At 63.7% G+C, this 57,417-nt stretch carries 51 protein-coding genes; 41 read left to right on the plus strand and 10 right to left on the minus strand.

Translation table 11 applies throughout. The features are described 5' to 3' along the window. The first annotated feature begins 247 nt into the window (after positions 1-247). From KBI52_RS22255 to lpxB, 38 genes are all read left to right on the plus strand, one after another. Positions 248-676: a low affinity iron permease family protein gene (locus tag KBI52_RS22255; protein WP_173950479.1), complete on the plus strand. Its 429-nt coding sequence runs from the start codon at positions 248-250 to the stop codon at positions 674-676. A 173-nt stretch (positions 677-849) separates the two neighbouring features. Continuing rightward, on the plus strand, positions 850-1,215 hold the full coding sequence (locus KBI52_RS22260) for an NADH-quinone oxidoreductase subunit A (protein ID WP_036351452.1): 366 nt from the start codon (positions 850-852) through the stop codon (positions 1,213-1,215). Next, the gene (locus KBI52_RS22265; RefSeq protein WP_173950480.1) at positions 1,206-1,790 is read left to right on the plus strand and encodes an NADH-quinone oxidoreductase subunit B family protein; all 585 of its coding nucleotides are present in this window, start codon (positions 1,206-1,208) and stop codon (positions 1,788-1,790) included. The genes KBI52_RS22260 and KBI52_RS22265 overlap by 10 nt, the downstream gene beginning before the upstream one ends. A 15-nt stretch (positions 1,791-1,805) precedes the next feature. After that, positions 1,806-2,408: an NADH-quinone oxidoreductase subunit C gene (locus KBI52_RS22270; RefSeq protein WP_173950481.1), complete on the plus strand. Its 603-nt coding sequence runs from the start codon at positions 1,806-1,808 to the stop codon at positions 2,406-2,408. An 18-nt stretch (positions 2,409-2,426) separates the two neighbouring features. Then, positions 2,427-3,617: an NADH-quinone oxidoreductase subunit D gene (locus KBI52_RS22275; protein WP_173950482.1), complete on the plus strand. Its 1,191-nt coding sequence runs from the start codon at positions 2,427-2,429 to the stop codon at positions 3,615-3,617. A 116-nt stretch (positions 3,618-3,733) separates the two neighbouring features. Then, entirely contained in the window at positions 3,734-4,792 is a 1,059-nt protein-coding gene (gene nuoE / locus KBI52_RS22280) for an NADH-quinone oxidoreductase subunit NuoE (protein WP_210811800.1), read from the plus strand. 14 nt (positions 4,793-4,806) lie between these two features. Next, positions 4,807-6,108, plus strand: coding sequence for an NADH-quinone oxidoreductase subunit NuoF (gene nuoF / locus KBI52_RS22285; protein WP_173950484.1), 1,302 nt, complete (start codon positions 4,807-4,809; stop codon positions 6,106-6,108). 8 nt (positions 6,109-6,116) lie between these two features. Beyond that, positions 6,117-8,195, plus strand: coding sequence for an NADH-quinone oxidoreductase subunit NuoG (gene nuoG, locus KBI52_RS22290; protein ID WP_210811802.1), 2,079 nt, complete (start codon positions 6,117-6,119; stop codon positions 8,193-8,195). An 11-nt stretch (positions 8,196-8,206) separates the two neighbouring features. Further along, positions 8,207-9,232 carry an NADH-quinone oxidoreductase subunit NuoH gene (nuoH, locus tag KBI52_RS22295; RefSeq protein WP_173950486.1) on the plus strand — a complete coding sequence of 342 codons (1,026 nt, stop codon included), beginning with the start codon at positions 8,207-8,209 and terminating at the stop codon, positions 9,230-9,232. 11 nt (positions 9,233-9,243) lie between these two features. Continuing rightward, complete coding sequence (nuoI, locus tag KBI52_RS22300) at positions 9,244-9,732, plus strand: NADH-quinone oxidoreductase subunit NuoI (RefSeq protein ID WP_210811803.1); 489 nt, start codon at positions 9,244-9,246, stop codon at positions 9,730-9,732. Positions 9,733-9,868: 136 nt separating this feature from the next. Beyond that, the gene (locus KBI52_RS22305) at positions 9,869-10,483 is read left to right on the plus strand and encodes an NADH-quinone oxidoreductase subunit J (protein WP_173950488.1); all 615 of its coding nucleotides are present in this window, start codon (positions 9,869-9,871) and stop codon (positions 10,481-10,483) included. A gap of 11 nt (positions 10,484-10,494) precedes the next feature. Then, entirely contained in the window at positions 10,495-10,803 is a 309-nt protein-coding gene (gene nuoK / locus KBI52_RS22310; RefSeq protein ID WP_173950489.1) for an NADH-quinone oxidoreductase subunit NuoK, read from the plus strand. 24 nt (positions 10,804-10,827) lie between these two features. Next, positions 10,828-12,876 carry an NADH-quinone oxidoreductase subunit L gene (gene nuoL / locus KBI52_RS22315; RefSeq protein ID WP_210811806.1) on the plus strand — a complete coding sequence of 683 codons (2,049 nt, stop codon included), beginning with the start codon at positions 10,828-10,830 and terminating at the stop codon, positions 12,874-12,876. Continuing rightward, the gene (locus KBI52_RS22320) at positions 12,876-14,387 is read left to right on the plus strand and encodes an NADH-quinone oxidoreductase subunit M (protein ID WP_173950491.1); all 1,512 of its coding nucleotides are present in this window, start codon (positions 12,876-12,878) and stop codon (positions 14,385-14,387) included. The genes nuoL and KBI52_RS22320 overlap by 1 nt, the downstream gene beginning before the upstream one ends. A 7-nt stretch (positions 14,388-14,394) precedes the next feature. Beyond that, positions 14,395-15,834: an NADH-quinone oxidoreductase subunit NuoN gene (nuoN, locus tag KBI52_RS22325; RefSeq protein WP_173950492.1), complete on the plus strand. Its 1,440-nt coding sequence runs from the start codon at positions 14,395-14,397 to the stop codon at positions 15,832-15,834. A 2-nt stretch (positions 15,835-15,836) separates the two neighbouring features. Beyond that, entirely contained in the window at positions 15,837-16,667 is an 831-nt protein-coding gene (locus tag KBI52_RS22330) for a biotin--[acetyl-CoA-carboxylase] ligase (protein WP_210811808.1), read from the plus strand. Beyond that, a complete protein-coding gene (locus tag KBI52_RS22335) occupies positions 16,667-18,340 on the plus strand; it encodes a ribonuclease J (RefSeq protein ID WP_210811810.1) in 1,674 nt (557 codons plus the stop codon). The genes KBI52_RS22330 and KBI52_RS22335 overlap by 1 nt, the downstream gene beginning before the upstream one ends. A gap of 20 nt (positions 18,341-18,360) precedes the next feature. Beyond that, on the plus strand, positions 18,361-18,765 hold the full coding sequence (gene mce / locus KBI52_RS22340; protein ID WP_210811813.1) for a methylmalonyl-CoA epimerase: 405 nt from the start codon (positions 18,361-18,363) through the stop codon (positions 18,763-18,765). Positions 18,766-18,772: 7 nt separating this feature from the next. Then, entirely contained in the window at positions 18,773-19,111 is a 339-nt protein-coding gene (locus tag KBI52_RS22345; RefSeq protein ID WP_173950496.1) for a DUF1467 family protein, read from the plus strand. Positions 19,112-19,503: 392 nt separating this feature from the next. Continuing rightward, positions 19,504-20,832, plus strand: coding sequence for a proline--tRNA ligase (gene proS, locus KBI52_RS22350; RefSeq protein WP_173950497.1), 1,329 nt, complete (start codon positions 19,504-19,506; stop codon positions 20,830-20,832). A 6-nt stretch (positions 20,833-20,838) separates the two neighbouring features. Beyond that, positions 20,839-22,128: a lipoprotein-releasing ABC transporter permease subunit gene (locus KBI52_RS22355; RefSeq protein WP_173950498.1), complete on the plus strand. Its 1,290-nt coding sequence runs from the start codon at positions 20,839-20,841 to the stop codon at positions 22,126-22,128. Positions 22,129-22,130: 2 nt separating this feature from the next. Further along, entirely contained in the window at positions 22,131-22,826 is a 696-nt protein-coding gene (locus KBI52_RS22360) for an ABC transporter ATP-binding protein (RefSeq protein WP_210811815.1), read from the plus strand. 391 nt (positions 22,827-23,217) lie between these two features. Next, on the plus strand, positions 23,218-26,691 hold the full coding sequence (gene dnaE, locus KBI52_RS22365) for a DNA polymerase III subunit alpha (RefSeq protein WP_210811816.1): 3,474 nt from the start codon (positions 23,218-23,220) through the stop codon (positions 26,689-26,691). 29 nt (positions 26,692-26,720) lie between these two features. Next, entirely contained in the window at positions 26,721-27,206 is a 486-nt protein-coding gene (locus KBI52_RS22370) for an N-acetyltransferase (protein ID WP_210811819.1), read from the plus strand. 169 nt (positions 27,207-27,375) lie between these two features. Next, positions 27,376-28,398: a 30S ribosomal protein S2 gene (locus tag KBI52_RS22375; RefSeq protein WP_173950502.1), complete on the plus strand. Its 1,023-nt coding sequence runs from the start codon at positions 27,376-27,378 to the stop codon at positions 28,396-28,398. 105 nt (positions 28,399-28,503) lie between these two features. Further along, a complete protein-coding gene (gene tsf, locus KBI52_RS22380) occupies positions 28,504-29,433 on the plus strand; it encodes a translation elongation factor Ts (protein ID WP_210811821.1) in 930 nt (309 codons plus the stop codon). A gap of 71 nt (positions 29,434-29,504) precedes the next feature. Next, a complete protein-coding gene (gene pyrH / locus KBI52_RS22385; protein WP_371823202.1) occupies positions 29,505-30,218 on the plus strand; it encodes a UMP kinase in 714 nt (237 codons plus the stop codon). A 71-nt stretch (positions 30,219-30,289) separates the two neighbouring features. Then, complete coding sequence (frr, locus tag KBI52_RS22390) at positions 30,290-30,850, plus strand: ribosome recycling factor (protein ID WP_173950504.1); 561 nt, start codon at positions 30,290-30,292, stop codon at positions 30,848-30,850. A 27-nt stretch (positions 30,851-30,877) separates the two neighbouring features. Further along, entirely contained in the window at positions 30,878-31,645 is a 768-nt protein-coding gene (locus KBI52_RS22395) for an isoprenyl transferase (protein ID WP_173950505.1), read from the plus strand. 2 nt (positions 31,646-31,647) lie between these two features. Further along, complete coding sequence (locus tag KBI52_RS22400; RefSeq protein ID WP_173950506.1) at positions 31,648-32,505, plus strand: phosphatidate cytidylyltransferase; 858 nt, start codon at positions 31,648-31,650, stop codon at positions 32,503-32,505. A 6-nt stretch (positions 32,506-32,511) separates the two neighbouring features. Then, on the plus strand, positions 32,512-33,693 hold the full coding sequence (gene dxr / locus KBI52_RS22405; RefSeq protein ID WP_173950507.1) for a 1-deoxy-D-xylulose-5-phosphate reductoisomerase: 1,182 nt from the start codon (positions 32,512-32,514) through the stop codon (positions 33,691-33,693). A 20-nt stretch (positions 33,694-33,713) separates the two neighbouring features. Continuing rightward, entirely contained in the window at positions 33,714-34,877 is a 1,164-nt protein-coding gene (rseP, locus tag KBI52_RS22410; RefSeq protein WP_210811822.1) for an RIP metalloprotease RseP, read from the plus strand. Between the two features lie 166 nt (positions 34,878-35,043). Further along, a complete protein-coding gene (gene bamA / locus KBI52_RS22415) occupies positions 35,044-37,437 on the plus strand; it encodes an outer membrane protein assembly factor BamA (RefSeq protein WP_210811823.1) in 2,394 nt (797 codons plus the stop codon). A 38-nt stretch (positions 37,438-37,475) separates the two neighbouring features. Continuing rightward, positions 37,476-38,540 (plus strand): UDP-3-O-(3-hydroxymyristoyl)glucosamine N-acyltransferase, encoded by a 1,065-nt coding sequence (gene lpxD / locus KBI52_RS22420; RefSeq protein ID WP_173950510.1) that lies wholly within the window; start codon positions 37,476-37,478, stop codon positions 38,538-38,540. A 40-nt stretch (positions 38,541-38,580) separates the two neighbouring features. Beyond that, positions 38,581-39,045 (plus strand): 3-hydroxyacyl-ACP dehydratase FabZ, encoded by a 465-nt coding sequence (gene fabZ / locus KBI52_RS22425; RefSeq protein WP_173950511.1) that lies wholly within the window; start codon positions 38,581-38,583, stop codon positions 39,043-39,045. After that, positions 39,045-39,854, plus strand: a complete 810-nt coding sequence (gene lpxA, locus KBI52_RS22430) for an acyl-ACP--UDP-N-acetylglucosamine O-acyltransferase (protein ID WP_173950512.1) — start codon at positions 39,045-39,047, stop codon at positions 39,852-39,854. Before fabZ ends, lpxA begins: the two co-directional genes overlap by 1 nt. A 135-nt stretch (positions 39,855-39,989) precedes the next feature. Beyond that, a complete protein-coding gene (locus KBI52_RS22435) occupies positions 39,990-40,832 on the plus strand; it encodes an LpxI family protein (RefSeq protein WP_262265571.1) in 843 nt (280 codons plus the stop codon). After that, the gene (gene lpxB, locus KBI52_RS22440; RefSeq protein WP_210811825.1) at positions 40,825-42,003 is read left to right on the plus strand and encodes a lipid-A-disaccharide synthase; all 1,179 of its coding nucleotides are present in this window, start codon (positions 40,825-40,827) and stop codon (positions 42,001-42,003) included. Before KBI52_RS22435 ends, lpxB begins: the two co-directional genes overlap by 8 nt. A gap of 187 nt (positions 42,004-42,190) precedes the next feature. Here the strand turns inward: lpxB and gltA are convergent, their stop codons facing one another. Beyond that, entirely contained in the window at positions 42,191-43,483 is a 1,293-nt protein-coding gene (gene gltA / locus KBI52_RS22445) for a citrate synthase (RefSeq protein ID WP_173950515.1), read from the minus strand. A 174-nt stretch (positions 43,484-43,657) separates the two neighbouring features. Continuing rightward, positions 43,658-45,088, minus strand: coding sequence for a glutamate--tRNA ligase (gltX, locus tag KBI52_RS22450; protein WP_210811826.1), 1,431 nt, complete (start codon positions 45,086-45,088; stop codon positions 43,658-43,660). A 145-nt stretch (positions 45,089-45,233) separates the two neighbouring features. Between gltX and KBI52_RS22455 the strand changes: the two genes are divergently transcribed. Continuing rightward, positions 45,234-47,507 carry a ComEC/Rec2 family competence protein gene (locus tag KBI52_RS22455; RefSeq protein WP_247654576.1) on the plus strand — a complete coding sequence of 758 codons (2,274 nt, stop codon included), beginning with the start codon at positions 45,234-45,236 and terminating at the stop codon, positions 47,505-47,507. On the opposite strand, the gene lexA is transcribed toward KBI52_RS22455, so the two are convergent. The 8 genes from lexA to KBI52_RS22495 all read right to left on the minus strand — a co-directional run bounded on the left by lexA (position 47,485) and on the right by KBI52_RS22495 (position 55,951). After that, entirely contained in the window at positions 47,485-48,189 is a 705-nt protein-coding gene (lexA, locus tag KBI52_RS22460) for a transcriptional repressor LexA (RefSeq protein ID WP_210811827.1), read from the minus strand. The genes KBI52_RS22455 and lexA overlap by 23 nt on opposite strands. A 108-nt stretch (positions 48,190-48,297) precedes the next feature. After that, entirely contained in the window at positions 48,298-49,554 is a 1,257-nt protein-coding gene (glp, locus tag KBI52_RS22465) for a gephyrin-like molybdotransferase Glp (protein WP_173950518.1), read from the minus strand. Further along, positions 49,551-50,027: a cyclic pyranopterin monophosphate synthase MoaC gene (gene moaC / locus KBI52_RS22470; RefSeq protein WP_173950519.1), complete on the minus strand. Its 477-nt coding sequence runs from the start codon at positions 50,025-50,027 to the stop codon at positions 49,551-49,553. The genes glp and moaC overlap by 4 nt, the downstream gene beginning before the upstream one ends. Beyond that, positions 50,024-50,824, minus strand: a complete 801-nt coding sequence (trpC, locus tag KBI52_RS22475) for an indole-3-glycerol phosphate synthase TrpC (RefSeq protein WP_173950520.1) — start codon at positions 50,822-50,824, stop codon at positions 50,024-50,026. The genes moaC and trpC overlap by 4 nt, the downstream gene beginning before the upstream one ends. 11 nt (positions 50,825-50,835) lie before the next feature. Then, positions 50,836-51,849 carry an anthranilate phosphoribosyltransferase gene (gene trpD, locus KBI52_RS22480; protein ID WP_210811828.1) on the minus strand — a complete coding sequence of 338 codons (1,014 nt, stop codon included), beginning with the start codon at positions 51,847-51,849 and terminating at the stop codon, positions 50,836-50,838. Between the two features lie 5 nt (positions 51,850-51,854). Beyond that, the gene (locus KBI52_RS22485; RefSeq protein WP_173950522.1) at positions 51,855-52,484 is read right to left on the minus strand and encodes an aminodeoxychorismate/anthranilate synthase component II; all 630 of its coding nucleotides are present in this window, start codon (positions 52,482-52,484) and stop codon (positions 51,855-51,857) included. Positions 52,485-52,542: 58 nt separating this feature from the next. After that, entirely contained in the window at positions 52,543-54,063 is a 1,521-nt protein-coding gene (gene trpE, locus KBI52_RS22490; protein ID WP_210811829.1) for an anthranilate synthase component I, read from the minus strand. 4 nt (positions 54,064-54,067) lie between these two features. After that, complete coding sequence (locus tag KBI52_RS22495; RefSeq protein ID WP_247654577.1) at positions 54,068-55,951, minus strand: SurA N-terminal domain-containing protein; 1,884 nt, start codon at positions 55,949-55,951, stop codon at positions 54,068-54,070. A 148-nt stretch (positions 55,952-56,099) separates the two neighbouring features. On the opposite strand from KBI52_RS22495, the gene tpiA reads away from it, so the two are divergent. After that, complete coding sequence (gene tpiA, locus KBI52_RS22500) at positions 56,100-56,867, plus strand: triose-phosphate isomerase (RefSeq protein WP_173950525.1); 768 nt, start codon at positions 56,100-56,102, stop codon at positions 56,865-56,867. A gap of 120 nt (positions 56,868-56,987) precedes the next feature. Further along, on the plus strand, positions 56,988-57,392 hold the full coding sequence (gene secG, locus KBI52_RS22505) for a preprotein translocase subunit SecG (RefSeq protein ID WP_173950526.1): 405 nt from the start codon (positions 56,988-56,990) through the stop codon (positions 57,390-57,392). Positions 57,393-57,417: the final 25 nt, after the last annotated feature.

The following is a 57,417-nucleotide window of genomic DNA, read 5'->3' on the forward strand; positions in this document are numbered from 1 at the left end:
GTCGGTTAGAGTGCCGGCCTGTCACGCCGGAGGTCGCGGGTTCGAGCCCCGTCGCCCGCGCCACTTTCCTCATTAAATCGCCAGTGTCTCAGGGGCCGCGATCAGCGGATCCTCGATCTGCTCCGTCCGGGCAATGGCGTTCAAGCTCCGAGGAAGCGGCACTTTTCCCCTCCGGGCGCATTCTCCACACGGTATTGAGACGTTTGGCGAAGCTGGGCGTTATCGAAAGGCAGGTGAGAGGTCGCGTATGGTGACGTCCAGATGGTTCACAAGCTTCTCCAACTGGGTGGCCCAGGTGGCGGGGCGACCCATGACCTTTGGCCTATGCCTCGTCGTAATCCTGTTATGGGGCGTCAGCGGACCCCTGTTCGGGTTCTCCGACACTTGGCAACTGATCGTGAACACCGGGACCACCATCGTGACCTTCCTGATGGTGTTCCTGATCCAGAATACCCAGAATCGCGATGGCGCGGCCATTCAGGCCAAGCTTGACGAATTGATCCGGGCCAGCGCGGCCCAGAACGTGTTCATCGGTATCGAACACCTGACCCAGGAAGAGCTCGACAAGATTCGAGCCAAGTGCGAGGCCAAGGCCAGAGCGGAGGCCGCTGCCGGCCAGGCAGAGGCCGCAGCCAACCGAAAGGCTGCAAGCGCAGCGGAAAGGGCCACGTCGTAGTTTGGAATGGTTCTTTTTGCGGCAGTGCAAACACTTGTCAGCGAAAGGGAACTCAGCTAAGCCAACCGCGCAATCAGCGTGTTGTCGCAGGGGCTTTTGTCGGGCCTTTCTGAGGCCTAAATGCGTTTCAGATTGCCGGCCGTGGGCCGAGCTCAGTTCGTTCTAGGTGTCGTATGACGAATCTCCTCGCCGACTACCTGCCTCTCGTAATCTTCATTGGCGTGTCGCTCCTGATCGGGGTCGCGCTGCTCGTGGCGCCCTTCATCGTCGCCTACAGTCGTCCGGATACCGAGAAGCTGTCCGCCTACGAATGCGGGTTCAACGCCTTCGACGATGCCCGCATGAAGTTCGACGTGCGGTTCTATCTCGTCGCCATCCTATTCATCATTTTCGACCTCGAAGTTGCATTCCTGTTCCCGTGGGCCATTACCTTCGGGAACCTGGGCTGGTTCGGATTCATCTCCATGATGATCTTCCTCGGCGTGCTGACGGTCGGATTCATTTACGAGTGGAAGAAGGGGGCCCTGGAATGGGACTGATCTCCGAGACCCAGTCGACCCTGGTCGCTCCCGCGCCGCGTGGCATCATTGACCCGAATACGGGCAAGCCGGCCGGTTCGACGGATCCTTATTTCGTTTCGATCAACGAGGAGTTGTCCGACAAGGGGTTCCTCGTCACCTCGACCGAGGACCTCATCACCTGGGCGCGCACGGGCTCGCTCATGTGGATGACCTTCGGCTTGGCCTGTTGCGCCGTCGAGATGATGCAGATGTCCATGCCGCGATATGACGCCGAGCGGTTCGGCTTCGCTCCGCGCGCGTCACCGCGTCAGTCCGACGTGATGATCGTGGCCGGCACCCTCACGAACAAGATGGCCCCCGCCCTCCGCAAGGTCTACGACCAGATGCCGGAGCCGCGTTACGTCATCTCCATGGGCTCCTGCGCCAACGGCGGCGGCTACTACCATTATTCCTATTCCGTGGTTCGTGGCTGCGACCGGATCGTTCCGGTCGACATCTACGTGCCGGGCTGTCCGCCGACCGCCGAGGCACTCCTGTACGGGGTTCTGCTTCTGCAGAAGAAGATACGCCGCACCGGCACCATCGAGCGCTGAGCATAAGGTCATTGCATGAGTGCTGATCTCCAAGCCCTGAGCGATTACATCGCCTCGTCCCTCGGCGAGGCGGTGGAGAGCCGGGCCATTGCCTTCGACGAGCTGACGATCGTGGTCCGCCGCGAGGATATCATTCGCGTGGCGACCTTCCTGCGGGACGACCCGCAATGCCGCTTCGTCTGCTTCATCGATATCTGCGGTGCCGATTATCCGGCCCGCGAGATGCGGTTCGACGTGGTCTATCATTTCCTTGCGCCGCACCATAACCGCCGTATCCGCGTGAAGGTGGAAGCGGACGAAGTGACGCCTGTGCCATCGCTCGTCAGCCTCTGGCCGGCGGCGAACTGGTTCGAGCGCGAGGCTTACGATCTCTACGGGATCCTGTTCTCTGGTCATCCAGACCTCCGCCGGATCCTCACGGACTACGGGTTTGAGGGCCATCCCCTGCGCAAGGACTTCCCGATGACCGGCTACGTCGAGGTTCGCTATGACGACGGGCAGGGACGCGTGGTCTATGAGCCGGTGAAGCTCAATCAGGAATTCCGTAACTTCGACTTCCTGTCGCCGTGGGAAGGCACTGATTACGTGCTGCCCGGCGACGAGAAGGCCAAGGCATAAGGAGCGGAGAGGCGACCCATGGGCGAGCATAACATCCGCAACTTCACCATCAATTTCGGTCCGCAGCACCCGGCGGCCCACGGCGTCCTGCGCCTCGTGCTGGAGCTCGACGGCGAGGTCGTCGAGCGCGTTGACCCGCATATCGGCCTGCTGCATCGCGGCACCGAGAAGCTGATCGAGTACAAGACCTACGTTCAGGCGAATCCCTATTTCGATCGCCTTGACTATGTCGCGCCTTTGAACCAGGAGCACGCCTATTGCATGGCGGTCGAGAAGCTCCTTGGCATCGAGATCCCCCGCCGCGCCGAGTTGATCCGCGTCCTCTACTCAGAAATTGGGCGCCTTCTCTCTCACCTCCTCAACGTGACCACGCAGGCGATGGACGTCGGCGCGCTCACGCCGCCCCTCTGGGGCTTCGAGGAGCGCGAGAAGCTCATGATCTTCTATGAGCGGATTTCCGGCTCGCGCATGCATGCCAACTACTTCCGTCCCGGCGGCGTGAACATGGATATCCAGCCGGAGCTGATCGACGATATCGAGGCCTTTTGCGACCCATTTCTGCAGGTTCTCGACGATCTTGACACCCTCGTCATCGGCAACCGCATCTTCAAGCAGCGTAACGTCGACATCGGCGTGCTCACGCTGGACGATTGTTGGAAGTGGGGCTTCTCGGGGGCTATAGTTCGCAGTTGCGGCGTCGCCTGGGATTTGCGCAAGTCACAGCCATACTCGCTCTACGAGGAGATGGAATTCGACATCCCCGTGGGCAAGAACGGCGACAACTACGACCGCCAGGTCATCCGCATGGAGGAGATGCGCCAGTCCGTGCGGATCATGCGTCAGTGCCTGAACAAGCTGCGGGCTCCGGACGGGCAGGGTCCGGTCTCGACCCTCGACGGCAAGGTTGCACCACCTTCGCGTAAGGACATGAAGCGCTCGATGGAAGCGCTGATCCATCACTTCAAGCTCTACACGGAAGGCTTCCACGTACCCGCAGGCGAGGTCTATGTGGCCGTGGAGGCTCCGAAGGGCGAGTTCGGCGTCTACCTCGTTTCGGACGGCACCAACAAGCCGTATCGTTGCAAGGTGCGCGCTCCGGGTTTTGCCCATCTTCAGGGCATGGACTTCATGTGCCGTGGCCACATGCTGGCCGACGTGGCGGGCGTTCTGGGTTCCATCGACATCGTGTTCGGCGAGGTCGATCGTTAAAGCATAAGCCGCCCCGGTCGCGGGGCGGATATCCACGCTCTTAAGGCGTGCTGGAGAAGTTCAAGTCGCGAATGGCCGGGCCTTATGCCCGTCCATGGCGATGAGGAGAAGAGTGTATGGCCGTTCGCAAGCTCGCGCCTGAAGACATGCAGCCCGAGAGCTTCGTCCTCTCCACAGAGACCGAAGCTTTCGCGGAGAAGGAAATCGCCAAGTATCCGCCCGGCCGGCAGGCCTCTGCCGTCATTGCTCTCCTGGGCAAGGCTCAGGAGCAGGCGGGCGGCTGGCTGCCCCGTAAGGCCATCGAAGCCGTCGCAGCCAAGCTCGACATGCCGGTGATCCGTGTCATGGAGGTGGCAACGTTCTACACGATGTTCAACCTCGAGCCGGTTGGAAAGTACTTCATCCAGTTCTGTGGGACGACGCCATGCGTCCTGCGTGGTGCCGGCGAGATTAAAAAGGTGCTGGAGCGCCGCATCGGCGATCAGAACCATGTGACTGCCGACGGCAACTTCTCCTGGCTCGAGGTCGAATGCTTGGGCGCCTGCTCGAACGCCCCGATGGTGCAGATCAACGACGACTATTACGAGGACCTGACCACCGAGAACTTCGAGAAGCTCCTCGATGATCTCGCAGCAGGCCATCCGGTGAAGGTCGGTTCCCAGATCGGCCGCAACCGGTCCGAGCCGTTCGAGGCCGTGAACACACTTCAAGATCCGGCTCTCTACGACGGTTCCGTGGTCGGCGCCTGGCGCAAGCGTTTCGAGGAGCAGGCCAAGGCTGCCGAGACGGCCGAGCCCGCCGCCGCCATGGCCTCCATTCCGCAGGACGTGAAGGCCGCCAAGCCGACCGCCGGACGCCCGATCGAGAGCGATGCGGCCGACACCCCGGCCAAGCGCGCGAAGGAAGGCGAGACGCCGATCAACCCGACCGACCAAAAAGAAGCCGCCGATCCCTCGACGGCCACGAAGGGCCGGTCGCACACCGAGGCCGAGCCGAGGCCGGCCCCGCAGAGCGGAAAGTCCTATGTGGCGTCGCCCAAGAAAGAAGGCGAAGCCGTGCCGAGCAGCCCGACGACGCCAGTCGCCGGGACGCCGCCCGCGCAAGCCGAGAGCCGCCGCGACGGAAGCGAGAGCAAGCCGGACGTGATCGTCGACAAAGACAACAAGTCGTCCTGATGGAGTGATCGGGAATGCTTCAGGACAAAGATCGTATCTTCACCAACCTCTATGGGTTCCACTCGCCGGACCTTCAGGCCGCGAAGATGCGCGGCGCCTGGGACGGAACGAAGTTCCTCCTCGAGCAGGGCCGCGACTGGATCATCAACGAGATGAAGGCGTCGGGGCTGCGCGGTCGCGGGGGCGCCGGCTTCCCCACCGGCCTGAAATGGTCGTTCATGCCCAAGCAGTCGGACGGCCGTCCGCACTACCTGGTCGTGAACGCCGACGAGTCCGAGCCGGGAACCTGTAAGGACCGGGAGATCATGCGGAACGATCCGCATCTCCTCGTCGAGGGCTGTCTCATTGCGTCCTTCGCCATGGGAGCCCACGCGGCCTACATCTATATCCGCGGAGAATACGTGGCCGAGCGCCACGCCCTGCAGCGGGCGGTGGACGAGGCCTATGAGGCCAGGCTCATCGGCAAGGACAATATCCACGGCTATCCCTTCGACCTCTACGTCCACCACGGCGCAGGCGCTTATATCTGCGGCGAGGAGACGGCGCTCATCGAGAGCATGGAAGGCAAGAAGGGCATGCCGCGCCTGAAGCCGCCGTTCCCGGCCAATATGGGCCTCTACGGCTGCCCGACGACGGTCAACAATGTCGAGTCGATCGCTGTGGCGGGCACGATCCTGCGCCGCGGCGCCTCGTGGTTCTCCAGTATCGGCCGCCCAAACAATGTCGGAACCAAGTTGTTCTGCGTGTCTGGTCACGTGAACAAGCCCTGCAACGTGGAAGAGGCCATGGGCCTGACCTTCCGCGAACTGATCGACCGCCATTGCGGCGGCATCCGCGGCGGCTGGGACAACCTGCTCGGCGTCATTCCCGGCGGTTCGTCCGTCCCGATCGTCCCGGCCGAGCAGATTGCCGATGCCTACATGGATTTCGACACGCTTCGGAACCTGAAGTCAGGTCTCGGCACTGCGGCCGTGATCGTGATGGACAAGTCCACCGACATCGTCCGAGCGATTGCCCGTATCTCGTACTTCTACAAGCACGAGAGCTGCGGCCAGTGCACGCCCTGCCGCGAGGGCACGGGCTGGATGTGGCGCGTGCTCACCCGCATGGCCGAGGGCCGCGCCCAGAAGCGCGAGATCGACATGCTGCTCGAAGTCTCGACCCAGATCGAAGGCCACACCATCTGCGCGCTTGGCGACGCCGCGGCTTGGCCGGTTCAGGGTCTGATCCGCCACTTCCGTCACGAGATCGAGAAGCGGATCGACGATTACGCGGCAAACCCGCATTCCGAATCCGTCCTGATCGCGGCGGAGTGAGATTGAAGATGGCGAAAATCATCGTTGATGGCGTCGAGGTCGACGTTCCCGCGGAATACACGCTGCTCCAGGCCGCCGAAGCGGCCGGAGCGGAGATTCCGCGCTTCTGCTACCACGAACGGCTTTCTATTGCCGGCAATTGCCGCATGTGCCTCGTCGAAGTGAAGGGGGCTCCGAAGCCGGTCGCGTCCTGCGCCTGGGGCGTGCGCGACTGCCGTCCCGGCCCGAACGGGGAGCCGCCGGAAATCTCCACCAAGTCTCCGACGGTGAAGAAGGCCCGGGAAGGGGTGATGGAGTTCCTCCTCATCAACCACCCGCTCGATTGCCCGATCTGCGACCAGGGCGGCCAGTGCGACCTGCAGGACCAGGCTATGGCCTACGGCGTCGACACCAGCCGGTACCACGAGAACAAGCGTGCGGTGACGGACAAGTATCTCGGTCCGTTGGTGCGCACCTCCATGAACCGCTGCATCCACTGCACCCGTTGCGTGCGCTTCTCCGCCGAGGTGGCGGGAGTGCCAGACCTGGGCGCCCTCTGGCGCGGCGAGGACATGGAAATCACGAGCTATCTCGAGCGTGCCTTGGGCTCTGAACTCCAGGCCAACGTCGCGGACCTCTGCCCGGTCGGTGCGCTCACCCATAAGCCGGAAGCCTTCCACTATCGGCCGTGGGAGCTCACCAAGACGGATTCCGTCGACGTGATGGACGCAGTCGGCTCGTCGATCCGTGTCGATTCCCGTGGTCGTGAGGTCATGCGCATCCTGCCGCGCGTGAACGAAGCAGTGAACGAGGAGTGGATCACGGACAAGACCCGACAGATCGTCGATGGCCTGCGCCTGCAGCGCCTGGATCGTCCCTTCGTGCGTGAGAACGGTCGCCTGCGTCCCGCGTCCTGGCAAGAAGCCTTCGCGACCATCGCCAGTCGGGTGAAGGGTACGGATCCGAAGCGCATCGGCGCCATCGTAGGTGATCTTGCCGCCGTGGAAGAGATGTATGCGCTGAAGCTCCTCATGCAGAGCCTCGGCGTCACCAATATCGACGCCCGTCAGGACGGATCGGTCCTGACACCGGCTTATGGGCGCGGCTCCTATCTCTTCAACAGCACCATCACGGGCATCGAGGATGCGGACGCGATCCTGATCGTGGGATCCAACCCCCGGATCGAAGCATCGCTCGTCAACGTGCGGATCCGCAAGCGCTGGCGCATGGCCCCGCCGCCGATCGCCATGATCGGCGAGCACGCCGACCTGACCTATCCCTACGAGTATCTCGGCGCGGGGCCCGAGACGCTGGCCGATTTGGCCGGCGGCCGTCACAGCTTCATCGAGAAGCTTCGTGTGGCGGAGCGTCCGCTGATCATCGTGGGGCAGGGCGCTCTGTCCCGTCCCGACGGGCTGGCCGTTCTCTCGGCAGCCGCGCAGCTCGCCCGCGACGTCGGCGCCGTCAAGGATGGCTGGAGCGGTTTCTCGGTCCTGCACACAGCCGCCTCCCGCGTCGGTGCACTCGACCTCGGAATGGTCCCCGGAGAGTGGGGTCTGAACGCTCAGACCATGGTGCAGGGCGAAGTGGACGTGCTGTTCAATCTCGGCGCAGACGAGATTGACATCGCCCCCGGAGCCTTCGTGATCTACCAGGGCACCCATGGTGACCGCGGCGCCCATCGCGCAGACGTGATCCTGCCGGGAGCCACATACACGGAAAAGTCTGGGACCTACGTGAACACGGAGGGGCGGGTGCAGCTCGCCAATCGGGCCGCTTTCGCGCCCGGCGAGGCTCGTGAGGACTGGGCCATTCTGCGTGCGCTCTCCGACGTGCTGGGCCATCGCCTGCCGTTCGACTCGCTCAATGCTCTGCGGGCGAAACTCTATGCCCATTACCCGCACCTTGCGGCCGTCGACACGGTCCAGGCGGCCGACGGGTTTGCCGCCGTTCAAGCCCTTGCCGGTCTTGGCGGAACCCTCGGACGCGAGCCGTTCGCGAGTCCGGTGAAGGACTTCTATCTGACGAACCCGATTGCCCGCGCCTCCGGCGTCATGGCCGAGTGCTCGGCGCTCGCCCGTGAGCTGAAGCTCGAGGCGGCTGAGTAAGAGGAACGATCATGGAATTTGGTGACATCCTCGTCGCAGTCGCGATCATGCTGGGCAAGAGCCTGCTCATGCTCGTGGCTCTGCTCATCTTCATCGCCTATGCGCTCTATGCGGACCGCAAGGTCTGGGCGGCCGTCCAGCTTCGTCGCGGCCCCAACGTGGTCGGTCCCTGGGGGCTGCTCCAGTCCTTCGCGGACCTGCTCAAGTTCGTCCTGAAGGAGCCGGTGATCCCGGCGCCGGCCAACAAGGGCATGTTCCTGCTGGCCCCTCTGGTGATGTGTACGCTCTCGCTGGCCGCCTGGGCGGTCATTCCGCTGAATGCGGGCTGGGCGATCGCCGACATCAATGTGGGCATTCTCTACATCTTCGCGATCTCGTCCCTCGGCGTGTACGGCGTCATCATGGGCGGCTGGGCCTCGAACTCGAAGTACCCGTTCCTCGGTGCGCTTCGCTCCGCAGCCCAGATGGTGTCCTACGAGGTGTCGATCGGGTTCGTGATCGTCACGGTGCTCATGTGCGCCGGAACGCTCAACCTCTCGGCCATCGTCGAATCGCAGAACACACGCCTGGGCCTCTTCGGCTGGTACTGGCTGCCGCTGTTCCCGATGTTCGTGGTCTTCTTCATCTCGGCCATGGCCGAGACGAACCGTCCACCCTTCGACCTGCCGGAAGCTGAGTCCGAGCTCGTGGCCGGCTACATGGTGGAGTATTCCTCCACCCCGTACCTGCTCTTCATGCTCGGCGAGTACGTGGCCATCATGACCATGTGTGCGCTGGGCACGATCCTGTTCCTGGGAGGCTGGCTGTCGCCGATCCCGTTCGCCCCCTTCACCTGGGTGCCGGGCGTGATCTGGTTCGTGCTCAAGGCGAGCTTCCTCTTCATTCTCATCGCCATGGTGAAAGCCCTGGTTCCGCGCTACCGCTACGACCAGCTCATGCGCCTCGGCTGGAAGGTCTTCCTTCCTCTGTCGCTGGCCATGGTCGTCATCGTGGCGGCTGTCCTGATGGCGACCGGCAATGCGCCGGGCGTCCGCTAAAGGAGATCGGCATGCACCTCGACCGCATCGCCCAATCCCTCCTGCTGAAGGAGTTCATCTCAGGCTTCATCTTGACGGTGAAGTACTTCTTCAAGCCGAAGGCCACCCTCAACTACCCGTTCGAAATGGGCCACCGCGGACCCCGCTTCCGCGGTGAGCACGCTCTGCGCCGCTACCCCAATGGAGAAGAGCGCTGCATCGCGTGCAAGCTCTGCGAGGCTATCTGCCCGGCTCAGGCCATCACCATCGAAGCCGGCCCGCGCCGTAATGACGGCACCCGCCGGACAACCCGGTACGACATCGACATGGTGAAATGCATCTATTGCGGCATGTGCCAGGAGGCCTGCCCGGTGGATGCGATCGTCGAAGGGCCGAATTTCGAGTTCTCCGTGGAGACCCGCGAGGAGCTCTACTACGACAAGGCCAAGCTTCTCGAAAACGGGGAGCGCTGGGAGCGTGAGATCGCGCGCAACATCGCGAAGACCGCGCCCTACCGGTAAGAACGCTTTCTGCCCGCAGGGCAGGGAGCAAGCAGGTCCGGCGGGTTGTGCCCGTCGGATTCGGATTTTATAGACAGGCCGCCGGATTCTCCGGCGCCACGTCGGAAGGGGCCGCCTCGGGCGGCTTAAGCTGAACATGACGGTTACCGCCGCCTTCTTCTATCTGTTCGCGACGATCACGATCGCCTCCGGCTTCATGGTGATTGCCTCCCGCAATCCCGTGCAGTCGGTGCTCTTCCTCATCCTGGCCTTCGTCAACGCGGCGGGTCTGTTCCTGATGATGGGAGCCGAGTTCCTGGCGATGATCCTGGTCATCGTCTATGTGGGCGCGGTCGCGGTGCTCTTCCTCTTCGTCGTCATGATGCTCGACGTGGACTTCGCCGCGCTTCGCCAGGGCTTCCTGCAGTATCTGCCGATCGGCGGCGTGATCGGTGTGATCTTCCTCCTTGAGCTGATCCTCGTCGTAGGAGCCTATACGGTCGATCCAGGCCTCGTTCGCTCGCCAGCCGTGCCAATTCCGGCGCCCGATGTCATGACCAACACCGAGGCGCTCGGCCAGGTGCTCTACACCCGCTACTTCTACTTTTTCCAGGCAGCCGGCCTGATCCTGCTGGTCGCCATGATCGGCGCCATCGTGCTGACCCTGCGTGAGCGGGTCGGCGTCCGGCGCCAGGACATTTCCAAGCAGAACGCCAGGACGCAGGAGACTGCCGTCGAGGTTCGGAAGGTTCCCTTCCGGCAGGGCATCTAAGGAGGCACGCAATGGTTATCGGACTAGGCCATTACCTTACCGTCGCCGCCGTGCTCTTCACGCTCGGGGTGTTCGGTATCTTCATCAACCGGAAGAACGTGATCGTCATCCTGATGTCGGTCGAGCTGATCCTGCTCGCCGTGAACATCAACATGGTCGCCTTCTCGACCCACCTGAACGACATCGTCGGCCAGATCTTCGCCATGCTGATCCTCACGGTCGCGGCGGCGGAGGCGGCGATCGGCCTTGCCATTCTGGTGGTCTTCTTCCGCAATCGCGGCTCGATCGCAGTCGAAGACGTCAACAGGTTGAGGGGCTGAGCCCGAACGGCGAAGTAAACGACAATGTATCACGCAATCGTCTTCCTGCCGCTCGTCGGCTTCCTCATCGCAGGCATCTTCGGGCGTGTGCTCGGAGCCCGTCCCAGCGAACTCATCACCACGGCACTGCTCTTCATCGCGGCGGTGCTGTCGTGGGTTTCCTTCATCCATGTCGGCTTCGGCGAGGGCGCCACCCGCGTCCAGGTCGCCCAGTGGATGTCAGTCGGCGATCTCCAGGTTGACTGGGCGTTCCGGATCGACACGCTGACGGCCATGATGCTAGTCGTCGTCAACACCGTGTCGGCGCTGGTGCACCTCTATTCCATCGGCTACATGCACGAGGATCCGCACCGTCCGCGGTTCTTCGCCTATCTCTCGCTCTTCACCTTCGCCATGCTCATGCTGGTGACGGCGGACAATCTCATCCAGATGTTCTTCGGCTGGGAGGGCGTCGGCCTCGCGAGCTACCTCCTCATTGGCTTCTGGTACCAGAAGGACTCGGCCAACGCGGCGGCCATGAAGGCCTTCATCGTCAACCGCGTCGGTGATTTCGGCTTCCTGCTCGGCATCTTCACGATCTTTGTGCTGTTCAACGGCGTGACCTTCGACGGGATCTTCCCGCGCGTTGCCGAGTTCGCGAATGCGCGCTTCACCTTCCTTGGGATCGAATGGCACGCGCTGACGATCGCCTGCCTGCTGCTGTTCATGGGCGCCATGGGCAAGTCTGCCCAGTTCCTGCTGCACACCTGGCTCCCGGACGCAATGGAAGGCCCGACCCCGGTCTCGGCCCTCATCCATGCCGCAACCATGGTGACCGCCGGCGTGTTCATGGTCGCCCGCCTGTCACCGGTCTTCGAATATGCGCCGGCCGCTCTGACGGTCGTGACGGTGATCGGCGGCATCACGGCGTTCTTTGCCGCGACTATCGGTCTGGTTCAGAACGATATCAAGCGGGTCATCGCCTATTCGACCTGCTCGCAGCTCGGCTACATGTTCGTGGGCCTCGGGGTCGGCGCCTACGGGGCCGGCGTGTTCCACCTCTTCACGCACGCTTTCTTCAAGGCCCTGCTGTTCTTGGGCGCCGGCTCGGTCATTCATGCCATGCACCATGAGCAGGATATCCGCCATATGGGCGCCCTGCGCCGCTACATACCGTTCACCACGGCCATGATGGCGGTCGGCACGCTGGCGCTTACGGGTTTCCCGTTCACGGCAGGCTACTATTCGAAAGACGCGATCATCGAGGCGGCCTATGCGGCCCATTCGTCGGCAGGCTCCTTCGCCTTTCTGGCCACGGTCGTTGCCGCATTCATGACATCATTCTACTCCTGGCGCCTGTTCTTCCTCACCTTCGAGGGAACCGCCCGTTGGGGCCATGGGCACCATGCTCCGAGCGCCCACGAAGGCGTGGAGCACGATGAGTCGGGCCACGACGTCGAGCCGGGCTCTCAGGCCCAGCACGAGCACGGCCATAACGATCATGCGCACGGGCACCATGGCTCGCACCTTCCGCACGAGAGCCCGCTCGTGATGCTCGTGCCGCTGCTCGTGCTCGCCATCGGGGCTGTTCTCGCCGGCGTCATCTTCCACAGCGCGTTCATCGGGGAAGGCTACGAGGAGTTCTGGAAGGGCGCGATCTTCACGGGGCCGAACAACCACATCCTGGAAACGATGCACCATCTTCCGGGCTGGGTGCCGCTTCTTCCCACGATCATGATGATCCTCGGCTTCCTGGTTGCAGTCTACATGTACATCATTGACGCCAAGCAGCCGGCGAAGCTGGCGGCCGACCACCCGATCCTGTACCGGTTCCTGCTCAACAAGTGGTACTTCGACGAGCTGTACGACGCGATCTTCGTTCGTCCGGCCATGGCGATCGGACGCTTCTTCTGGCGCACCGGTGACCAGCGGATCATCGATGGACTCGGGCCGGACGGCATCTCGGCCCGCGTTCTCGATGTGACGCGCGGCGTGGTGCGGGTGCAGACGGGCTACGTCTACCACTATGCCTTCGCGATGCTGATCGGCGTTGCGGCTCTCGTGACCTTCTATCTCTTCAGGGGAGCCCACTAATGCTCGGCTTCGGCATCCTCTCCGGCCTGCTCATCCTGCCCCTCGTCGGAGCGGCTTTCATCCTGACCCTGCGGGGCGACAGCGAGGCTGCTCGCTCGAACGCACGCTGGGCAGCCCTTGCCACGACGGTCGCGACCTTCCTGCTGTCGCTCGTGGCATGGGCGCGGTTCGACGTGGCATCCGCGTCGTTCCAGCTCGTGGAGAGCCATTCCTGGCTGACCGAGACGATCCGGTTCAAGCTGGGCGTCGATGGCTTCTCCATGCCGCTCGTGCTGCTCACCACGTTCCTGATGCCGTTCTGCATCCTGGCCTCCTGGGATTCGATCGAGAGCCGGGTCAAGGAGTACTTCGTCGCCTTCCTAGTGCTCGAGACCACGATGATTGGTGTGTTCTGCGCTCTCGACCTGGTGCTCTTCTACCTGTTCTTCGAGGCGGGTCTCATTCCGATGTTCCTCATCATCGGAATCTGGGGCGGCAAGCGCCGCATCTATGCGAGCTTCAAGTTCTTCCTCTACACGCTCCTCGGGTCCGTCCTGATGCTCCTGGCCATCATGGCCATGTACTGGGCCGCCGGAACCACCGATATCCCGACGCTGCTTGCCTTCAAATTCGCTCCGAATCTGCAGATCTGGCTCTGGCTGGCCTTCTTCGCATCCTTCGCGGTGAAGATGCCCATGTGGCCGGTTCACACCTGGCTGCCGGACGCTCACGTGGAAGCGCCGACGGCCGGCTCGGTCATCCTGGCAGGCGTCCTGCTTAAGATGGGCGGCTACGGCTTCGTCCGAGTCTCCCTGCCTATGTTCCCGGATGCGTCGCTTTATTTCGCTCCCTTGGTCTATGCGCTGTCCGTCATCGCGATTATCTACACCTCGCTGGTCGCCCTGATGCAGGAGGACATCAAGAAGCTGATCGCCTACTCGTCGGTGGCGCATATGGGCTTCGTGACCATGGGCCTGTTCAGCATGAACGAGCAGGGCATCCAAGGCGCCATGTTCACCATGATCTCACATGGTCTGATCTCCGGGGCGCTGTTCCTGAGCGTCGGCGTGATCTATGACCGGATGCATACCCGCGAGATCAAGGCCTATGGCGGGCTCGTCAACCGCATGCCTCTTTATGCGGTGGTGTTTCTCATTCTGACCATGGCGAACGTGGCCCTGCCGGGGACCTCGGGCTTCATCGGCGAGTTCCTGACCCTGATGGGAGCCTTCCGGTCGAACACCTGGGTGGCGTTCTTCGCGGCGACCGGCGTGATCCTCTCGGCAGCCTATGCGCTGTGGCTCTACCGTCGTGTGGTCTACGGACCGCTCGAGAAGCCGGCCCTGCAGGGAATCACGGACCTGAACCGTCGCGAGATCATTACGTTTGCTCCGCTCATCCTGCTCATCATCTATTACGGCGTACAGCCGGGCCCGATCCTTGATGCCTTCGCGGCACCGACGGACGCGCTCATGAACAGCGTTCAGGCTGCGCTCGCCACCGTGAAAACGGCCGCTGTCGCGGCACACTGAGGTCACGATGAATCCCGCCCTCACCATTCCCGCTTTCGGTCCGATGCTGCCAGAGATCCTGATGGCGGTCGGAGTTCTCGTCCTGGTTCTGTTCGGCGCATTCCGCGGCGAACGCCCTGGCTTCGGCATGAGCATCATCGCGCTCGCGCTGCTCGCCGTGACCTTCGTGGCGGTCCTGATGCTCCCGTCGGAGCGGGTCGAGACCATGGCCGGGTCCTTCGTGATCGACGGATTCGCTAAGTTCATGAAGGCGCTGACGCTCCTTGCATCGGCCGGCGGCATCATCCTCTCCCTGGACTACATGCGTCGCGAGGGGATTTACCGCTTCGAGTACCCGATCCTGATCGTGCTATCGACGATCGGGATGATGATGGTCATCTCGGCGAATGATCTGATCGCGCTTTATCTTGGGCTCGAACTGCTCAGCCTGTCCTCCTACGTCATCGCAGCCTTCGACCGCGATAACGAACGTTCGACGGAAGCCGGGCTGAAGTACTTCGTGCTCGGAGCACTTTCGTCGGGCATGCTGCTCTACGGCGCTTCGCTGGTCTACGGCTTTAGCGGGAGCGTGTCGTTCCCGGTCATCGCCTCCGTCCTGCAGGGGAACGTCGGCATCGGCGCCGTCGTGGGCCTCGTCTTCGTAGCAGCCGGCATCGCCTTCAAGATCTCGGCCGTGCCGTTCCACATGTGGACGCCGGACGTGTACGAAGGGTCGCCGACCCCCGTGACCGCCTTCTTCGCGGCCGCTCCGAAGATGGCCGGCATGGCGATGGCGACCCGTGTGTTCATCGATGCCTTCCCGGGCATCCTGGTCCAGTGGCAGCAGATCATCGTCTTCATCTCGATCGCTTCCATGGCTCTCGGTTCTTTCGCGGCCATCGGTCAGCGCAATCTGAAGCGCCTGATGGCCTATTCGTCCATCGGCAACGTGGGCTATGCGTTGATCGGCCTGGCTGCCGGTACGCCTGAGGGCGTCCAGGGCGTGGTGGTCTATATGGCCATCTACCTTGCCATGACGCTCGGCACCTTCGCGGTGATCCTCGGCCTGCGCCGCGGGAACGTGATGTTCGAGTCAATCGACGATCTTTCAGGTCTAGCGCGAACTCATCCGGCGCTCGCGTTCTGCCTGGCCATGATGATGTTCTCGTTGGCCGGCATACCGCCGCTGGCGGGTTTCTTCGCGAAGTTCTACGTCTTTGCCGCGGCGATCCAGGCCAATCTCGTCACCTTGGCCGTCATCGGCGTCGTGACGAGCGTAATCGGCGCCTATTACTACCTGCGCATCGTCAAGGTCATGTACTTCGATGCACCGGTCGAGCGGTTCGAGCGCATGTCTCCGGGCGTAAGCTTCGTCCTTGTCGTGTCGAGCGCCGTGGTGCTGCTGTTCTGGCTGATCCCGGCCCCGATCGTCAACGCAGCGGGCGCCGCCGCGCGCTCCTTGTTCTGATCGTGCGTCTGTCGCCCGAGACCGAGGCCGCCGGGTATCGGCTTCTGTCGCTCGAGGCGACGAACTCGACGAACGACGATTCTCTGCAGGCTGCTCGCGCGGGCGACAGGGGAAAGCTCTGGATCACGGCCCGCGAGCAGTTGGCGGGGAGGGGACGGCATGGCCGCCAATGGTCCTCGCCTCCAGGCAACCTCTATGCCAGCCTGCTCCTGATCGATCCGTGCGATATGCGATCGGCTCCGCAACTCGGCTTCGTTGCAGGGTTGGCGCTCCATGAGGCCGTCGAGGCGGTCTCGGGAATCAGCGCACCGCGCCTGTCCCTGAAATGGCCGAATGACCTCCTGCTCGACGGCGCGAAGGTTTCAGGCCTTCTGCTCGAAGGGCATCGCCTGCAGCCTAACGGGCCACTGGCCATCGTGATCGGGTTCGGGGTCAATGTCGCGTTCGCCCCGAGCGGAACACCTTACCCGGCAACTGCCTTGCGGTCCGTTCGACCGCGCCTCGCGAGGGAGGAGGTATTCACCGTCCTGTCCTCGGCCTTCGCCCGAACTTTCTCGGCGTGGCGAACTTCCACTCGTGGAAACGTCTCCGATCCATTCGGCGCAATCCGGCAGCTCTGGATGGAGCGTGCTGCAGGGCTCGGCCAGCAGGTGACGCTTCGCCTTCCTTCAGGCGAAAAAGCCGGTGTCTTCGAGGGGCTTGACCCTTCCGGACGCCTTCAGCTGAAAAGCACCGCCGGAATGGAACTGATCGACGCAGGCGACCTTTATTTTCCCAATTTGCTGCACGATATAGCCAAGCCTGGCGTTGGCTCGAAAAGGTCTGGAACTTGATGGCTTCCCACCAGGATGAATTGGTCTTTCTCCCACTTGGAGGACTTGGCGAAATCGGCATGAACGCTGCCCTCTACGGCTTCGGTCCGGAGGACGATAGACAGTGGATCCTCGTCGATTGCGGCATGGGTTTTGGCGGCGAGGAGAACCTCCCCGGGATCGATGTCGTCTATCCCGACCTCCGATTCATCGAAGAGGAGCGGCACAACCTTCTCGGTATCTTCATCACGCATGCGCACGAGGACCACATCGGCGCGCTGGTCGAGATGTGGCCGCGCCTCCGCGCGCCGGTTTATGCGACAAGGTTCGCCATCGGCCTCCTGGAGACACGGCGTCTGTCCGAAGCCGATGCGCCGAAGGTCGACCTGAACGAAATCGTCCCCGGGCAACGCCTGAAGCTTGGTGCCTTCGAGATCGAGTACGTGCCGGTCGCTCATTCGATTCCGGAATCCAACGCCCTTGCAATCCGCACACCGCACGGACTGGTGGTGCATACAGGCGACTGGAAGCTCGACAACACGCCATACCTCGGCAGCCTGACCTCGGAGGAAGCTTTCCGTGCCTTGGGCGACGAAGGGGTATTGGCGCTCGTCTGCGATTCCACCAATGTGGTCCGCGACGGCACAAGTCCGAGCGAGTCCGACGTCTCCAGGAACTTGGCCCAATTGATCAAGGATGCGCCGCACCGTGTCGCGGTCACGACCTTCGCGTCCAACGTCGCCCGCATTCGCTCGGTTGCAGAGGCAGCCCGCGAGTGTGGTCGTGAGGTGGTTGTTGTTGGTCGTGCCATGGATCGTGTGGTCGAGGTCGCCAAGGAGTGTGGTTTCCTGGATGACCTGCCGGAGTTCCGTTCCGCGGAAAACTTCGGCTACATGCCACGTGACAAGATCGTGGCCGTCCTGACCGGGTCGCAGGGTGAGCCCCGGGCCGCTCTCGCCCGGATCGCCCAGGACGAGCACCCGGACATCGCGCTTTCCGCCGGAGATCGGGTGATCTTCTCCTCCCGGGCCATTCCTGGGAACGAGAAAGCTGTTGGCTCTATCATCAATAGTCTGATCGAGCAGGGCATCGAGGTGATCACCGACCGGACGGAGCTGGTGCACGTGTCCGGACATCCCCGGCGCGGCGAGCTGGCGCAGATGTACCAGTGGACCCGTCCGCGGATCGCCATTCCGGCCCATGGCGAGCCCTTGCACCTGAGCGAACACGCGAAGTTCGCAAGGGCTCAAGGCGTGCAGGAAGTCGTCCGGGCCAAGAACGGAACGCTGGTACGCCTTTCGCCCGGCCCTGCTGAGATCGTCGACAATGTCCCCGCGGGGCGTCTCTACCGCGACGGCAATATCGTCATCGGGGCCGGCGAGCGGGCGTTGCCGGAGCGCCGCAAGCTTGCCTTTGCGGGCATCGTCACCGTGGCGATCGCCATCGACGACCGGGGCGATCTTGTTGGAGATCCGGTGATCGACGCCATGGGCATCCCCGACAAGAACAGGCAGGGTCGTGACCTGACCGACATCATCGCGGACACCGTGGCCGACCTGCTGGATGGCCTCTCCAAAGCCAAGCGGCGAGATCCCGAGGCCGTCGAGAATGCCGTCCACCGGGCGGTCCGCGCGGCCGTGAACCAGGAATGGGGCAAGAAGCCCGCCTGCCATGTGCTCGTCATCGAGGCTTAGGACCTGAAGGGGGAACGCCTATGATCGGACGCCTCAATCACGTTGCCATAGCCGTGCCTGACATCGCGGCCGCTTCAGATCTCTACCGGAAGACCCTAGAGGCCGATGTCTCGGCGCCGGAGGCTCTGGAGGAGCACGGCGTTACGGTCGTTTTCATCACGCTGCCCAACACTAAGATCGAGCTTCTGGAACCGCTGGGAGAGGAATCGCCCATCGCCAAGTTCCTGGGGAAGAACCCGGACGGCGGGGTGCACCATATCTGCTATGAAGTCGATGACATCATTGCGGCGCGCGACCGGCTTCTTGCTTCCGGCGCGAGGGTGCTCGGCTCCGGAGAGCCAAAGATTGGAGCCCACGGGAAGCCGGTTCTCTTCCTTCATCCCAAGGATTTCAACGGCACGCTCGTCGAACTCGAGCAAGCCTGAGGACAAGGTGTTGATAAACTTCGTAAAAACCTTGGCGGGATCACTCTGGTCCACGATCGCGGTCGTCATGGTCGTGTCCGGTCTGGCCGTCACGGTAGTTGTCCAAGCCTTCGGCCTGCGGATCAGCGGGGGCTTGGCGCTCTACTTCGTGATCTGGTGGATCCTGCTTTTTGCCGTTCTACCCTTCGGCGTCCGCAGCCAAGTCGAAAGCGGGGATGTGGTTCAGGGAAGCGAGCCCGGAGCCCCAGCCCTTCCGGCCCTTCGGGAAAAGGCTATCTGGACCACATTTCTCGCGTCCGTCGTCCTGATCGTTGTTGCGGCGGTTTTTCCTCTGGCCGGTCTGTAGAACCAAGAAGAAGAGGAGCCACAAAAAAGAAAAGCAAGGCTTTCGCCTTGCCTGAACTGCCTTTTGGCAATTTTTGATCCCTGGCTTTCTCAGACCAGCGCCTCAGGGCACTTGGGGATCTTGTTCCTCCCGAAACTCGGACCGTAGCCTCTGACCTTGGAAGGTCTAAGACGTTAGCGTTTCGTTTATAGTCACCTTGCCCGACCATGTCACCTTTTATGGGCACCTCCTGATGCATTTTTCGGCATTTCTTGTATTGATCTTTGGTCTAATCCATCTCGCCGCAGGCCTGATCGGACGATGACAGCTTGTCTTTTCCCCGGGGGCTGTGTTGTGTGCTGGAAGCGAGTCGCTACCTTTCTCCTATATTGATCGAGACCCAAAGGCGTCCCATGCGTTTGAGCCGCTACTTCCTCCCCATCCTCCGCGAGACGCCGAAAGAGGCGGAGATCGTCTCCCATCGCTTGATGCTGCGCGCCGGAATGATCCGGCAGGAATCTGCCGGAATTTATGCCTGGCTGCCGCTCGGCCTGAAGGTTCTGAACAAGGTCAACGCGATCGTCCGTGAGGAGCAGAACCGCTCAGGCGCTCTCGAGCTTCTCATGCCGACGATCCAGTCCGCCGATCTGTGGCGGGAATCCGGGCGCTACGACGCCTACGGCAAGGAGATGCTACGCATCCAGGACCGGCATGAGCGCGACATGCTGTTCGGGCCGACCAATGAGGAGATGGTTACCGAGATCTTCCGGGGCTATGTGCGCTCCTACAAGGATCTGCCGCTGAACCTCTATCACATTCAGTGGAAGTTCCGGGACGAGGTCCGGCCCCGCTTCGGTGTCATGCGCTCGCGCGAATTCCTGATGAAGGACGCTTATTCCTTCGATCTCGATCAGGCTGGCGCCGTTCATTCCTATAACAAGATGTTCGTGGCTTATCTTCGCACCTTCGCCCGCATGGGACTGAAGGCGATCCCGATGCGGGCCGATACGGGTCCCATCGGGGGGAATCTCAGCCACGAGTTCATTATCCTGGCCTCGACCGGCGAGAGCGAGGTCTTCTGTCACGCGGATTATCTGAACTTCGACGTTCCGGCGGCCGATACGGATTTTGACGATATCCCGGGTCTCCAGAGCACCGTCGACAAGTGGACTTCGCTCTACGCCGCTACGTCCGAGATGCACGAGGCCTCGGCATTCGAGGCGGTTCCGGATGAAAAGAAGATGTCCGCCCGCGGCATCGAGGTCGGTCACATCTTCTACTTCGGCACCAAGTATTCCGAGCCCATGGGCGCGAAGGTGATGGGCCCCGATGGGCAGGAGAGGCCGGTCCATATGGGCTCCTACGGCATCGGACCGAGCCGCCTGATCGCCGCAATCATCGAGGCGAGCCATGATGAGAACGGAATCATCTGGCCGGAAGCCGTCGCTCCCTTCGACGTGGCGATCCTGAACCTGAAGGTCGGCGACACAGCGACGGACGCTGCCTCCGAGCGCCTCTATCGCGAACTGGAAACGGCAGGGCGGGACGTGCTCTATGACGATCGAGACGAGCGTCCTGGCGGAAAATTCGCCACGGCCGATCTCATCGGGATCCCGTGGCAGATTTTGGTGGGGCCGAAAGGTCTTGCCGAAGGCAAGGTGGAATTGAAGCATCGCGCAACGGGACAGCGCGAACATCTTGCGGTTGAAGACGTAATCGCTCGCCTCACGGTTCGCCAATAAGCTGACATGGCCAAGGAAAGAAAAGCAAGCACGGGGCCGGCCGGAACCAAACCCTTCTCGCTCTTCGAGTGGATGCTCGCCGGGCGCTATCTGCGCACGCGGCGGCGTGAGGGTTTCGTGTCGGTCATTGCCGGCTTCTCCTTCCTGGGCATCATGCTCGGTGTTGCGACGCTGATCGTGGTGCTGTCGGTCATGAACGGTTTCCGTAAGGAGCTTCTCGACAAGATCGTCGGCATCAACGGCCATATCTTCGTGGCGCCGCTGGAAAGTCCGCTCACCGATTACCCGGAGGTTGCAGCGCGGATCGCCGCGGTACCGGGCGTCAAGCGAGCCATTCCTCTCGTCGAGGGGCAGGCGTTCGGCTCCTCTCAGTACAACGGCAGCGGCGTTCTCGTGCGCGGCATCCGGGCTGACGATCTGCGCAAGATCGACCATATCGCGGGCAATCTGCGCCAGGGCACGCTGGAGAACTTCGAGGAAGGTGAGGGGGTCGCGATCGGCCGTCGCCTTGCCGATGCGCTGTCGCTTCAGGCTGGTGACACCTTCACGCTCATCACGCCGCGCGGAGCATCGACACCGTTCGGCACCGCGCCCCGGGTGAAAGGCTATCCGGTCAAGGCGATCTTCGAAATCGGCATGTCGGAGTTCGACTCGACGTTCGTGTTCATGCCGCTGACCGAAGCTCAGAACTACTTCAACCGCAACAACGACGTGCAGCTCATCGAGGTCTATCTCGACAATGCCGATCGGGTGGACGAGGCCCGTGCGGCGATCGACGAAGCGGCGGGGCGACCGATTCTGATGACCGATTGGCGTCAGCGCAACCGAACTTTCTTCGGCGCACTGGAGGTCGAGCGGAACGTGATGTTCCTGATCCTGACACTGATCGTGCTCGTGGCGGCGCTCAACATCATCTCCGGGTTGATCATGCTCGTGAAGGACAAGTCGGAGGACATCGCGATCCTTCGCACCATGGGGGCGACCCGTGGGGCCGTCATGCGGGTCTTCCTGATCACGGGCGCGTCGATCGGCATCGTCGGCACGATTGCCGGGTTCGGTCTCGGATTGCTGCTTGCGCTCAATGTCGAAACCATTCGGGACGTCATCTCCCGGCTGACGAATACCAATCTTTTCCCTGCGGAACTGTACTTCTTGAGCCGCTTGCCGGCCGAGGTGAATCCGACCGAGGTGGCAACCATCCTCATCATGGCGATGGTTCTGTCGCTTCTGGCGACTCTCTATCCATCCTGGCGGGCCGCGAAGCTCGATCCCGTCGAAGCGTTGCGTTACGGTTGAGTATGTCGGCAGCCCAGTCCCAACCCGCCCTCTATCTCTCCAAGGTCGAGCGCCGCTATCCGCAGGGAGACAGCTTCCTCGAGGTACTGCGCGGCGCCGATCTTGCAATCTGGCCGGGCGAGATCGTGGCCCTCATCGCGCCCTCAGGAACGGGGAAGTCGACCCTCCTTCACCTGGCTGGCCTGCTCGAAAAGCCGGATGGCGGCGAGGTTTTCGTGGGTTCGAAGCCGACAGCCTCCATGAACGACCAGGAGCGCACGCGCGTCCGGCGGGAGGAGCTCGGCTTCGTCTACCAGTTCCACCATCTCCTGCCGGAGTTCTCGGCCCTTGAGAACGTGGTGATTCCACAACTCATCCGCGGCCTACCGAGAGCGGAAGCCCAGGACCGCGGAGCCCAGCTGCTGACGTTCCTGGGTCTCGGCAAACGTCTCGATCACCGTCCCGGGGAGCTGTCCGGCGGTGAGCAGCAGCGCGTTGCGATCGCGCGGGCGGTGGCCAACGCTCCCCGGCTGCTTCTCGCCGACGAGCCGACCGGCAACCTCGATCCCAATACGGCCGATCGGGTGTTCCAGACCCTGGTGGCGATCGTCCGAGCGTCCAAGCTCGCGGCCCTGATCGCCACGCACAACATGGAACTCGCGGCTCGGATGGACCGGCGCGTGACGATCCGCGACGGTCTGATCGTTCAGCTGCCGTAAGAGATCACTCTTCCACGTGAGATCGGCTGTGACGACACGGTCGGCGGCAAATGATGCCTGCTGTCGCCTTTAATGTTTTGTTGACTCCGTCCCATGCCTGAGCTTCGCACGGGCTTTACACAGAACATCCAATGAACAAAAATGAACATATTGGGAACACGGAGATCAAACCATGCTTCGCTTCATCCTCGAGACCACCGCCGAAATCGCTTCCCTGGCCATGTTCGGGTCTGCCGTGGCAATCTGGGCTCTGGTCCTTTCTCCCATCGCTTGATACCGGGATCCACAAGAACCCACCGGGATTCACAGGAACATAGTCCTCGAAACCGGTGATTGGACTCCGTTAACATAGAATCGTGCAACTATGCGTGCCATTCGATGAGTAGAGTTTATGGCGCGCATTCTTCACGATATCGGTTTCGTCCATCTGCATGTCCATTCCTCATACTCCCTGCTCGAGGGGGCGCTGAAGGTCGCGCAACTCGCTAAACTCGCCGCCGCCGACAAGCAGCCGGCGCTCGCGCTCACCGACACCAACAATCTCTTCGGGGCCCTCGAGTTCTCCGAGAAGCTCGCAGGCTCCGGGATCCAGCCGATCGCAGGCGTACAGCTCTCCGTCTGCTTCGAGGAGCCGGATCCCGTCGCCCGCGTGGTGCCGCAGCCATCCAACATTGTGCTGCTTGCGCAGACGGAGGAGGGATATCGCAACCTCATGCGTCTCGTGAGCCACGCCTATTTCGGCGTGCCGCTGGGTGAGGACCCGCGGGTGATGGCGCCCGCGCTCTCGGCGCATAGCGAGGGATTGATCGCCCTGACGGGCGGATTCTCGGGCCCGCTCGATTGCGCGCTGCGCAACGGGGGCCGCCAAGACTTCGCGCAGGCGCGTCTCGACATGCTGAAAGGCGCATTCGGTCATCAGCTGTATGTCGAGATCCAGCGTCATGGGCTGGACGACGAGCGTGTAATCGAGAACGAGCTGCTGGCGTTGGCGGACCGGAATGGCCTGCCCATCGTCGCGGCGAACGAGCCCTTCTTCTCGTCCGCGAAGGACTACGAGGCGCACGATGCGCTGCTCGCCATTGCGGAAGGGCAGATCGTCTCGAACCCCAATCGGCGCCGCCTCTCCCCAGAGCATCACTTCAAGACCCGCCAGCAGATGATGGAGCTGTTCGCGGATCTGCCGGATGCGCTCCAGGCGAGCGTCGAGATCGCCATGCGATGCGCCACGCGGGTGCGGACACGCAAGCCCATCCTGCCGAATTTCGGCACCGGCCCAGACGCCGCCGCCCTCGACGAAGGCGAGGAACTCAAGCGACAGGCCGAGGAGGGACTCGAGAAGCGCCTCGCGGCGCATGGACCTGCGCCGGGTCTGACCGAGCAGGATTACCGGGACCGGCTTGCCTACGAGATCGGCATCATCCGGAACATGAAGTTCCCGGGGTACTTCCTGATCGTGTCCGACTTCATCAAATGGGCGAAGGATCATAACATTCCCGTCGGACCGGGCCGTGGTTCGGGTGCAGGCTCCCTCGTGGCCTACGCGCTCACCATCACCGATCTCGATCCCCTGCGGTTTGCGCTGCTGTTCGAGCGCTTCCTCAACCCGGAGCGCGTCTCGATGCCGGACTTCGACATCGATTTCTGCGTGGAAGGGCGCGAGCGCGTCATCGAATATGTGCAGCAGCGCTACGGTGAGGAGCAGGTCGCGCAGATCATCACGTTCGGTACGCTGCTCGCCCGCGGCGTGATGCGCGACGTCGGCCGCGTGCTTGAAATGCCCTATGGTCAGGTGGACAAGCTCACGAAGCTGGTGCCGCAGAACCCGGCCAATCCGGTCACTCTCGCGCAAGCGATCGAGGGCGAGCCGAAGCTTCAGGCCGCCATCGACGAGGAGCCCGTCGTCAAGCGCATGCTCGACATCGCGCAAAAACTCGAAGGCCTCCACCGTCACGCCTCGACCCATGCCGCCGGCGTGGTGATCGGCGACCGTCCGCTGCAGGAATTGGTTCCACTGTACCGAGACCCGAAGACCGGCATGCGGGTGACCCAGTTCAACATGAAATGGGTCGAGCAAGCAGGCCTCGTGAAGTTCGACTTCCTCGGGCTCAAGACCCTCACCGTGCTGCGCACCGCTGTCGATCTCATTCGACGAAAGGGAGTCGAAGTCGACCTCTCGGCCCTGCCGCTGGATGACCGCAAGACCTACGAGATGCTTCAGCGCGGCGAGACGGTCGGGGTGTTCCAGGTGGAATCGGCGGGCATGCGCAAGGCCCTCGTCGAGATGGAGACCGACCGCTTCGAGGACATCATCGCCCTCGTGGCGCTCTATCGCCCGGGCCCGATGGCGAACATCCCGGTCTACTGCGCGCGCAAACTCGGCAAGGACGAGCACAACAAAAGGGACTGGTATCCGCACGACAAGCTGGAGCCGATCCTGCGTGAGACCTTCGGCATCATCGTCTATCAGGAGCAGGTGATGGAGGTGGCGAAAGTCCTCTCCGGTTACTCGCTCGGCGACGCCGATCTTCTGCGCCGCGCCATGGGTAAGAAGATCAAGGCGGAAATGGACGCGCAGCGCGAGCGCTTCGTGTCCGGCGCGAAGGAGGGCGGGCTCGACAAGGCCAAGGCCAACGAGATCTTCGACCTGCTCGCCAAGTTCGCGGATTACGGCTTCAACAAGAGCCACGCCGCCGCCTATGCTCTCGTGGCGTTCCAGACGGCCTATCTCAAAGCCAATTATGCGGTCGAGTTCCTGGCCGCGTCCATGACGCTCGATCTCGACAATACCGACAAGCTGGCTGAATTCCGCCGCGAAGCCCAGCGCCTCGGATTCAAGGTCATTCCGCCGTCGATCAATCGTTCGGGCGTCGTCTTCGACGTGACTTATGACGAGCAGGGCAGGGGCCAGATTCTGTATGCTCTTGCTGCCGTCAAAGGCGTCGGACGCCAAGCCATCGAGAGCGTCGTCGAGGCGCGAGGGAACAAGCCGTTCAAGGACCTGGCCGACTTCGCCCGGCGCATCAACCCGCGCATGATCAACAAGCGCACGCTCGAGAACCTGATCGCAGCCGGCGCCTTCGACGAACTGGAGCCCGACCGGGCGAAGGCCTGCGCATCGATCGATGCCATGATGAGCCTCGCCCAGCAATCCCACGAGGCGGCCAACGGCGGCATGATGGACATGTTCGGCGGCGTTGCGTCGGCGGATGTGCAGTTGCGTATCGGACCCTACGAGCCGTGGCCCGCCGCCGAGAGGCTGCAGCGGGAATACGACGCCGTCGGGTTCTTTCTCTCAGGCCATCCTCTCGACGAGTACGGCGACCTCCTCAAGAAGCTGCGTGTGCAGACCTGGGTCGAGTTCTGCCGCTCGGTCAAGGCAGGCAACTCCGTGGGCCGGGTCGCGGCCACCGTTCTCGACAGGCAGGAGCGCCGCACCAAGACCGGCAACAAAATGGGCATCCTCGTGCTGTCGGATCAGACCGGGCAATTCGAAGCCATCATCTTTTCCGAAGGCCTGCAACGTCTCCGCGACGTGCTTGAACCGGGCTCCGCCGTGGTTCTGATGCTTCAGGCCGGCCTCGAAGGCGAAGAGGTGAGGGCGCGGATCGGCATGGCCGAGCCGTTGGATGAAGCCGTTGCCAAACACCAGAAGAGCATGCGCATCTTCCTGCGCGACGAACGTCCTATTCCGAGCGTCTTCGAGCGGCTCAAGGTTCGGGGCGAAGGGGAGGTTTCCCTCGTGCTCATCCTCGACGATGGAGATCGGGAGGTCGAGGTCAAGCTCCCCGGCAAGTACATGGCCAGCCCCCAGGTCGCTGGGGCGCTCAGGGCGGTCCCGGGCGTGGTGGACGTGCACATGAACTGATCCGGTCGCGGGGGCACCCCAGGAAGGGAATGAGCCGCCGGCTCATCGATCAACCCATGGACGAGAAGCTTTCCGCTGTTAGCATTACGGTCGAGCCCGACCCGGACGCATTCGCCGGCGAGATCGAGGAGCGCCTCCTGTCTTCTCTGAGGCAGAACCAACCGGCCAGCGATTACGCACCTTTTGGGATTCTGGCTCATGGCCGAGACGGCGCGATCGTCGGCGGACTGGTCGGCGGGACCTCCTATGGATGGCTCGTGATCAAGGTCCTCTGGGTGGCGGAAGATCTGCGCAGCCACGGCCTCGGCACCCGAATCATGACCCTCGCCGAGGAGACCGTCGCTCGGCAGGGCTGCCACGGAGCCTGGCTGGACACCTCCAGCCGAAGGGCGAAGAGCTTCTACGAGAAGCTCGGCTATGAACTCTTCGCAACCTTGGATAATCAGGACGGGGAGCGGCCCCGGGGCCATGCCCGCTTCTTCCTGCGCCGGCGTTTTCCAGCCGTCCCCGCCTGACGAGACCCGTTCCACCGGGCCATCATCCTTTGGCTTGCATTTCCGAGCCTTTACCCCTATATGCGCGCCTATCCCACACGCGGAATCCACCTCATAAGCCCATGAGGTATCCCGGTGGCCGGTTCGAACCGGTCCACTGTTCCGCGGAGGCTTAACCGGAGAATACACGATGGCGCTTCCCGATTTCTCGATGCGCAGCCTGCTTGAGGCTGGCGCACACTTTGGCCACCAGGCTCACCGTTGGAACCCGAAGATGGGTCAGTACATCTTCGGCACCCGTAACAACATCCACATCATCGACCTCGCTCAGACGGTCCCGATGCTGCACCGGGCCCTTCAGGCCGTCAGCGACACGGTTGCCAAGGGCGGCCGGGTGCTCTTCGTCGGCACCAAGCGCCAGGCTTCCGATGCGGTTGCCGATGCGGCCAAGCGGTCGGCCCAGTACTACGTCAACTCCCGCTGGCTCGGCGGCATGCTGACGAACTGGAAGACGATTTCCGGCTCGATCCAGCGCCTGCGCAAGGTCGACGAGATCCTCGCCGGCGGTGGCCAGGGTCTCACGAAGAAAGAGCGCCTTATGCTCGCTCGCGAGAAGGAGAAGCTCGAGCGTGCTCTCGGCGGCATCAAGGACATGGGCGGCACGCCCGACCTGATCTTCGTCATCGACACCAACAAGGAGCAGCTGGCGATCCAGGAGGCCAAGCGCCTCGGCATCCCGGTGGCTGCCATCGTCGACACGAACTGCGATCCGGACGGCATCACCTTCCCGGTTCCGGCCAATGACGACGCCGGTCGCGCGATCTCGCTCTACTGCGATCTGGTCGCTCGCGCGGCTCTCGACGGAATCTCCCGTGGCGCCGGCGCCATGGGCATCGATATCGGCGAGTCCGAGAACCCGATGGCCGAGGAGCTCCCGGCGAACGACACGTCTGTCGCCGCTTACGAGGGCGAGCAGTTCGAACGCCTCGCGGCTCCCCGCGGCGCACCCGACGATCTGACCAAGCTGAACGGCGTTGGTCCGCAGCTCGAGAAGAAGCTCAACGAGGCCGGCATCTTCCACTATTGGCAGCTGGCCGCCATGCAGTCGGGCGATGTCGCCCAGCTCGACAAGGACCTGAAGCTGAACGGCCGCCTGGAGCGTGACGGCTGGATCAACCAGGCCCGCTCGATGATCGAAGCCGCTGCTGCGTAAGCCTTACGGCGCCGCAACATGCAGCGCCGCTTGAACGATTGACCGAGCCCGGCGTTCCACGAGCGCCGGGCTCCCTCTATGCATGAACCTTTGAAAGGAATAGCCATGGCGAACATTACCGCTGCGATGGTGAAGGAGCTGCGCGACACGACCAGCGCCGGCATGATGGACTGCAAGGCCGCGCTTGCCGAAACGAACGGCGACATGGAGGCCGCGATCGATTGGCTCCGCAAGAAGGGTCTCTCGAAGGCTGCCAAGAAGGCCGGCCGCGTTGCGGCCGAGGGCCTCGTGGCTGTCGAATCCTCCGGTCACACTGCGACGATCCTCGAGGTCAATTCCGAGACCGACTTCGTCGCCCGCAACGACCAGTTCCAGGCCTTCGTTCGCGAAGCTGCCAAGATCGGGCTCATGGGCAACGGCACCATCGAGTCTCTCGAGGCCGCTCACTTCCCCGGCTCGCAGACGACGGTAAAGGATCGGCTGCAGGAGCTCATCGCCACCATCGGCGAGAACATGACCCTGCGCCGGATCGCCAAGCTCGAGGTCTCGACGGGCGTGATCGCATCCTATGTCCATAACGCGGTGACCGAAGGCCTCGGCAAGATTGGCGTTCTCGTGGCGCTCGAATCCGAAGGCGACGTGACTGTCCTCGGAACCCTCGGCCGTCAGATCGCCATGCACGTGGCCGCCACCAGCCCGGTGGCGCTGGATGCCTCCGGCGTTGACCAGACGACGATCGAGCGCGAGAGCGCCATCCTGCGCGACAAGAACGCCGGCAAGCCGGACCACGTCATGCAGAAGATCATCGAGAGCGGCCTGAAGAGCTACTTCAAGGAGGTCACCCTTCTGGAGCAGCCTTTTGTTCACGATCCCTCGAAGACCGTGACCCAGGTCCTCAAGGAGGCCGAGTCGAAGGCCGGCAAGCCGGTGACCCTCAAGGCGTTCGTCCGCTATGCCCTCGGCGAGGGCATCGAGAAGGAAGAGGCCCCTGACTTCGCGGCTGAAGTGGCCGCCCAGGCCGGCCTTAAGGCCTAAATCGAACCTGAGTAAAACGGCGGCTCTTCAGCCGCCGTTTTCATGAGAGGCTCGAAAAGAAAGGTCTGACGATGGCAACGTTCCGGCGCATCCTTGTGAAGCTTTCCGGTGAGGCCCTGATGGCACCCGATGGCTACTGGCTCGATTCTCAGATCCTGTCCTCCCTGGCAGAGGATCTGGCCCAGGCCACCCGCGCCGGCTTCGAGATCGCCGTCGTCATCGGCGGCGGCAATATCATCCGCGGCGCCCGCATGAGTGCCGCCGGCTGGATCGACCGGCCCACGGCCGACTCCATGGGCATGCTCGGCACCGTCATGAACTCCCTTGCCATCGAAACGGCCCTGAACGCGGCCGGCGTTCCGGCCAGGACCATGTCGGCAGTATCCATGCCGACGATCTGCGAAACCTACGCCCGTCAGCCGGCGCTGCACCACCTCGACAAGGGGCAGGTGGTGGTTCTGGCTGGCGGCACCGGCAACCCGTTCTTCACCACCGACACCGCTGCCGTCCTGCGTGCCGCCGAGCTTCGTTGCGACGCGGTTCTGAAGGCGACCCAGGTTGATGGCGTCTACTCGGCGGATCCGAAAAAGCACCCCGATGCGGTCCGATTCGACCGCCTGACCCACGACGAGGCCATCGCCAAGGACTTGAAGGTCATGGACACGGCGGCCTTCGCCCTGGCGCGCGAGAGCAGGCTTTCGATCATCGTGGGCTCTGTACACGCCCCGAGTTCGGTGACAGCGCTTCTTCAGGGGAAAGTGCCGTCCACCGTGGTCGCCCCTTGATGCAAGGGCCTTGATGCTGGACCCTGGGAAGCGTAAGCCCGTTTAAATAGTTCGCGTAAGGACAAAATCTGATGGCCACGACCTTTGATCTCGCCGATGTGAAGCGCCGCATGCAGGGCGCCATCAACGCTTTCAAGAACGACCTGGCTAGCCTGCGCACCGGGCGCGCCTCGCCGAACCTCCTCGATCCCATCCAGATCGACGCCTACGGCTCCCTGATGCCGATCACCCAGGTTGCCACCGTCAACGTGCCTGAGCCGCGCCTGCTGAGCGTTCAGGTCTGGGACCGCGGCATGGTGGCGGCCGTCGAGAAGGCGATCCGGGAATCGGATCTCGGGCTCAATCCGCAGACGGAAGGGCAGGTGATCCGCCTTCGCATTCCCGAGATGAACGAGCAGCGCCGCAAAGAGATGGTCAAGGTGGCCCACAAATACGCCGAGGAGGCCCGTGTCGCTGTTCGACACGTCCGGCGCGATGGCCTCGACCTGCTCAAGAAGCTTGAGAAGGACAGCGCGATCAGCGAGGATGACGGCAAGCGTCATGCTGACCAGGTTCAGAAGGCAACCGACCAGTTCGTGGCCGAGATCGACAGCCTTCTCGTGACCAAGGAAAAGGAAATCATGCACGTCTGACAGACAGGCGCGCATTGGGACGGAAATATGAGCGGCGAAGCCAAAAAGTCGGCCCCGAGCTTTGCCTGCAAGCAAGCAGGCGAGGGGATGCCGACCCATGTTGCCATCATCATGGATGGAAACGGCCGGTGGGCCGCTCAGAGAGGGCTGCCCCGGTTCGAAGGGCATCGCAAGGGGATCGACGCGATCCGCCGGGCGGTCAGAACCGCGACGGATCTCGGCATCCGCTACCTCACCGTCTACAGCTTCTCGGCGGAGAATTGGCGCAGACCTGCCGATGAGGTCTCGTATCTCATGGGGCTGCTCAAGCGCTTCGTACGCCACGACCTCGCCGAGTTGCATGCCAACAACATCCGCGTTCGCATCATCGGCGAGCGCGAAGGTCTGCCGTCCGATATCCGCATGCTCCTCGACGAAGCGGAGCAACTCACCCGCTCGAATTCGGGCCTGACCCTCGTCATTGCCTTCAATTACGGCGGCCGCCAGGAGATCGTGAGTGCCATACGGGCTCTCGCCGTCAAGGTGAAGGAGGGAGCACTCGACCCGGCCGACATCGATATGGATGCGGTCGGAGCGACCCTCGACACCCATGGCATTCCCGACCCGGATCTCGTCATTCGGACTTCGGGGGAGCAGCGGGTGTCGAATTTTCTCACCTGGCAGACCGCTTATTCCGAGTTCGTCTTCCTGCCCTGCTTCTGGCCGGACTTCGACGAGACGGCATTCCAGAGCGCGATCGACGAGTACTACAGGCGCGATCGCCGTTTCGGCGGTTTGAGCGCGCGGGCAGGCTGACGATGGTCGCAGACCAGGGCTCGTCCTTGCCGACCCGTCCAAAATCCACCTCGTCCAGGGAACTGACGACGCGGGTACTATCCGCCATCGTCATGATTGCAGCCGCCCTGCTGACGGCCTACTGGGGCGGTTGGCCCTTCGCCCTATTCTGGCTCGCAGCCGGTACTGCCGTGATGGTGGAATGGACCCGGATGACGGGCGCCGAGCCACGCCCCCTGGTGCAGAGTATCCTTGCGGTCGGGCTTGCCGTTCTGACCGTCCTTTTCCTGACGGAGGCACGCTTCGGCCTGTTCCTGTTGGCAGGGCTCGTCTTCCTTGTGACGGGCACCTTTGCAACCGGGGGAGGCGCCAACAGGATCTGGTCGGCGTCGGGCTTCCTTTATGCGTCCTTGATCGTTCTTGTCCCGCCGATCGTGCGCGACCATGTCGAACTCGGAATTCTAGGCCTGCTGTGGATGTTCGCCGTCGTATGGGCAACCGACATCGCGGCCTATTTCACCGGCCGAACCTTCGGGGGCCCGAAGCTCTGTCCGCCCATCAGTCCGAAGAAGACATGGTCCGGCTTTGTCGGAGGCGTCGTCGCTGCGGCCCTGTGCGGCGTATTGGTCGCCTGGACCGGCGAGGCCTATGGCCACAGCCTGCCACTAGGCCTTCCGGCGATCGCCATTTTGTCCGTGGTCGCATCGGTCGCAAGCCAGATCGGAGATCTCGGCGAGTCGGCTCTGAAGCGCCATTGCAACGTCAAGGACTCGAGCCATCTCATCCCAGGGCACGGCGGTGTCATGGATCGCCTTGATGGCTTTTGGGCCGTCTGCCTAATCGTCGGGGCGATCCTGCTGACGATTCATTTCACTCCATAGGCGCCAATGACCCGCTCCATCACGATTCTCGGTGCGACCGGCTCGATTGGCCGCTCGACGTCCGGCGTCATCCAGGCTCACCGGGAGGAGTTTCGTGTCGAAGCTGTTGTCGGGGGACGCAATGCCACCGCTTTGGCGAAGATCGCCCAGGACCTCGGAGCAAAATTCGCCGCCCTGGCCGACGAGGGGGCCGGAGAGGCGTTGAGTCTGGCTCTATCGGGAAGCGGAATCAGGGGAGGCGCTGGGCACGCCGCCGTTCTGGAGGCCGTGGATCGCGATGCCGACATCGTGCTGGCCGCCATCAGCGGAACAGCCGGCCTGGCCCCCACTCATGCCGCGCTGAAGCCTGGCCGGCGGATTGCCCTCGCCAACAAGGAAAGCCTCGTCTGCGCCGGCGGTGTCTTCATGGCCGACGCCCGCCGCCTCGGGGTCCAGGTCATGCCAGTGGATTCCGAGCATAACGCACTGGATCATGCCCTTGCAGCGGGCTCGGACCGGGATGTGGAAAAGGCCGTGATAACCGCCTCGGGAGGCCCCTTCCGCACTTGGACCAAAGAGCGGATTGCAAGAGCCGATGCACGGGAGGCTTCCGCTCATCCTGTCTGGTCAATGGGCTCGAAGATCAACATCGATTCCTCGACCTTGATGAACAAAGGGCTTGAACTGATCGAGGCTCATCACCTGTTCGACCTCGAGCCCGAGCGGTTGGACGTGCTGGTACACCCGGAAGCCATCGTGCACGGTCTCGTCCAGTGGAGCGACGGTGCCGTAACGGCAGGCCTCGCCTTGCCGGACATGAAGGTTCCGATCGCCAATGCGCTTCGGAATCAGAACCGCCTGAAGATGGACTTGCCTCGTCTCGATCTTGCCGCGATTGGTCGATTAAGCTTCGAGCAGCCTGACGAAGGGCGCTTTCCATGCCTATCTCTGGCGAAGGCTGCACTCAGGACCGGAGGGGCCATGCCCACGATCCTGAATGCAGCCAATGAGATCGCGGTCGAGGCCTTTATCGCGGATGCAATCGGATTTTACGATATTTCAGAGCTTGTTGAGAGAGTTTGCTCAACTTTCTTCGGAAGAAATATCGCGGCGCCGTCGACAGTGGCGGATGCATTGAGGATCGACCAGGAAGCGCGCCAGGCGGCACGGCAGCTTCTGCCGACCCTGACCGGAACGGCGCGGCTCTAAGGAGCCCGAAGGGGATAATGATGGACTTTTTTTCAACGATCGGCGGTGCGACAGGCTCTCTGTTCCTGACGCTGGTCTCCTTTCTCGTGGTTCTCACGGTGGTCGTGTTCATCCACGAGTTCGGCCATTTCTGGGTGGGGCGGCTCTGTGGCGTCGGAGTGACGGCCTTTTCGATCGGCTTCGGCCGTGAGTTGATCGGCTGGACCGATAAAAAGGGGACCCGCTGGAAGATCTCGGCGATTCCCCTCGGAGGCTACGTCAAGTTCGTTGGCGACCTCAACGCGGCCAGCGTTCCCGACCAGGATCAGCTCGACCGGATGCCCCTGGAGCAGCGGGCCATCAGTTTTCCCCACCAAAGTGTGGCCAAGCGCGCGGCGATCGTCGCGGCTGGTCCCATCGCGAATTTCATCCTGGCCATCGCCATCTTCGCGGGCTTCAACTACTTCAACGGCCGTCAGGTGCTGGAGCCGAGAATCGAGGCGGTCCAGCCGGGAAGCGCGGCCGAAAAGGCAGGCTTCCAGCCCAAGGACCTGATCCTGACGGTTGACGGTCGACAGATTCAGACCTTCGCCGACATGCAGCTCATCGTCAGCTCCAGTGCAGGGGAGCCCCTCGAATTCACGATCGATCGAAACGGGCAGACGGTCGCTTTGACGGCCACTCCGAACTTCGTCGAGAGAACCAGCCCGTTCGGAAAGCAGCGTATCGGGCTCCTGGGAGTCGAAGCTTCCAGGGATCCGTCGGCGATCAAGCGCCTCACTTATTCCCCTTGGGGCGCCGTCAAGGCCGCGGTGGTGGAGACCTGGAACCTCGTCGAGCGGACCCTGAACTTCATCCGCCGCCTGGTGATGGGCTGGGAATCGGCCGACCAGCTCTCCGGGCCCATTGGGATCGCTCGGGCGTCGGGCACGGCCTTCGATGTTGGCGGCGTCTATAGTCTCGTCAGCCTGATCGGCTTCATGTCTGTTTCGATCGGACTCATTAACCTTTTTCCCATTCCGCTGCTGGATGGCGGCCATCTTCTGTTCTATGCCATTGAGGCGGCGCGGGGCCGTCCCCTTAGCGAGAAAGCCCAGGAAATCGGGTTCAGGATAGGGTTTGCCCTGGTGGCGATGCTGATGCTGTTCGCCACTTGGAATGATCTTGTTCACCTTGGCAGCAGTTTTCTGGGCCAGGGATCGTGACAAGGACGCCACGCTCTTCAAAAATTGGTACTCTGTTGTGGATGTGCCGTTTGCAATAGCGGCGAAAGTTTGTACAAGCGGTCCACACGGATAAGGTTGGGGGCACTCGTCTCCGACCGGCGGGATCTTCCTCGCCAAGGACAGAATATAAAGAACGGGCCAGTTGATGATGTCGACGACCAAGCCTCGCCGGAAGAAGCCGGCCACTACCGCCATTGTCGCGATCAGCGCGCTGATGGCAGGGATTACTGCCGCGGAGAGCGCCTTCGCCCAGCAGGTGGCCCCGGGGAACCGCCGCGCTTCCGCTGCACAGGGTCCTATTGTCAACCGCGTCGTGGTCGAAGGAAATAAGAAGGTCGAGAAGGCCCTTCTTGAGGAACAGCTTCAGGCCCGCGCCCGCGCTCCCTACAATCAGGCTGCCGTGGACGCCGACGTTCAGCGGATCCTCGAGGTTTATCGCCGTTCCGGACGTGGTCTCGCCCAGGTGACCCCTCGTCTGGTGGACCTGCCCAACGGGACCGTCGACGTGGTCTACACCATCAACGAGGGTGACAAGACCGGCGTGAAGGAGATCCGCTTCGTTGGGAACGGCCAGGTGTCGTCCAGCCGCCTGCGCGGCCTCATGCAGACGACGGAGACGAACCTCCTCAGCTTCCTGAAGAGCTCGGACGTCTACGATCCCGATCGGCTCTCCACAGATCTGGACCTCATCCGCCGGTACTATCTCAAGAACGGCTATGCCGACTATCGCCTCGTCTCGAGCGATGTGGCCTTCGACCCCAACGGGGGCGGCTACGTCATCACGATTACGGTGGACGAGGGCGAGCAGTACCGATTTGGCAGCGTGAACGTGGATCCCCGCATCGCCGGTGTGGATCCGGGTGCTGTACGCCGGGACATCTCGACCTCTGAAGGCTCGGTCTACAACGCCGAAGCGGTCGAACGGTCGGTTCAGGCGCTGACTAGCAACGTTGGCCGTCAGGGCAATCCCTTCGCCCAGGTGCGTCCGGTCGGTACGCGTGATCCCTCCACCCGCACGGTCAATCTGACCTATGTGGTCGAGGAAGGTCCGCGGATCTACATCGAGCGCATCAACGTGCGCGGCAACAGCCGCACCCGCGACTACGTCATTCGTCGCGAGTTCGAGCTGGGCGAGGGCGATGCCTACAACCAGATTCTGGTCGACCGGGCCGAGCGCCGGCTGAACAATCTCGGCTACTTCAAGCGCGTTCGCATCTCCAACGAGCCCGGCTCTTCGGCCGACCGTGTGGTCGTGAACGTGGATGTCGAGGATCAGTCCACCGGCTCGTTCGCGATCTCGGGCGGCTATTCGACAGCCGACGGATTCATCGGCGAAGTCTCGGTCACCGAGACCAACTTCCTGGGCCGCGGCCAGTTCGTCCGTCTCGCCGGGCAGCTCGGCCAGCGCGCTTATGGCGTCGACTTCTCGTTCACCGAGCCGTACTTCCTCGGCTACCGGATGTCGGCCGGTATCGACCTGTTCTCGAAGTTCAGTGATCAGACCCGGTACTCCCGTTACGAGAACCGCATGACCGGCGGTACGCTTCGTCTCGGGCTTCCGATGACGGAAGAGTTCACGATCACGGCGCGCTACTCGCTGTATCAACAGACCCTGGACATCCCGAACGACACCGATCAGCCTTATAACGACTGCTCGATCCCGATCCCAGGATATACTGTTACCAACGCCGATGGAACGCCGAACCGGCAGTTCTGCGAAGGCAACGGCGAAGCCTCTCTGGCGATCAAGGAATCGCAGGGTGACACGATTACCTCGCTGGTTGGTCTGACCTACAACTACAATACGCTCGACAACATTCGCGAGCCTCGGAACGGCTTCTATGCCGAACTGAAGACAGACGTTGCTGGTCTCGGAGGCGACTCGCATTACTTCCGCGTCACGGGCGACGCGCGCTACTATCGCGAGCTGTTCGAGGATGTGGTGGGTATCGCCCGTATTCAGGGTGGCCACATCATGGGCTTCGGCGATAACGGCGCCGAATTCGCACAGGGCGGCGATCTGCGCATCATCGACCACTTCTTCATGGGCCCGTCGCTGGTCCGCGGCTTCGCGCCCAACGGCATCGGCCCGCGGGACATTTCGAGCCTCGACAGCCGGGCCAACGCCATCGGCGGCACCACTTACTTCGGCGGCACGCTCGAAGTGCAGTTCCCGATCTGGGGCCTGCCCCGCGAACTGGGCCTGAAGGGTGCGGTCTTCGCCGATGCTGGTACCCTCTACGGCTACGATGGTCCGACCACCTTCGACGTGAACGGCAACAACTTCATCGACGGCTACTCCGGAACCTGCACGCGCAACGCTAGTGCGACCACGACGCAGGAATGCATCGAGGTTCTCGACAGCAAGAAGATCCGCTCCGCCGTTGGTGCGTCGATCCTGTGGTCCTCGCCGCTGGGCCCGATCCGCTTCGATTACGCGTTCGCGCTCTCGAAGGAAGAGGGTGTGATCAGGGATGGCGTGCGCGTCGGTGCAGACCGTACCCAGGCCTTCCGCTTCACGGGCGGCACGCGCTTCTAATCGGGGAGGGCGCCCGCGGGCGCCCTCGCTTATGGTACATGACAGAATCCAATTTCTTCCCGCAAAGCCAGACGTTGACCCTGCGTCAGGTGGCGGAAATGGCGAACGCAACGCTCCCCGACGGTACCGACGGGGAGTTTTTGCTTAAGGGCGTCGCCCCTCTCGAGAGCGCTGAGCCCGGCGATCTCGCCTATATGGACAATCCTGCCTATGTTGGAGCCCTGGCGACCACGCGGGCCCGTGCATGCCTCGTGACACCACGCTATGCCGCGAAGGTCCCGTCCGGCACGATCGGCATCGTGACTCCCCAGGCCTACCGGGTTTTCGCGCAGGTTCTCGGGATCCTGTTCCCCTCCGCCATGCGGCCGGAATCCGCCTTTGCGTCCACCGGGATCTCACCCGGCTCCTTCGTTCATCCATCCGCACGACTGGAGCATGGAGTCAGGGTTGATCCCGGCGCCGTCATCGGGCCTCACGCCGAAATCGGGTCTGGCACTCTCGTCGGCGCTCATTCCGTCGTCGGTCCGCAGGTGAAGATCGGGCGCGACTGCTCGATCGCGGCCAACGTGACGGTGTCCCATGCCTTCATCGGCAACCGCGTCATCCTTCATCCGGGCGTCCGGATCGGGCAGGACGGGTTCGGCTTTGCCATGGGACCTCAGGGCCACCTCAAGGTTCCGCAGGTCGGCCGCGTCATCATTCAGGACGACGTGGAGATCGGCGCGAACACCACCGTCGACAGGGGCGCTAGCCGCGACACCGTGATCGGCGAGGGCACGAAGATCGATAACCTGGTCCAGATTGCACACAACGTGGTGATCGGCCGCCATTGCGTGATCGTCGCGCAGGTCGGCATCGCCGGGTCCACGACCATCGAGGATTACGTGGCTCTCGGCGGGCAGGTCGCCGTCAAGGGGCACGTCCGGATCGGCATGGGAGCCCAGATTGCAGCGACCAGCGGGGTCAACGGCGATGTCCCCCCTGGCGCTCGCTGGGGCGGCATACCGGCCCGGCCGATGCGCGAGTGGTTCCGTGAGATCACAGCCCTGAAAAAGCTTGCATCCCAGGGCGATTCCGCCAAAGACGACGACGCGTCTTCATAACGTTCGTTGAAGACACTCACTACCGCCGGGAGTTCACGTCATGTCCGAAGCGCCCACCACGCTTCAAACCGCCGATATCATGGAGATTCTGGAGCTCCTGCCGCACCGGTATCCATTCCTCCTGGTCGACAAGATCATCGAGATCGACGGCGACAGGTCGTGCATCGGCATCAAGAACGTCACCTTCAATGAGCCACAATTCACGGGCCATTTTCCGTCTCGGCCGATTTTTCCCGGCGTTTTCCTGATCGAGGCCATGGCCCAGACGGCTGGTGCCATCTGCGTCAAGGCGAAGATGGCCGAGCAGGCGAAGCCGAAGCAGGTATTTTTCATGACGATCGATAAGGTGAAGTTTCGCCGGCCCGTGGAGCCGGGTGACCGGGTCGAGTTCCACATGCGCAAGCTGAACAACCGACGCAACATGTGGTGGTACAAGGGCGAGGCGAAGGTCGACGGCACTCTCGTGTGCGAGGCCGAGGTCAGTGCCATGCTGGTGCTCGAGTAATGGACGTCTCGATTCATCCGACAGCCGTCATTGAAGATGGAGCCAAGATCGGCCCTGGCGTAAGGATCGGTCCGCTCTGCACGGTCGGGCCAGAGGTCGAGCTGGGCGAAGGCTGTCACCTCATGAGCCATGTGGCTCTGGCCGGCCGGACGACGATCGGCCCGCGGACCCGGATCTTTCCATTCGCCTCCATCGGCCATATCCCTCAGGATCTGAAGTACAAGGGGGAGGCCTCGACCCTCGAAATCGGCGCCGATTGCATGATCCGCGAAGGCGTGACCATGAATCCCGGCACCGAGGGAGGCGGCCTGCGTACGGTGATCGGCGACCGCTGCGCCTTTCTGGCCAATTCTCATGTAGGCCACGACACCAAGGTTGGCAACGACTGCATCCTGTCCAACAACGTGATGCTGGCCGGCCATGTCACGGTCGGTGATTTCGTGATCTTCGGCGGTGGTTCCGCGGTGATCCAGTTCGCCCGCGTGGGCTCTCATGCCTTCGTGGGAGGCATGTCGGGTCTCGAGAACGATCTCATTCCCTATGGCATGGCCATGGGCAACAGGGCGCATCTGGCAGGCCTCAACATCATCGGTCTGCGCCGCCGCGGCTTCACCCGCGAACAGATCCACGACATCCGCCGGGCCTATCGCCTCCTGTTCGCCGATGAGGGCACCCTGGCGGAGCGTGTCGAGGACGTGGCCGGAGAGTTCGACGATCATCCGTTCGTGCACGAGATCCTCGACTTCATCCGCGAGGGCAAGGATCGCGCGATCTGCACGCCGCGGGACCCCGTCAGTTCGTCCGGTTAGTGCATCGTGCGGAAAAGTGATTCCGGCTCTCCGCACCGCATGATGCGTTCGCCGAACAAAGATGCATCGAATGGACCCGCGAAGCGCCAGTCCGCTTCAGGGTTCGATTCTCCCCTTCCTTCGGGCACAATCGCGATCCTCGCCGGGGGCGGGCAGCTTCCCATCCAAGTGGTGGATCATCTCCAGACGATGGGAAAGGATGTCCGTGTGTTGGCCTTCCGCGGCTTTGCGGAATCCGATTTGCGGCGGCGCGCTCATGCCACCGTCGACCTCCTCGATCTGAAGACGATCATGGATACCCTTGAGGGATGGCGACCCGAGGCCGTCTCTCTCGTGGGGGCGGTGCGGCGCCCCGGCTTCTCCGCGCTCCTCAGTGCCTACTCGCTGCTGAGGAACATGAATGAGGTCAGGGAGGTCATCACGCGCGGCGACGACCAGGTCCTGCGTGGAGCCGTAATGCTGCTCGAAGAGCGCGGACACCGTGTGGTCGGCGCCCACGAGCTTGCGCCCGACCTCGTCGCCGCCCGGTCTCTCAGCGGAGCTCGGAGCCCCAGTGCCGACGACCGCGAGGCCATTGGCCTCGGCCTCGACCTCCTCAAATCCCTCTCGGCCTTCGATATCGGCCAGGGCGCGGTCATCGCCCGCAGGCATGTTCTGGCGATCGAAGGACCCGAAGGCACGGATCGGATGATCCGCCGGGTGCTGAAGATGCGCCAGTCCTGGTTCGGCCTTCGGCGCCGGGAGGAGGGAGGGGTCCTGATCAAGGCCGCCAAACGAGGCCAGGATCTCAGGGTCGACATGCCCACCATCGGACCGCGCACGGTCGTTGAGGCAGCAAAGGCCGGGCTTTCCGGTATCGCCATAGGGGCGGGTTCCACTTTCGTGCTGGAGCACGAGAGGACTCTCGCGACCGCCGACAGGCTCGGTCTTTTTCTGATCGCCGTCGACCTGCCCTGGATGGAGGATTCCCGTGGCTGATACGAAGCCGCTGACCATCTGGATCGTCTCCGGTGAGGAATCGGGCGATCAGCTCGGGGCGAAACTGATGCGCTCCCTCAAGGCCAGGCTGGGAAGCGACGGCCTGCTTTTCGGCGGCGTCGGCGGCCACGCCATGGAAAGAGAAGGGCTGAGGAGCCTGTTTCTGCTCGAAGAGATTGCCGTGATGGGGTTCTCCGCCGTCATTGCACGACTTCCTTCGATCCTGAAGCGGATCCGGCTCACGGCCGATGCCATCGTGGCTGCAAAGCCCGATATGCTCGTCATCATCGACAGTCCGGACTTCACCCATCGGGTCGCCAAAGCGGTGAGACGCCGTGCGCCTCACATTCCCATCATCGATTATGTCAGCCCCTCCGTCTGGGCCTGGCGCCCGGGCCGCGCACCGAAGATGCGGGCCTACGTGGATCATCTGCTGGCCCTGCTGCCTTTCGAGCCGGCCGCTCACAAGCGCCTGGGCGGTCCGCCGACCACCTATGTCGGCCATCCGCTGATCGAGCGTCTTGCAGACATCAGGCCGGCGCCCGGCGAGCGCGGCGGCGCTGACGACGAACCCCTCAAGCTGCTCGTCCTGCCGGGGAGCCGGCGCTCGGAGGTCAGCCGCCTCATGGAGCCCTTCGGTGAGGCATTGACCCTCCTCAGAGATCGCTCGCCGCGTCCCTTCGAGGTAACGATCCCGGCCGTCGCCCATGTCGCCCAGGACGTCAAAGCCCGGGCAGAATCCTGGAGCGTGCGACCGCGGATCGTCGAGGGGGAGAGGGCGAAATGGACGGCTTTCCGGGAGGCAGATGCGGCGCTCGCGGCCTCCGGCACCGTGACCCTCGAACTTGGCCTCTCGGGCGTCCCCATGGTGGTGGCCTATCGCGTCTCCAAGATCGAAGAGGTGCTGAAATATCTCATCAAGGCTCCCTCGATTGTGCTGACCAACCTCGTTCTCGGTGAGAACGTCATCCCGGAGCTCATCCAATGGGACTGCACGCCCGAGAAGCTGGCCGATGCGCTTCTTCCTCTTCTTCGTGACTCTCCCGAGCGCCAGCGGCAGCTTGCTGCGTTCGGCAAGCTCGATGAGCTGATGCGGATCGGCGACGAAGTGCCGAGCGAGCGCGCGGCGCGGATAGTGGAAGAGGTGCTGGCATCACACAAGCATGTCTGAAAGGCTTCAGGGATGAACGGTCCTCCGGTCCGCCTCGCGGTCTGGGGTCGGTGATCCGGATCCGGAGAATGCGACGCGTTAAGCGGTCGGGCATGCGCCAGCCCGCATGAGCCTCCAATCGACAAACCTGAGAGACAACAAAAAGGGGCCTTTCGGCCCCTTTTCATGATCAGGATTTGTGCTTGTCTCAGCCGCGCTGGGCGACCGTCACGTAGTCGCGCTCCGTCTCGCCTGTATAGAGCTGGCGCGGACGGCCGATGCGCTGGGACGGATCCTCGATCATCTCGCTCCACTGCGCGATCCAGCCGACAGTACGGGCAAGTGCGAACAGCACCGTGAACATGGAGGTGGGGAAGCCCATCGCCTTCAGGGTGATGCCCGAATAGAAATCGATATTCGGATAGAGCTTCTTCTCGATGAAGTACTCGTCCTTCAGCGCGATCTGCTCGAGTTCGACAGCGACGTCGAGGAGCGGATCGTCCTTGATGCCGAGCTCGTTGAGCACCTCGTGGGTGGTCTTCTGCATGATGCGGGCGCGTGGGTCGTAGTTCTTGTAGACCCGGTGGCCGAAGCCCATCAGGCGGAACGGATCGTTCTTGTCCTTCGCCTTGGCGATGTATTCCGGAATGCGGTCAGGCGTGCCGATCTCCTCCAGCATCTTCAAGGCCGCTTCATTGGCGCCGCCGTGAGCCGGTCCCCACAGGCAGGCGATGCCGGCCGCGATGCAGGCGAACGGATTGGCGCCCGACGAACCGGCGAGGCGCACGGTCGAGGTCGAGGCGTTCTGCTCGTGATCGGCGTGCAGGATGAAGATCCGATCGAGCGCGCGCGAGAGCACCGGATTGACTTTGTACTCCTCGGCAGGCACCGCGAAGCACATGCGCAGGAAGTTGGAGGTGTAGTCCAGCTCGTTCTGCGGATACACGAAGGGCTGGCCGATGGAGTACTTGTACGCCATGGCGGCGAGCGTCGGCATCTTGGCGATCATGCGCATGGACGCGATCATGCGCTGGTGCGGATCCGAGATGTCGGTGGAATCGTGGTAGAAGGCCGACAGGGCGCCCACAGAGGCGACCATGATGGCCATCGGGTGCGCGTCGCGGCGGAAGCCGGTGAAGAACCGGTTCATCTGGTCATGCACCATGGTGTGGCGCGTGACGCGATAGTCGAAATCGGCCTTTTGAGCAGCGGTCGGAAGCTCTCCGTAAAGGAGCAGGTAGCAGGTCTCGAGGAAATCGCCGTGCTCGGCGAGCTGATCGATCGGATAGCCGCGATAGAGCAGGATGCCCTTGTCGCCGTCGATGTAGGTAATCTTCGACTCGGTCGCGGCCGTCGAGGTGAACCCGGGATCGTAGGTGAACATCCCGGTCTGACCGTAGAGTTTCGAAATGTCGATGACGCTCGGGCCGATGGTGCCTTCTTTGACCGGCAGTTCCACGGACTTGTTGTCGACGGTGACGGTGCTGGTGTTGGAACTCATGCGTCGTGGCCCTTTCAAAAAGGAGGCCGGGCAGAACCTAGAGCAACCGGTGGATCGGAGAAGACCTCCGTGGCTGCCCAACCGCGGTTTGCCGGTCGGTCGGTAGGATAATGGCGCCTTCGGTAGCTTATCCGTTGGAACGGAGCAAGCACGTCTAAAGGCGGGATGCCCTTGCTATGCAGCAGGCGCATCCTTGGTTTGGTCTCGAAGACGCAACAGAGTTTCGTCCTTTCCGAGCACCGCCATTACGTCGAAGAGACCAGGCGATGTGGCCCGTCCGGTGAGGGCCGCCCTGAGCGGTTGAGCCACTTGTCCGAGCTTGGCTCCGATGGCCTCCGCGTGCTCGCGTACGACGGCTTCCACGCTTTGAGCCGACCAGTCGGTGACGTGGTCGAGCTTGTCAGCGATCCCAGCGAGACGCGTCGTGCCGTCCGCGAGCAGGCTCGCCGCTTTCTCGTCGAGATGCAGCGGACGCTGCGCATAGAGGTAATACGCGCTGTCGAGCAGCTCCACGAGGGTCTTGGCGCGCTCCTTCAGGCCGGGCATGGCGGCGACAAGCTTCTCGCGCAAAGCCGGCTTGAAGGTGCGTCCAAGATGGTGCTCGTCCTTGTCCAGCTCCGGCAGAAGATCCTCGAGGGCGTGCACCAGCCGCTCGTCGTCCGCCTGGCGCATATAATGTCCGTTGAGGTTCTCCAGCTTGGCGAAATCGAAGCGCGCCGGCGACCGGCCGATGCTGCCGAGATCGAAAGCGTCGATCATCTCCTGAGTGGAGAAGATCTCCTGATCCCCGTGGCTCCAGCCGAGGCGCACAAGATAGTTGCGCAGGGCCTCCGGAAGATAGCCCAGGCTGCGGTAAGCCTCGACGCCGAGGGCGCCGTGCCGCTTCGACAGCTTGGCTCCGTCCGGGCCATGGATGAGCGGAATATGCGCCATCTTCGGCACGTCCCAGCCAAGCGCCTGGTAGATCTGCGTCTGCCGTGCCGCATTGGTCAGGTGGTCGTCGCCGCGGATCACGTGCGTCACGTTCATGTCGTGATCGTCCACCACGACGGCCAGCATATAGGTGGGCGTGCCGTCCGAGCGCAGGAGAACGAGATCGTCGAGATCCTTGTTCTGCCAGACCACGCGGCCCTGCACCTCGTCCTCGACCACCGTCTCGCCCTCGGTCGGCGCCTTGAGGCGAATGACCGGCTTGACCCCCGCCGGCGCCTCTGACGGGTCCCGATCGCGCCAGCGTCCGTCGTAGCGGAGGGGCCGGCCCTCCTTGCGGGCGGTTTCGCGCATCTCCTCCAGCTCCTGCTGGCTCGCATAGCAGTGATAGGCGCGGCCCTGCGCCAGCAGGGTCTCGGCGACCTCCCGATGGCGGGCGGCCCGGGAGAACTGGTAGACCACGTCACCATCCCAGTCGAGGCCAAGCCATTTGAGACCCTCGAGGATCGCCGCGATCGCGGCATCCGTGGAGCGTTCCCGATCCGTATCCTCGATGCGCAGCAACATCTTGCCCCCGTGGCGCTTGGCGTAGAGCCAGTTGAACAGGGCCGTGCGTCCCCCTCCGATATGCAGGAAGCCGGTGGGAGAGGGGGCGAAGCGGGTGACGACGGTCATCGCGGGAAACCTTGACTGGAAAAACTCAATGGGCCGAGCGGCTTGTATCGTCCGCAGCGTCATCCGACTCAATCCACAGGGCGGTTTGGGCCGGAGCGTGCGGTCGTCTAGCATGCAACCGGAGCTGCGTTAAGCCGAAGCCACGATGGAAGACAACCGCGAAATGCCCGACCGGATCCCGCGCCGTGGTGCGCGGGCCGTGGCGCTGCCCCGGCCTTGGGCTTACCCCATCGAATGGCGTCTTCTCGATGGTCGCGGCTGGCTCTCGAAGAGCATCGCTCACGAGATCGACCAGCGGCGGCTCTTTCCTTGGATCCCCGTCTTCTTCGGCGTTGGCATCGCGCTGTTCTTCCAGGCTGATGGCCAGCCGGCCCTGTGGGCTCCGCTCGGCGCAGCTCTATTCTGTGCTGCGGCCGCGATCGCTCTTCGCCGGAAGCCAGCCGCCTTCTGCGCCGTGATCGCGATCATGGCGCTCTTTGCGGGATTCTCGGCCGCGGCCATCCGCATGCGGAACGTGGCTTCCCCGGCGCTCGCCCGCATCGTCGTCACTCCGGTGACGGGCTTCATCGAGGCAATCGAGGATCGACAGGAGGGCAAGCGGCTGCTGCTGCATGTGGTCGAGATGAGGGATGTCCCGGATGCGGAGCGGCCCGAGCGGGTTCGGGTCTCCGTGCGTCTGGGGATCGAACTCTCGCCCGGGCAGCTGATCACCGGCACGGCGCGGCTGCTGCCCCCGCCGCAGCCTGCATGGCCCGGGGGCTATGACTTCGCTCGGGATGCCTATTTCAAGGGGATCGGCGCGGTGGGTTCCATGGTCGGGCAGGTCCGTCCGGACGCTGCGTCACCGGCGCCAACTTGGGCCCTGCGGCTGGCCGCGTATGTCGATGGAGCCCGCAATGCCCTGACCGAGCGGATCGCCACCTCCATCGGGGGAGCGGCCGGAGGCGTCAGCGCCGCGCTGGTGACGGGTAAGCGCGGCCTCATTCCGGAGCAGACCAACGAGATCCTGCGTGGCGCCGGCATCTATCACATCGTGTCGATCTCGGGCCTCCACATGGTGCTGGCTGCAGGGACCTTCTTCTGGCTCGTGCGGGCCCTCCTGGCCCTTGCGCCGAGCCTTGCCCTGCTGTTGCCGGTCAAGAAGTTCGCCGCCGTGGCGGCGATGATCGGGGCCACGATCTACTGCGTCTTCTCAGGCTCTGATGTCGCCACCGAGCGCTCGCTCATCATGACCCTCGTGATGTTCGGGGCGGTTCTGGCGGATCGTCCCGCCTTGAGCATCCGGAACCTGTCGATCTCCGCCCTCGTGGTGCTCGCCCGGGAGCCGGAGGCGTTGCTCGGCCCGAGCTTCCAGATGTCGTTCAGCGCGGTCGCCGCCATGATGGCCCTCGTGCCTCTCATGCACCTGAAGGAGTCAGACGGAAGGGGCTCCGGTATCGTCGCGCGCGTCGCGTCCTGGGTGTCGCGGCCGGCGCTCGGACTTGCGACGACGACCCTGGTGGCCAGCATCGCGACCGCGCCTTTCGCGGCCTATCACTTCCAGAGCCTGAATCCTTACGGTCTCGTCGGCAACGCGCTGGCCCTGCCGCTTGTCTCCCTCGTCGTGATGCCGTCCGCCGTTCTTGGCGTACTGGCCTATCCCTTCGGGCTCGACCGGCCGATCTGGCAGATCATGGGTTTCGCCGTCTCGCAGGTGCTCGACGTATCGGCCTGGGTTGGAAGCTTCAGCGGGTCGACCGTGATCGTTCCGGCCCTCGGCAGTGCCTCTCTCGTTCTTCTGACCGTCGGACTGATCGTGATGACGGTGCCGGCGTCGTCCCTGCGATGGCTTGCGATCGTGCCCGCCGGTGTCGGGCTGGCCTTCGCGGCTACGCCGCATCGCTACGACCTGTTCATCGACCGGGACGGGGCAGGGGCGGCCATTCGCGGCCGGAACGGGCGGCTGACCCTTGTGGGGCGCCCGTCCGACTTCGTCGCCGAGCAATGGCTGCGGGCCGACGGCGACGCGAGGAGCGCCGACGATGCGAGCCTCAGACAGGGTGCAAGATGCGACAAAGCCGGCTGCGTGGTGGCGGCTGACAGCGGACGCTGGATCGCATTCGTCCAGGAAGTCTCGGCATTCGAGGAGGATTGCCGCCGCGCCGCGGTGGTGGTCTCACAGCTCCAGGCGCCGCCAGGCTGCAAGGCGCGCTTCGTCTGGGACGGCAGGGCGTTGAAGGAAAGCGGGGCAACGACGATCCGCTTCACACCCGACGCCATCGAGGTGCGCTCCGTCCGAACAGGAACTCAGATCCGATCCTGGTCGAACAAGGCGCATCCGCTTGAGCCGTCGCCCGCTCGGGAAGGGCTGCGTCGAGCGCAGCCGATCCCCGAGCAGGATCTTCCCGAAGAGGACGTCAGTAGCGGCGAACCAGACTGACGAGCTTACCCTGAATCTTGACCCGGTCGGGGCCGAGCACGCGGGTTTCATAGGCCTGGTTGGCGGCCTCGAGGGCGATGGAGGAACCGCGACGGCGGAAGCGCTTCAAGGTCGCCTCCTCGTCGTCGATGAGGGCCACGATGATGTCGCCCGTATTGGCTGTGTCCTGCCGGCGGATCACCACGAGATCTCCGTCGAGAATGCCGGCTTCCACCATCGAGTCGCCCCGCACTTCCAGAGCGAAGTGATCACCCTGGGCCAGGAAATCACCTGACAGCGTGATGGAATGACTGCGGGTCTGGATGGCCGAGATCGGCACACCGGCGGCGATCCGTCCCATGACGGGGATCGACGTTTCCCGATCCCGGGGATCGGATGCCGGCTGCGGCGCGGCCCTGGCCTTGCCGGCAAGGCCCCCCTCGACGACGCTCGGGGTGAACCGGCGCTGGCTGCCCGCACCGCTGGTGCTCTCCGGCAGCCGGAGCACCTCCAGGGCCCGGGCGCGGTTCGGCAGGCGCCGAATGAAGCCACGCTCCTCGAGCGCCGTAATCAGGCGATGAATGCCCGACTTGGACTTGAGATCGAGCGCATCCTTCATCTCGTCGAAGGACGGCGGAACCCCGGTTTCACGCAGCCGCTCATGAATGAAGCGGAGCAATTCGTGCTGTTTACGCGTCAGCATGGCTGGCCTCTACTGCTCCCGTGCGGAGCGATTCTGAAACAAATCGAGAACAAGGTAGCTGTTCCCGCTGTGTTCCGCAAGCCTGGGTATTCGGAAATCAACAGGAGGTCAGCAAAATCTGTCGAGCCTGATGATCCGGCAGGCCTCTCCGGCCGTGGCCGCAGGCGCATGGGGCGGCCGCACTAGGAGAGCGTCCGAGCGCTCGAGGATGCTCAGCATGGAGGAATCCTGCAGCAGATGCGGGGTTGCGACGGGCAGCATCAAACGCTCGGGCCCCCTCGTCAGCCCGACCGGGACGTCCTGGAGCGAGAGCGATGCGCGCATGTAATCCTGACGCTCGCGATTGGGCGGAAGATCGGCCCCCAAAATTGCGTCCTCGGTCGGGTCGTCGGCCGCTCTCTGATCGCCGAGGAGTGCGCGGATTGCCGGAATCAGGAAGAGAACGGCGCAGACGAGCGAGGAGACGGGATTGCCCGGCAGCCCCAGGAACAGGGTTGATCCGAGGTGCCCGTGCATCAGAGGCTTTCCCGGCCGCAGCGCCACGCGCCAGAAGCCGAGATCCATGCCGTGGCGGCTCAAAGCCTCCTGCACCAGATCGTGTTCGCCCACGGACGCGCCGCCGAGCGTCACGAGGATGTCGGCTCCTGCACTCGTGGCCGCCTGGATGCGCTCGTGGAGCGACTCCAGGGTGTCGCGGGCAATGCCGAGGTCGATCGCCTCCGCGCCCGCCCTCTCCACCATGAGAATCGTCGCCGGCAGGCTCGATGCGGTGATCTGGTCGGGTCCGACGGGCGCGCCCGCCCGCACCAACTCGTCGCCCGTAGCGAGGATGGCGACGCGGGGCTTGCGGTGGACGCTGAGTCCCCCATGGCCCATGGCGGCCGCAAGAGCGACGTGGCGGGAATCCAAGCGCAATCCGGCCTGCAGGAGCACATCGCCGGCCCGGAAATCGAGGCCGGCCGCGCGAATGTGACGACCCGGACGGCCCGCCTCCTTCACGATTACCTGATCGCCCGATCCCTCCGTATCCTCCTGCAGCACCACCGCATCCGTGCCGTCCGGAACAGGAGCCCCGGTGAAGATTCGCACCGCGTCGCCGCTGCCAACTGCCCCGGAGAACCGGTTTCCGGCCGCGCTGGCCCCGACCACCCGCAGTGTCGCCGGAACGGTCGCACAATCGGCGCTTCGTACCGCATAACCGTCCATCGCGGAGGCCGGGAAGGGGGGCTGGTCGCGAAGCGCGCTGACATCCTCGGCGAGCGTCCGGCCGGCGCAGGCGGCAAGGGGCACATGCTCGCTCCCGACCGGCCTTTCGACGCCTGCCAGAATGCGGGAGAGAGCATCCTCGACCGAAATCAGGCTCATGGTGCCTCGAAATCCCCGGAACGGCCTCCGCTCTTGCGACGCAGGCGGACGTTCTCGATTCTCATGGCCTTATCGACGGCCTTCACCATATCGTAGATCGTCAGGCAGGCGACGGAGACGGCGGTGAGAGCTTCCATCTCGACGCCGGTCTGGCCGGACACCTTCACCTCAGCGCTGACGCGTACGCCCGGAAGGCTGTCATCCAGAGTGCAGTCCACCTTGACCTTTGAGATGAGAAGAGGGTGGCAGAGCGGGATGAGTTCGTGAGTGCGCTTGGATGCCATGATCCCGGCAAGACGGGCTGTGCCCAGAACATCGCCCTTCTTGGCCTCGCCGTGGCGGATCAGGTCGAGAGTCTCCGCCTGCATGATCACGCACCCCTCGGCGATCGCGGTGCGGCTGGTGATGCCCTTGTCGGAGACATCGACCATGCTGGCCTGGCCGGTCGCATCGAGATGCGTGAGTTTCGTCATGTCGCCTCGCCGAACAGGAGCTTCCGCGTGGCGCTCGCCACATCCGCCTGACGCATGAGGCTCTCGCCCACAAGAAACGTGCGGATGTCGACCCTCGACAGACGCTCGATGTCGGAGAGCGTAAAGATCCCGCTTTCTCCGACGACGATGCGGTCCGCGGGGATCAGAGGTGCCAACTCCTCGCTGACGCCGAGCGATACCTCGAAGGTGCGCAGATTCCGATTGTTGATGCCGACCAGCCTGGTGCCGAGGGGCAGGGCACGGTCGAGCTCCGCCCGATCGTGCACTTCCACCAGCACGTCCATGCCGAGATCATGGGCGGTGTCGATCAAGGCGCGGGCTTCGTCGTCGGTGACGCTCGCCATGATCACAAGAATGCAGTCTGCCCCCCAGGCCCGCGCCTCATAGACCTGGTAGGGCTCGAACAGGAAGTCCTTGCGCAGGGCCGGCAGGCCCGACGCGTCACGGGCCTGAGCCAAGTACTCGGGCTTGCCCTGAAAGGACGGCTCGTCGGTCAGGACCGACAGGCAGGTGGCGCCGCCCTCCGCATAGGCCCGGGCGAGGCTCGGAGGGTCGAAGTCGGCGCGGATCAATCCCTTCGATGGGCTTGCCTTTTTGACCTCGGCGATGAGGGCCGGGCGCCCTTCGGCGAGATGCCGCTCGATCGCCCTGCCAAAGCCGCGAGCCGGAGCAGCCGAGCGTGCGCGGCGCTCCATGTCGTGGAGCGAAACCGCCGCTTTCGCGGCGGCGATCTCCCGGCGCTTGTAGGCTTCGATCTTGCTGAGAACGTCGGCCATGGGAGCCTCGCTCAGCTGTTCGAGATCTTGACGAGACGCTCGAGCGTCGCCTTCGAGGCGCCGCTGTCCAGAGTCCGAGACGCCCGGTCGAGACCATCGCGCAGATTGTCGGCTTCGTCCGCCACCACCAGCGAGGCTGCGGCGTTCAACAGGGCCACGTCCCGATAAGGGATCCGGGCACCGTCCAGGACAGCGCGAAGCTGGGCCGCGTTATGCTCCGGGTCGCCGCCCCGGAGATCGTCGAGCGAGACGGTCGGCAGCCCAACCTCGTCGGGCGTCACGGTGAAGCGGCGGATCGCGCCGTTCTCGAGAGCCGCTACGAAGGTCGGACCCGTGGTGGTCATCTCGTCGAGGCCGTCGGAACCATGCACGGTCCAGACCTTCTGAGAGCCGAGTTCCTTCAGAACCTGGGTGAGCGGCTCGAGCCAAGCTTCTGAAAAGACGCCGAGAAGCTGGCGCTTGGCGCCGGCCGGATTGGCCAGCGGCCCGAGCAGGTTGAAGATCGTCCGGGTGCCGAGCTCAACGCGTACCGGCGCCACGTGGCGCATCGCGGCGTGATGGGTCTGGGCGAACATGAAGCAGAGCTTGGTCTCGTCGAGACAACGCTCGAGGCCTTCCGGATCGAGCCCGAGCTTGAGGCCGAGAGCCGCCAGCACGTCCGCCGTGCCGGACTTCGAGGAGGCCGCCCGGTTGCCGTGCTTGGCCACGGGAACGCCGCAGGACGCCACGATGATCGAGGCAAGCGTGGAGATGTTGTAGCTGCCCTTGTGGTCGCCGCCGGTGCCGACGATGTCGACGGCCTTCTCGGGAGCGTTGACCCGTAGCATGCGGCCGCGCATGGCCGTGACGGCGCCGACGATCTCTTCCAGAGCCTCGCCGCGCACCCGCAGGGCCATCAGGAAGGCTCCACCCTGGGCAGGTGTGACTTCACCGGAGAGCAGGTCGTCGAACGCGTCCCGCGCCTCGTCGCGCGTCAGCGATGCGCCCGTGGCGACCTTGGCGAGATAGGATTTGAACGATTCCATCGCTTTCACTGTCCTGCTGACGCTGCGGCACTGCCGGTGGCCCGGTGTCTGGCGTTCCAATCCGCTGCGAGTTCGAAGAAATTGCGCATGATCGTCACCCCGTGCTCCGACAGGATGCTTTCAGGGTGGAACTGCACGCCGTGGATCGGCAGGGAGCGGTGCGACAGGCCCATCACGAGGCCGTCCGAGGTTTCCGCCGTGACCTGGAGGTCGGCCGGACAGGTTTCGCGATCGACGATGAGCGAGTGGTAACGGGTCGCCTTGAACGATCCGTTGATGCCGCGGAACACCGCCTGTCCGCCATGCTCCACGTCCGAGACCTTGCCGTGCATGGGGAGGGGCGCCCGCGAGACGGTGCCACCGAAGACTTGGCCGATCGTCTGCAGGCCGAGGCAGACCCCGAAGGTCGGGATGTCGGGCGAGGCGCGTTTGACCAGGTCGAGACAGATCCCGGCCTCGTTCGGCGTGCAGGGGCCGGGGGAAAGCACGATGGCGTCCGGCTGCGAGGCGAGCACCTCGTCGGTCGTGATGGCGTCGTTGCGCACCACGTCGACGGAGGTCGCGAGCGGACCGAGCAGATGCACCAGGTTCCAGGTGAAGCTGTCGTAGTTGTCGATGACGAGAACGCGGGTCATAGCGCGCCGACGTTCGCGTAAGCGAAGCTCCCGGTCAAGGGACAGCCTGGCGTCCCGTTCATTGTCCGACCCTGGCCTGGCTGGCGAAACGCACGGCTTCCTCCGCCGCCCGGAAGAGAGCCTTCGACTTATTGATGCATTCCTGCTGTTCGGAGGCCGGATCGGAATCGTACACGATGCCGGCACCCGCTTGAACGGCCATGCGTCCGTCCTTGACGACTGCCGTGCGCAGCACGATGCAGGTGTCCATCTCGCCGTTGGCGCCGAAGTATCCGACGCAACCGGCATAGGGCCCGCGCTTGTCCTTCTCCAGTTCGTCGATGATCTGCATCGCCCGCACCTTCGGCGCGCCCGAGACCGTCCCGGCCGGGAATCCCGCCACCAGGGCATCGAGGGCATCGAACGAGGGATCGAGCCGGCCCTCCACGTTCGACACGATGTGCATCACCTGGCTGTAGAACTCGAGGAAGAACGAATCCGTGACTTCGACGGAGCCCATCTCGGCCACGCGGCCGACATCGTTGCGACCGAGATCGAGCAGCATGAGGTGCTCGGCCCGCTCCTTCTGGTCGGCCAGCAGGCTTTCCGCGTGGGCCCGGTCTTCGGCCGCCGTCGCGCCCCGCGGGCGCGTTCCGGCGATCGGCCGGATCGTGATCCGGCCTTCTCGGACCCGTACCAGGATTTCCGGCGAGGAGCAGACGATCTGGAAGTCCTCGAAGTCGAGGTAGCAAAGGAACGGAGCCGGATTGACCCGCCGCAGCGAACGGTAGAGTGCGAAGGCCGGCAGGGGGAAGGCCGACTCGAAGCGTTGCGAGAGCACCACCTGGAAGATGTCGCCGGCCCGGATGTACTCCTTCGCCTTGGCGACCATCGCCTCGAACTCCTCCGGTGTCGTGTTCGAGACCGGAGGATCGAAATGGATCCGGGTCGGATCGCTGCGGTCGTCGATGGGCAGGGGACGCTCAAGGGCAGTGGTCACGTCGTCGAGGCGAGAGAGCGCGCCTTCATAGGCCGCCCGGGCGGAGGTTCCGGCCCGCGGGCGCACGGGCGTAATGAGGGAGATCTCGTCCCTGACCGCGTCGAACACGACCATGACAGTCGGGCGAATGAGAATCGCGTCGGGAACCTCGAGCACGTCCGGATTGGGCTCGGGCAGGCGCTCCATGAGACGAACCATGTCGTAACCCAGATAGCCGAAGAGGCCCGCCGCCATGGGCGGCAGATCGTCGGACAGCGGCAGGGCGCTTTCCTTGATGAGCGCGCGCAGGCTCTCCAACGGGGGAGCCACCTCCACGGTGAACTCCTTCATCCGGCTCAACGCCTGCCGGTCGATCGATGCCACGCCATCCTGGCAACGCCAGACCAGATCGGGATCGAGCCCGATCATGGAGAAGCGGCCGCGGGTCGCTCCGCCTTCCACGGATTCCAGCAGGAAGGCCGAGCCCTTCCGGTCGTGCCGCAGTTTCAGGAAGGCCGCGACAGGGGTCAGGAGATCGCCCACGAGCGTCGTGCGCAGGACGCCGGCTTCGCCTGCCTCGTAGGCCGCCGCGAAGGTGTCGAAATCGGGCGTGGTCGTCATCGGTTTAGGATTCGCTGCCCGTGGCGCGACGCAGCGCCTGCTGATTGATAGTGACGCCGAGATCCTGGCGGACCTGGGCGATGTACTGGCTGAGCAGATCGTCGCCGAAGCCGGTGCGGAGCTGGTTCTCGGCGTTCTGCGCGGCCTGGGTCGTGGTGACCAGGGGCGGCACGGTTGCGGACGTGACCTTGAACACCGCGCGGGCGTCGGTCCCGTTCGCCGCATGGCCGACCTTTCCGACTGGAACGGCGAAGATGCGATTCACGGCTTCGGCCGCGAGATCGTCTTTGGCGGCGTTGCGGGCAAGGTCCGTCGCGTTCACGACCGGTGCACCGACCGACTGGGCCACGGCCTCGATGGCCTCGCCCTTCTCGAGGCGGCCCGTCAGCTCGTTCGCCTTCTCGGACAGGCGCTGCGCGACCTGATCCTCCCGCCATTGGGCGGCGACCTGATCGCGGACCTCGTCTAGGTTCTTCTCGCGGGAGGCCTCGATGCCGGTCACGTCGTACCAGACATAGCCGGTCGCCGTGCGCAGGGGTTCGTTGTCGACCCCGATGTCCGAGGCGAAAGCCGCCTTCACAACGGCATCCTTCTCGGGCAGGTTCACGGGATTGCCGGCCTTGTCGAGGCCGCCGGCCTCGACGGCCGGCACCTGGATCAGGGTCAGGCCCTTGTCCTTCGCAATCTCCGCCAGGGGCTTGGCGCCAGCGCGCAGATCCTCGATCTCGTCGTGGATCCGCTCGATCTGATCCTTCGCGCGCTCCTGGGCGAGTTGCTGCCTGATCTCGGCCGCGACCTCTTCGAAGGCGCGAACCGACTCGGGCTGGATCTGGGTGACGCGCACCAGCACGGGGCCGAAGCGGCCGGCGATCGGGCCGCTGACGGCTCCCTGATCCAGCGTGAATGCGGCATCCGCGACCGCCTGATCGAGCATCTCGGCCTTGGTGAAGGTGCCGAGCTCCAGATCCTGCGGGGAGACATTGCGCTCGGTGGCAAGGGACTCGAAGGTGGTCCCTTCCTTGATCTTCGCGGCGGCCGCCTCGGCGTCGGCCTGGGACGGGAAGGTGATCTGCTGGATGGTACGGTGCTCCGGAGTGCCGAAGGACGCCTTCCGCTGCTCATAGGCCTGGCGGGCATCGGTCTCCGACACGGTCTCCGGCTTGGAGATCGCCGCCGCGTCGAGAGCCATCACGGAGACGGCCCGGTATTCGGGAGCCCGGAAGGCGCTTCGGCGCTCGTTGAAGAAGCTCTGGAGCTGCTCGGCCGTCGGAGCCGGGATGTCGCCCGCCATGGCCGGGGTCAGGAGCAGATAAGCGGCGGCGCGGCGCTCGCTGGCGTAGCGGTGCAGGGCCTCCCTGGCGGCGACCGGCACATTGATATCGCCGGCGATGGCTTCCGCCAGGTGGAGGCGCGCCATGGCCGAGCGCTGCTCCTGCACGAAGCCGGCCTCGGAGAGACCGGCATTGCGCAGCGCCTGATCGAACTGGGCGCGGTTGAACTGGCCGTCGGCGCCCTTGAAGGCCGGGTTGTTCATGATGGAGGCGGCAACGAGCTGATCCGACACGGAGAGGCCCATCTGTTTGGCCTGCTCGGCCAACACGGCTTCCGTGACGAGATTGGACACGACCTGTTGATCAAGGCCGAAGGCACGCGCCTGCTCCGGGCTGATCACCGTGCGGAACTGGCGCCCGAGGCGCTGGAGCTCGTTGGTGTAGGCGTTGCGGACCTGATCGACCGTGATGGTCGTGCTGCCGACCTCGGCCACCGCGGAAGCCGGGGTGACGCGGAAGATGTCGCCGATGCCCCAGATGGCGAAGCTGACGATGAGGGCACAGAAGAAGATGGTGGCGATCGCTTTGCCGACCACGGTCTGCCCAGCCTTGCGCATGTTCCGAAGCATCGTGAACCCGTTTTCCAAAAAATCGTTAAACCTGCCGATAAACGATCAGGGGCTCTACGAAAAGGGCAAGTCTGGTTGAAAGAAGGCTCTAGCCTCTGCTACTGCCGGATCATCAAGCGTGACAGGAGTGCCTTATATGAGCGTCGATAGGCCGCGCCCGCTGGTGGCGGGAAACTGGAAGATGAACGGATTGAGGTCGTCGGCCAAGGTCCTGGAGGAGGTCCATGCCGGCTATACCCCGGGTCTCAAGGCCAAGGTCGAGCTCGCCGTCTGTCCGCCCGCCACCCTGGTGGGCGTTTTCGCCCGCCACTCGGTGGGCTCCAGGGTGGCGATCGGCGGTCAGGACTGCCATGCCAAGGAATCGGGTGCCTTCACGGGCGATCTGTCAGCCGAGATGCTGGCCGACGCGGGGGCGACCTACGTGATCGTTGGCCATTCCGAGCGCCGCCAGTACCACAAGGAAAAGGATGTGGATGTCTGCGCCAAGGCGGTGGCGGCCCATCGCGCGGGTCTGACTGCCATCGCGTGCGTCGGCGAGACCCGGGAGGAGCGTGAATCCGGCAAGACCCTGGCGGTCGTCCGCAGGCAGCTGCGCGGTTCGATTCCGGTCGATTCGAACAGCCACAACCTTGTGGTCGCATACGAGCCGGTCTGGGCCATCGGCACCGGCTTGACGCCGACGATCGCCGACGTGGCGGAGGTGCATGCCCTCGTCAGGGACGAACTGCGCCGCCTCGTGGGCAAGGCGGAGGCGCCCAAGGTCCGCATCCTCTACGGGGGCTCCGTGAAGCCTTCGAACGCCGCCGAGCTGATGGCCGTGGACAACGTCAACGGTGCCCTGGTCGGCGGAGCGAGCCTCGTCGCGGCCGATTTCCTCGCCATCGCCGGGGCCTATCTCGGGTAACGGCGAAAAGGCGGCTTGCGGGTCTTTGATCCTGCGCCCACCTATGCTACAGGCCGCCGCAACGAACGGATTGCGAGCGGCTGTCGCCCTGTGCGCAGCCGCTTGAGGTTTTTGAAAACGATGCAAACAGTTCTCATCATTGTCCATCTGATCATCGTGCTCGCCCTGATCGGCGTGGTTCTCCTGCAGCGCTCCGAGGGCGGCGGCATGGGTCTCGGCGGCGGGGGAGGCGGCGTGTCCGGCTTCATGACCGGGCGGGGTCAGGCCAATGCGCTGACCCGCGCGACGGCGATCCTGGCGGGCCTGTTCTTCGTGACGAGCATCGCCCTCACCGTCATGGCGACCACGACGCGGGCTCCGCGGTCGATTCTCGACGGCGCCGCGCCGGCGGCACCGGCTCCGGGCCCACAGGCTCCGGCTGCTCCGCAGGGCGGCAACGTGCTCGAGCAGCTTCAGCGGCTCCAGGGCGAACAGCCGGCGGCACCGGCGCCCGGGTCGCCAGCCCCGACAGCGCCTCAGCAGTAAGTGAAACCAGGGCCGGACCTTCCGG

This window comes from Microvirga sp. HBU67558 (assembly GCF_018069605.1).
GTDB lineage: Bacteria > Pseudomonadota > Alphaproteobacteria > Rhizobiales > Beijerinckiaceae > Microvirga > Microvirga terrae.

What these genes read in the sequence shown, in the direction of transcription:
- KBI52_RS22485 (WP_173950522.1), bottom strand. Translation starts at nt 52,484, where the DNA reads ATGACCCGCGTTCTCGTCATCGACAACTACGACAGCTTCACCTGGAAC.
- trpC (WP_173950520.1), bottom strand. Translation starts at nt 50,824, where the DNA reads ATGGCCGACGTTCTCAGCAAGATCGAAGCCTACAAGCGCCGGGAGATC.
- KBI52_RS22260 (WP_036351452.1), top strand. Translation starts at nt 850, where the DNA reads ATGACGAATCTCCTCGCCGACTACCTGCCTCTCGTAATCTTCATTGGC.
- KBI52_RS22400 (WP_173950506.1), top strand. Translation starts at nt 31,648, where the DNA reads ATGGTCGCAGACCAGGGCTCGTCCTTGCCGACCCGTCCAAAATCCACC.
- moaC (WP_173950519.1), bottom strand. Translation starts at nt 50,027, where the DNA reads ATGACGAAACTCACGCATCTCGATGCGACCGGCCAGGCCAGCATGGTC.
- KBI52_RS22360 (WP_210811815.1), top strand. Translation starts at nt 22,131, where the DNA reads ATGTCGGCAGCCCAGTCCCAACCCGCCCTCTATCTCTCCAAGGTCGAG.
- KBI52_RS22320 (WP_173950491.1), top strand. Translation starts at nt 12,876, where the DNA reads ATGCTCGGCTTCGGCATCCTCTCCGGCCTGCTCATCCTGCCCCTCGTC.
- lpxD (WP_173950510.1), top strand. Translation starts at nt 37,476, where the DNA reads ATGACAGAATCCAATTTCTTCCCGCAAAGCCAGACGTTGACCCTGCGT.
- secG (WP_173950526.1), top strand. Translation starts at nt 56,988, where the DNA reads ATGCAAACAGTTCTCATCATTGTCCATCTGATCATCGTGCTCGCCCTG.
- KBI52_RS22455 (WP_247654576.1), top strand. Translation starts at nt 45,234, where the DNA reads ATGGAAGACAACCGCGAAATGCCCGACCGGATCCCGCGCCGTGGTGCG.
- trpD (WP_210811828.1), bottom strand. Translation starts at nt 51,849, where the DNA reads ATGGAATCGTTCAAATCCTATCTCGCCAAGGTCGCCACGGGCGCATCG.
- KBI52_RS22305 (WP_173950488.1), top strand. Translation starts at nt 9,869, where the DNA reads ATGACGGTTACCGCCGCCTTCTTCTATCTGTTCGCGACGATCACGATC.
- pyrH (WP_371823202.1), top strand. Translation starts at nt 29,505, where the DNA reads ATGGCAACGTTCCGGCGCATCCTTGTGAAGCTTTCCGGTGAGGCCCTG.
- nuoN (WP_173950492.1), top strand. Translation starts at nt 14,395, where the DNA reads ATGAATCCCGCCCTCACCATTCCCGCTTTCGGTCCGATGCTGCCAGAG.
- dxr (WP_173950507.1), top strand. Translation starts at nt 32,512, where the DNA reads ATGACCCGCTCCATCACGATTCTCGGTGCGACCGGCTCGATTGGCCGC.
- dnaE (WP_210811816.1), top strand. Translation starts at nt 23,218, where the DNA reads ATGGCGCGCATTCTTCACGATATCGGTTTCGTCCATCTGCATGTCCAT.
- KBI52_RS22270 (WP_173950481.1), top strand. Translation starts at nt 1,806, where the DNA reads ATGAGTGCTGATCTCCAAGCCCTGAGCGATTACATCGCCTCGTCCCTC.
- trpE (WP_210811829.1), bottom strand. Translation starts at nt 54,063, where the DNA reads ATGACGACCACGCCCGATTTCGACACCTTCGCGGCGGCCTACGAGGCA.
- tpiA (WP_173950525.1), top strand. Translation starts at nt 56,100, where the DNA reads ATGAGCGTCGATAGGCCGCGCCCGCTGGTGGCGGGAAACTGGAAGATG.
- frr (WP_173950504.1), top strand. Translation starts at nt 30,290, where the DNA reads ATGGCCACGACCTTTGATCTCGCCGATGTGAAGCGCCGCATGCAGGGC.
- KBI52_RS22370 (WP_210811819.1), top strand. Translation starts at nt 26,721, where the DNA reads ATGAGCCGCCGGCTCATCGATCAACCCATGGACGAGAAGCTTTCCGCT.
- lexA (WP_210811827.1), bottom strand. Translation starts at nt 48,189, where the DNA reads ATGCTGACGCGTAAACAGCACGAATTGCTCCGCTTCATTCATGAGCGG.
- KBI52_RS22255 (WP_173950479.1), top strand. Translation starts at nt 248, where the DNA reads ATGGTGACGTCCAGATGGTTCACAAGCTTCTCCAACTGGGTGGCCCAG.
- KBI52_RS22375 (WP_173950502.1), top strand. Translation starts at nt 27,376, where the DNA reads ATGGCGCTTCCCGATTTCTCGATGCGCAGCCTGCTTGAGGCTGGCGCA.
- nuoL (WP_210811806.1), top strand. Translation starts at nt 10,828, where the DNA reads ATGTATCACGCAATCGTCTTCCTGCCGCTCGTCGGCTTCCTCATCGCA.
- nuoF (WP_173950484.1), top strand. Translation starts at nt 4,807, where the DNA reads ATGCTTCAGGACAAAGATCGTATCTTCACCAACCTCTATGGGTTCCAC.
- nuoK (WP_173950489.1), top strand. Translation starts at nt 10,495, where the DNA reads ATGGTTATCGGACTAGGCCATTACCTTACCGTCGCCGCCGTGCTCTTC.
- glp (WP_173950518.1), bottom strand. Translation starts at nt 49,554, where the DNA reads ATGAGCCTGATTTCGGTCGAGGATGCTCTCTCCCGCATTCTGGCAGGC.
- mce (WP_210811813.1), top strand. Translation starts at nt 18,361, where the DNA reads ATGATCGGACGCCTCAATCACGTTGCCATAGCCGTGCCTGACATCGCG.
- proS (WP_173950497.1), top strand. Translation starts at nt 19,504, where the DNA reads ATGCGTTTGAGCCGCTACTTCCTCCCCATCCTCCGCGAGACGCCGAAA.
- KBI52_RS22265 (WP_173950480.1), top strand. Translation starts at nt 1,206, where the DNA reads ATGGGACTGATCTCCGAGACCCAGTCGACCCTGGTCGCTCCCGCGCCG.
- lpxA (WP_173950512.1), top strand. Translation starts at nt 39,045, where the DNA reads ATGGACGTCTCGATTCATCCGACAGCCGTCATTGAAGATGGAGCCAAG.
- bamA (WP_210811823.1), top strand. Translation starts at nt 35,044, where the DNA reads ATGATGTCGACGACCAAGCCTCGCCGGAAGAAGCCGGCCACTACCGCC.
- rseP (WP_210811822.1), top strand. Translation starts at nt 33,714, where the DNA reads ATGGACTTTTTTTCAACGATCGGCGGTGCGACAGGCTCTCTGTTCCTG.
- nuoH (WP_173950486.1), top strand. Translation starts at nt 8,207, where the DNA reads ATGGAATTTGGTGACATCCTCGTCGCAGTCGCGATCATGCTGGGCAAG.
- gltA (WP_173950515.1), bottom strand. Translation starts at nt 43,483, where the DNA reads ATGAGTTCCAACACCAGCACCGTCACCGTCGACAACAAGTCCGTGGAA.
- nuoE (WP_210811800.1), top strand. Translation starts at nt 3,734, where the DNA reads ATGGCCGTTCGCAAGCTCGCGCCTGAAGACATGCAGCCCGAGAGCTTC.
- nuoG (WP_210811802.1), top strand. Translation starts at nt 6,117, where the DNA reads ATGGCGAAAATCATCGTTGATGGCGTCGAGGTCGACGTTCCCGCGGAA.
- fabZ (WP_173950511.1), top strand. Translation starts at nt 38,581, where the DNA reads ATGTCCGAAGCGCCCACCACGCTTCAAACCGCCGATATCATGGAGATT.
- gltX (WP_210811826.1), bottom strand. Translation starts at nt 45,088, where the DNA reads ATGACCGTCGTCACCCGCTTCGCCCCCTCTCCCACCGGCTTCCTGCAT.
- KBI52_RS22275 (WP_173950482.1), top strand. Translation starts at nt 2,427, where the DNA reads ATGGGCGAGCATAACATCCGCAACTTCACCATCAATTTCGGTCCGCAG.
- tsf (WP_210811821.1), top strand. Translation starts at nt 28,504, where the DNA reads ATGGCGAACATTACCGCTGCGATGGTGAAGGAGCTGCGCGACACGACC.
- nuoI (WP_210811803.1), top strand. Translation starts at nt 9,244, where the DNA reads ATGCACCTCGACCGCATCGCCCAATCCCTCCTGCTGAAGGAGTTCATC.
- KBI52_RS22395 (WP_173950505.1), top strand. Translation starts at nt 30,878, where the DNA reads ATGAGCGGCGAAGCCAAAAAGTCGGCCCCGAGCTTTGCCTGCAAGCAA.
- KBI52_RS22335 (WP_210811810.1), top strand. Translation starts at nt 16,667, where the DNA reads ATGGCTTCCCACCAGGATGAATTGGTCTTTCTCCCACTTGGAGGACTT.
- KBI52_RS22355 (WP_173950498.1), top strand. Translation starts at nt 20,839, where the DNA reads ATGGCCAAGGAAAGAAAAGCAAGCACGGGGCCGGCCGGAACCAAACCC.
- KBI52_RS22495 (WP_247654577.1), bottom strand. Translation starts at nt 55,951, where the DNA reads ATGCGCAAGGCTGGGCAGACCGTGGTCGGCAAAGCGATCGCCACCATC.